General features: G+C 71.1%; 58 protein-coding genes (2 of these 58 running past the window's edge). 35 read left to right on the forward strand and 23 right to left on the reverse strand.

Annotated elements, in window-relative coordinates; all coding sequences use genetic code 11:
- The 4 genes from JHY01_RS14810 to JHY01_RS14825 form a co-directional block, all read right to left on the reverse strand.
- A protein-coding gene (locus tag JHY01_RS14810; protein ID WP_205326431.1) for a carbohydrate ABC transporter permease crosses the window boundary here: on the reverse strand, positions 1 to 725 show its 5' portion. 271 nt of this gene lie to the left of the window's left edge; 725 of the gene's 996 nt are visible here — the first part of the coding sequence; its start codon is at positions 723 to 725; the stop codon falls past the left edge of the window.
- Between the two features lie 128 nt (positions 726 to 853).
- Entirely contained in the window at positions 854 to 2,119 is a 1,266-nt protein-coding gene (locus JHY01_RS14815) for an ABC transporter substrate-binding protein (RefSeq protein WP_205326432.1), read from the reverse strand.
- 297 nt (positions 2,120 to 2,416) lie between these two features.
- Positions 2,417 to 3,847, reverse strand: coding sequence for a carbohydrate-binding protein (locus JHY01_RS14820; RefSeq protein WP_205326433.1), 1,431 nt, complete (start codon positions 3,845 to 3,847; stop codon positions 2,417 to 2,419).
- A 219-nt stretch (positions 3,848 to 4,066) separates the two neighbouring features.
- On the reverse strand, positions 4,067 to 4,522 hold the full coding sequence (locus JHY01_RS14825; RefSeq protein WP_205326434.1) for a hypothetical protein: 456 nt from the start codon (positions 4,520 to 4,522) through the stop codon (positions 4,067 to 4,069).
- Positions 4,523 to 4,628: 106 nt separating this feature from the next.
- On the opposite strand from JHY01_RS14825, the gene JHY01_RS14830 reads away from it, so the two are divergent.
- A complete protein-coding gene (locus tag JHY01_RS14830) occupies positions 4,629 to 5,360 on the forward strand; it encodes a M50 family metallopeptidase (RefSeq protein WP_307814453.1) in 732 nt (243 codons plus the stop codon).
- 30 nt (positions 5,361 to 5,390) lie between these two features.
- Here JHY01_RS14830 and JHY01_RS14835 read toward each other — a convergent pair whose 3' ends face one another.
- From JHY01_RS14835 to msrB, 3 genes are all read right to left on the reverse strand, one after another.
- Positions 5,391 to 8,156, reverse strand: coding sequence for an ATP-dependent RNA helicase (locus JHY01_RS14835; RefSeq protein WP_205326435.1), 2,766 nt, complete (start codon positions 8,154 to 8,156; stop codon positions 5,391 to 5,393).
- Between the two features lie 520 nt (positions 8,157 to 8,676).
- On the reverse strand, positions 8,677 to 10,263 hold the full coding sequence (locus JHY01_RS14840; RefSeq protein ID WP_205326436.1) for a serine/threonine-protein kinase: 1,587 nt from the start codon (positions 10,261 to 10,263) through the stop codon (positions 8,677 to 8,679).
- Positions 10,264 to 10,500: 237 nt separating this feature from the next.
- Entirely contained in the window at positions 10,501 to 10,911 is a 411-nt protein-coding gene (gene msrB, locus JHY01_RS14845) for a peptide-methionine (R)-S-oxide reductase MsrB (protein WP_205326437.1), read from the reverse strand.
- A gap of 179 nt (positions 10,912 to 11,090) precedes the next feature.
- Here msrB and JHY01_RS14850 point away from each other — a divergent pair, with 179 nt between their 5' ends.
- The 4 genes from JHY01_RS14850 to JHY01_RS14865 all read left to right on the forward strand — a co-directional run bounded on the left by JHY01_RS14850 (position 11,091) and on the right by JHY01_RS14865 (position 15,977).
- A complete protein-coding gene (locus JHY01_RS14850) occupies positions 11,091 to 12,119 on the forward strand; it encodes a beta-propeller fold lactonase family protein (RefSeq protein ID WP_205326438.1) in 1,029 nt (342 codons plus the stop codon).
- Between the two features lie 89 nt (positions 12,120 to 12,208).
- Positions 12,209 to 12,826: a TetR family transcriptional regulator gene (locus JHY01_RS14855; RefSeq protein ID WP_205326439.1), complete on the forward strand. Its 618-nt coding sequence runs from the start codon at positions 12,209 to 12,211 to the stop codon at positions 12,824 to 12,826.
- Between the two features lie 178 nt (positions 12,827 to 13,004).
- Positions 13,005 to 15,248: an MMPL family transporter gene (locus tag JHY01_RS14860; RefSeq protein WP_205326440.1), complete on the forward strand. Its 2,244-nt coding sequence runs from the start codon at positions 13,005 to 13,007 to the stop codon at positions 15,246 to 15,248.
- A gap of 69 nt (positions 15,249 to 15,317) precedes the next feature.
- Complete coding sequence (locus JHY01_RS14865) at positions 15,318 to 15,977, forward strand: DedA family protein (protein WP_205326441.1); 660 nt, start codon at positions 15,318 to 15,320, stop codon at positions 15,975 to 15,977.
- Between the two features lie 58 nt (positions 15,978 to 16,035).
- Here JHY01_RS14865 and JHY01_RS14870 read toward each other — a convergent pair whose 3' ends face one another.
- Positions 16,036 to 16,449 carry a hypothetical protein gene (locus JHY01_RS14870; protein WP_205326442.1) on the reverse strand — a complete coding sequence of 138 codons (414 nt, stop codon included), beginning with the start codon at positions 16,447 to 16,449 and terminating at the stop codon, positions 16,036 to 16,038.
- Positions 16,450 to 16,603: 154 nt separating this feature from the next.
- Here JHY01_RS14870 and JHY01_RS14875 point away from each other — a divergent pair, with 154 nt between their 5' ends.
- The 5 genes from JHY01_RS14875 to JHY01_RS14895 all read left to right on the forward strand — a co-directional run bounded on the left by JHY01_RS14875 (position 16,604) and on the right by JHY01_RS14895 (position 21,941).
- Entirely contained in the window at positions 16,604 to 18,298 is a 1,695-nt protein-coding gene (locus JHY01_RS14875; RefSeq protein ID WP_205326443.1) for a DUF2264 domain-containing protein, read from the forward strand.
- Between the two features lie 169 nt (positions 18,299 to 18,467).
- On the forward strand, positions 18,468 to 19,355 hold the full coding sequence (locus JHY01_RS14880) for a sigma-70 family RNA polymerase sigma factor (RefSeq protein ID WP_307814454.1): 888 nt from the start codon (positions 18,468 to 18,470) through the stop codon (positions 19,353 to 19,355).
- A gap of 86 nt (positions 19,356 to 19,441) precedes the next feature.
- Complete coding sequence (locus JHY01_RS14885) at positions 19,442 to 20,107, forward strand: NAD(P)-dependent oxidoreductase (RefSeq protein WP_205326444.1); 666 nt, start codon at positions 19,442 to 19,444, stop codon at positions 20,105 to 20,107.
- Positions 20,108 to 20,121: 14 nt separating this feature from the next.
- The gene (locus JHY01_RS14890) at positions 20,122 to 20,478 is read left to right on the forward strand and encodes a DoxX family protein (RefSeq protein WP_205326445.1); all 357 of its coding nucleotides are present in this window, start codon (positions 20,122 to 20,124) and stop codon (positions 20,476 to 20,478) included.
- Between the two features lie 128 nt (positions 20,479 to 20,606).
- On the forward strand, positions 20,607 to 21,941 hold the full coding sequence (locus JHY01_RS14895) for a jacalin-like lectin (protein ID WP_374199537.1): 1,335 nt from the start codon (positions 20,607 to 20,609) through the stop codon (positions 21,939 to 21,941).
- Between the two features lie 28 nt (positions 21,942 to 21,969).
- Here JHY01_RS14895 and JHY01_RS14900 read toward each other — a convergent pair whose 3' ends face one another.
- Positions 21,970 to 23,109 carry a phosphotransferase enzyme family protein gene (locus JHY01_RS14900; RefSeq protein WP_205326447.1) on the reverse strand — a complete coding sequence of 380 codons (1,140 nt, stop codon included), beginning with the start codon at positions 23,107 to 23,109 and terminating at the stop codon, positions 21,970 to 21,972.
- Here JHY01_RS14900 and JHY01_RS14905 point away from each other — a divergent pair.
- Positions 23,084 to 23,899, forward strand: a complete 816-nt coding sequence (locus tag JHY01_RS14905; RefSeq protein WP_205326448.1) for a class I SAM-dependent methyltransferase — start codon at positions 23,084 to 23,086, stop codon at positions 23,897 to 23,899. The genes JHY01_RS14900 and JHY01_RS14905 overlap by 26 nt on opposite strands.
- Before the next feature lie 202 nt (positions 23,900 to 24,101).
- Here JHY01_RS14905 and JHY01_RS14910 read toward each other — a convergent pair whose 3' ends face one another.
- Positions 24,102 to 24,521 carry a peptidase inhibitor family I36 protein gene (locus JHY01_RS14910; protein ID WP_205326449.1) on the reverse strand — a complete coding sequence of 140 codons (420 nt, stop codon included), beginning with the start codon at positions 24,519 to 24,521 and terminating at the stop codon, positions 24,102 to 24,104.
- A 344-nt stretch (positions 24,522 to 24,865) separates the two neighbouring features.
- Here JHY01_RS14910 and urtA point away from each other — a divergent pair, with 344 nt between their 5' ends.
- The 11 genes from urtA (at position 24,866) to JHY01_RS14965 (ending at position 37,319) form a co-directional block, all read left to right on the forward strand.
- Positions 24,866 to 26,137: an urea ABC transporter substrate-binding protein gene (gene urtA, locus JHY01_RS14915; RefSeq protein ID WP_205326450.1), complete on the forward strand. Its 1,272-nt coding sequence runs from the start codon at positions 24,866 to 24,868 to the stop codon at positions 26,135 to 26,137.
- A gap of 28 nt (positions 26,138 to 26,165) precedes the next feature.
- Positions 26,166 to 27,050 (forward strand): urea ABC transporter permease subunit UrtB, encoded by an 885-nt coding sequence (urtB, locus tag JHY01_RS14920; protein ID WP_205326451.1) that lies wholly within the window; start codon positions 26,166 to 26,168, stop codon positions 27,048 to 27,050.
- On the forward strand, positions 27,047 to 28,123 hold the full coding sequence (gene urtC / locus JHY01_RS14925; protein ID WP_205326452.1) for an urea ABC transporter permease subunit UrtC: 1,077 nt from the start codon (positions 27,047 to 27,049) through the stop codon (positions 28,121 to 28,123). Before urtB ends, urtC begins: the two co-directional genes overlap by 4 nt.
- Positions 28,120 to 28,917 carry an urea ABC transporter ATP-binding protein UrtD gene (gene urtD / locus JHY01_RS14930; protein ID WP_205326453.1) on the forward strand — a complete coding sequence of 266 codons (798 nt, stop codon included), beginning with the start codon at positions 28,120 to 28,122 and terminating at the stop codon, positions 28,915 to 28,917. The genes urtC and urtD overlap by 4 nt, the downstream gene beginning before the upstream one ends.
- On the forward strand, positions 28,901 to 29,593 hold the full coding sequence (gene urtE / locus JHY01_RS14935) for an urea ABC transporter ATP-binding subunit UrtE (protein ID WP_205326454.1): 693 nt from the start codon (positions 28,901 to 28,903) through the stop codon (positions 29,591 to 29,593). Before urtD ends, urtE begins: the two co-directional genes overlap by 17 nt.
- On the forward strand, positions 29,590 to 30,300 hold the full coding sequence (locus tag JHY01_RS14940; RefSeq protein WP_205326455.1) for a GntR family transcriptional regulator: 711 nt from the start codon (positions 29,590 to 29,592) through the stop codon (positions 30,298 to 30,300). The genes urtE and JHY01_RS14940 overlap by 4 nt, the downstream gene beginning before the upstream one ends.
- Positions 30,301 to 30,333: 33 nt before the next feature.
- On the forward strand, positions 30,334 to 33,909 hold the full coding sequence (gene uca, locus JHY01_RS14945) for an urea carboxylase (RefSeq protein ID WP_205326495.1): 3,576 nt from the start codon (positions 30,334 to 30,336) through the stop codon (positions 33,907 to 33,909).
- Positions 33,910 to 33,916: 7 nt separating this feature from the next.
- Positions 33,917 to 35,611, forward strand: a complete 1,695-nt coding sequence (gene atzF / locus JHY01_RS14950) for an allophanate hydrolase (RefSeq protein WP_205326456.1) — start codon at positions 33,917 to 33,919, stop codon at positions 35,609 to 35,611.
- 42 nt (positions 35,612 to 35,653) lie between these two features.
- On the forward strand, positions 35,654 to 35,899 hold the full coding sequence (locus JHY01_RS14955) for a ribosomal protein L7/L12 (protein WP_240192794.1): 246 nt from the start codon (positions 35,654 to 35,656) through the stop codon (positions 35,897 to 35,899).
- Between the two features lie 170 nt (positions 35,900 to 36,069).
- Positions 36,070 to 36,822 carry a maleylpyruvate isomerase family mycothiol-dependent enzyme gene (locus JHY01_RS14960; RefSeq protein ID WP_205326458.1) on the forward strand — a complete coding sequence of 251 codons (753 nt, stop codon included), beginning with the start codon at positions 36,070 to 36,072 and terminating at the stop codon, positions 36,820 to 36,822.
- A gap of 53 nt (positions 36,823 to 36,875) precedes the next feature.
- Positions 36,876 to 37,319 (forward strand): hypothetical protein, encoded by a 444-nt coding sequence (locus JHY01_RS14965; protein WP_205326459.1) that lies wholly within the window; start codon positions 36,876 to 36,878, stop codon positions 37,317 to 37,319.
- A 12-nt stretch (positions 37,320 to 37,331) separates the two neighbouring features.
- On the opposite strand, the gene JHY01_RS14970 is transcribed toward JHY01_RS14965, so the two are convergent.
- The 4 genes from JHY01_RS14970 to JHY01_RS14985 are packed head-to-tail and all read right to left on the reverse strand — an operon-like array spanning position 37,332 to position 40,923.
- Positions 37,332 to 37,823 carry a methylated-DNA--[protein]-cysteine S-methyltransferase gene (locus JHY01_RS14970; protein ID WP_205326460.1) on the reverse strand — a complete coding sequence of 164 codons (492 nt, stop codon included), beginning with the start codon at positions 37,821 to 37,823 and terminating at the stop codon, positions 37,332 to 37,334.
- A complete protein-coding gene (locus JHY01_RS14975; RefSeq protein ID WP_205326461.1) occupies positions 37,820 to 39,319 on the reverse strand; it encodes an AlkA N-terminal domain-containing protein in 1,500 nt (499 codons plus the stop codon). Before JHY01_RS14975 ends, JHY01_RS14970 begins: the two co-directional genes overlap by 4 nt.
- 50 nt (positions 39,320 to 39,369) lie before the next feature.
- Entirely contained in the window at positions 39,370 to 40,344 is a 975-nt protein-coding gene (locus JHY01_RS14980; RefSeq protein WP_205326462.1) for a tyrosine-type recombinase/integrase, read from the reverse strand.
- Between the two features lie 48 nt (positions 40,345 to 40,392).
- Positions 40,393 to 40,923: a DUF1697 domain-containing protein gene (locus tag JHY01_RS14985; protein WP_205326463.1), complete on the reverse strand. Its 531-nt coding sequence runs from the start codon at positions 40,921 to 40,923 to the stop codon at positions 40,393 to 40,395.
- 77 nt (positions 40,924 to 41,000) lie between these two features.
- Here JHY01_RS14985 and JHY01_RS14990 point away from each other — a divergent pair, with 77 nt between their 5' ends.
- Positions 41,001 to 41,420, forward strand: coding sequence for a secondary thiamine-phosphate synthase enzyme YjbQ (locus tag JHY01_RS14990; RefSeq protein WP_205326464.1), 420 nt, complete (start codon positions 41,001 to 41,003; stop codon positions 41,418 to 41,420).
- 100 nt (positions 41,421 to 41,520) lie between these two features.
- On the opposite strand, the gene JHY01_RS14995 is transcribed toward JHY01_RS14990, so the two are convergent.
- Complete coding sequence (locus JHY01_RS14995) at positions 41,521 to 42,486, reverse strand: aldo/keto reductase (protein ID WP_307814456.1); 966 nt, start codon at positions 42,484 to 42,486, stop codon at positions 41,521 to 41,523.
- A gap of 94 nt (positions 42,487 to 42,580) precedes the next feature.
- On the opposite strand from JHY01_RS14995, the gene JHY01_RS27385 reads away from it, so the two are divergent.
- The 4 genes from JHY01_RS27385 to JHY01_RS15015 are packed head-to-tail and all read left to right on the forward strand — an operon-like array spanning position 42,581 to position 45,192.
- Positions 42,581 to 42,955: a MerR family transcriptional regulator gene (locus JHY01_RS27385; RefSeq protein WP_307814457.1), complete on the forward strand. Its 375-nt coding sequence runs from the start codon at positions 42,581 to 42,583 to the stop codon at positions 42,953 to 42,955.
- A 43-nt stretch (positions 42,956 to 42,998) separates the two neighbouring features.
- On the forward strand, positions 42,999 to 43,772 hold the full coding sequence (locus tag JHY01_RS15005; RefSeq protein WP_205326466.1) for a nucleotidyltransferase domain-containing protein: 774 nt from the start codon (positions 42,999 to 43,001) through the stop codon (positions 43,770 to 43,772).
- Positions 43,773 to 43,822: 50 nt separating this feature from the next.
- Positions 43,823 to 44,320 (forward strand): AAA family ATPase, encoded by a 498-nt coding sequence (locus JHY01_RS15010; RefSeq protein ID WP_240192829.1) that lies wholly within the window; start codon positions 43,823 to 43,825, stop codon positions 44,318 to 44,320.
- Complete coding sequence (locus JHY01_RS15015; protein WP_205326467.1) at positions 44,317 to 45,192, forward strand: aminoglycoside phosphotransferase family protein; 876 nt, start codon at positions 44,317 to 44,319, stop codon at positions 45,190 to 45,192. Before JHY01_RS15010 ends, JHY01_RS15015 begins: the two co-directional genes overlap by 4 nt.
- Positions 45,193 to 45,254: 62 nt before the next feature.
- On the opposite strand, the gene JHY01_RS15020 is transcribed toward JHY01_RS15015, so the two are convergent.
- The 3 genes from JHY01_RS15020 to JHY01_RS15030 all read right to left on the reverse strand — a co-directional run bounded on the left by JHY01_RS15020 (position 45,255) and on the right by JHY01_RS15030 (position 47,151).
- Positions 45,255 to 45,827, reverse strand: a complete 573-nt coding sequence (locus JHY01_RS15020; protein ID WP_205326468.1) for a GNAT family N-acetyltransferase — start codon at positions 45,825 to 45,827, stop codon at positions 45,255 to 45,257.
- A gap of 62 nt (positions 45,828 to 45,889) precedes the next feature.
- Positions 45,890 to 46,390, reverse strand: a complete 501-nt coding sequence (locus tag JHY01_RS15025) for a tetratricopeptide repeat protein (RefSeq protein WP_205326469.1) — start codon at positions 46,388 to 46,390, stop codon at positions 45,890 to 45,892.
- A 35-nt stretch (positions 46,391 to 46,425) separates the two neighbouring features.
- Positions 46,426 to 47,151, reverse strand: a complete 726-nt coding sequence (locus tag JHY01_RS15030) for a hypothetical protein (protein WP_240192795.1) — start codon at positions 47,149 to 47,151, stop codon at positions 46,426 to 46,428.
- 39 nt (positions 47,152 to 47,190) lie between these two features.
- Between JHY01_RS15030 and JHY01_RS15035 the strand changes: the two genes are divergently transcribed.
- Entirely contained in the window at positions 47,191 to 47,865 is a 675-nt protein-coding gene (locus tag JHY01_RS15035) for a maleylpyruvate isomerase N-terminal domain-containing protein (protein WP_205326471.1), read from the forward strand.
- On the opposite strand, the gene JHY01_RS15040 is transcribed toward JHY01_RS15035, so the two are convergent.
- A complete protein-coding gene (locus tag JHY01_RS15040; protein ID WP_205326472.1) occupies positions 47,862 to 48,566 on the reverse strand; it encodes an HNH endonuclease family protein in 705 nt (234 codons plus the stop codon). The two genes, JHY01_RS15035 and JHY01_RS15040, sit on opposite strands and share 4 nt — an antisense overlap.
- Positions 48,567 to 48,686: 120 nt before the next feature.
- On the opposite strand from JHY01_RS15040, the gene JHY01_RS15045 reads away from it, so the two are divergent.
- The 3 genes from JHY01_RS15045 to JHY01_RS15055 all read left to right on the forward strand — a co-directional run bounded on the left by JHY01_RS15045 (position 48,687) and on the right by JHY01_RS15055 (position 50,710).
- The gene (locus JHY01_RS15045; protein ID WP_205326473.1) at positions 48,687 to 49,205 is read left to right on the forward strand and encodes an AAA family ATPase; all 519 of its coding nucleotides are present in this window, start codon (positions 48,687 to 48,689) and stop codon (positions 49,203 to 49,205) included.
- Between the two features lie 84 nt (positions 49,206 to 49,289).
- Positions 49,290 to 50,432 (forward strand): sialidase family protein, encoded by a 1,143-nt coding sequence (locus JHY01_RS15050; RefSeq protein ID WP_205326474.1) that lies wholly within the window; start codon positions 49,290 to 49,292, stop codon positions 50,430 to 50,432.
- Positions 50,429 to 50,710: a MoaD/ThiS family protein gene (locus JHY01_RS15055; protein WP_205326475.1), complete on the forward strand. Its 282-nt coding sequence runs from the start codon at positions 50,429 to 50,431 to the stop codon at positions 50,708 to 50,710. Before JHY01_RS15050 ends, JHY01_RS15055 begins: the two co-directional genes overlap by 4 nt.
- A gap of 59 nt (positions 50,711 to 50,769) precedes the next feature.
- On the opposite strand, the gene JHY01_RS27790 is transcribed toward JHY01_RS15055, so the two are convergent.
- Positions 50,770 to 51,321: an FKBP-type peptidyl-prolyl cis-trans isomerase gene (locus tag JHY01_RS27790; RefSeq protein WP_205326476.1), complete on the reverse strand. Its 552-nt coding sequence runs from the start codon at positions 51,319 to 51,321 to the stop codon at positions 50,770 to 50,772.
- 130 nt (positions 51,322 to 51,451) lie between these two features.
- Between JHY01_RS27790 and JHY01_RS15065 the strand changes: the two genes are divergently transcribed.
- From JHY01_RS15065 to JHY01_RS27390, 3 genes are all read left to right on the forward strand, one after another.
- The gene (locus JHY01_RS15065; protein WP_205326477.1) at positions 51,452 to 52,054 is read left to right on the forward strand and encodes a rhomboid family intramembrane serine protease; all 603 of its coding nucleotides are present in this window, start codon (positions 51,452 to 51,454) and stop codon (positions 52,052 to 52,054) included.
- Positions 52,051 to 52,275 carry a hypothetical protein gene (locus tag JHY01_RS15070; protein WP_205326478.1) on the forward strand — a complete coding sequence of 75 codons (225 nt, stop codon included), beginning with the start codon at positions 52,051 to 52,053 and terminating at the stop codon, positions 52,273 to 52,275. The genes JHY01_RS15065 and JHY01_RS15070 overlap by 4 nt, the downstream gene beginning before the upstream one ends.
- A gap of 80 nt (positions 52,276 to 52,355) precedes the next feature.
- Entirely contained in the window at positions 52,356 to 52,481 is a 126-nt protein-coding gene (locus JHY01_RS27390; RefSeq protein WP_275889785.1) for a hypothetical protein, read from the forward strand.
- 235 nt (positions 52,482 to 52,716) lie between these two features.
- Here JHY01_RS27390 and JHY01_RS15075 read toward each other — a convergent pair whose 3' ends face one another.
- The 3 genes from JHY01_RS15075 to JHY01_RS15085 form a co-directional block, all read right to left on the reverse strand.
- Positions 52,717 to 53,124: a VOC family protein gene (locus JHY01_RS15075; RefSeq protein WP_205326479.1), complete on the reverse strand. Its 408-nt coding sequence runs from the start codon at positions 53,122 to 53,124 to the stop codon at positions 52,717 to 52,719.
- A 105-nt stretch (positions 53,125 to 53,229) separates the two neighbouring features.
- Positions 53,230 to 53,640: a VOC family protein gene (locus JHY01_RS15080; RefSeq protein ID WP_205326480.1), complete on the reverse strand. Its 411-nt coding sequence runs from the start codon at positions 53,638 to 53,640 to the stop codon at positions 53,230 to 53,232.
- Positions 53,641 to 53,719: 79 nt separating this feature from the next.
- A complete protein-coding gene (locus JHY01_RS15085) occupies positions 53,720 to 54,259 on the reverse strand; it encodes a GNAT family N-acetyltransferase (RefSeq protein WP_205326481.1) in 540 nt (179 codons plus the stop codon).
- Between the two features lie 274 nt (positions 54,260 to 54,533).
- Here JHY01_RS15085 and JHY01_RS15090 point away from each other — a divergent pair, with 274 nt between their 5' ends.
- Positions 54,534 to 55,579, forward strand: partial view of a hypothetical protein gene (locus JHY01_RS15090; protein WP_205326482.1) — the 5' portion only. The gene runs 64 nt beyond the window's last position; the window shows 1,046 of its 1,110 coding nt (coding positions 1-1,046); the start codon lies at positions 54,534 to 54,536; its stop codon lies off the right edge, out of view.

Raw genomic sequence — 55,579 nt, forward strand, 5'->3', positions numbered from 1 at the left:
GGCCGGATCATCGGGACGGTGACGTGGAACAGCTGCTGCATCCGCGACGCCCCGTCGAGATGGGCGGCCTCGTAGACCTCGCGCGGGACGGCCTGCATCGCGGCGAGGAAGATCAGGGCGTTGTAGCCGGTCCACTTCCACGCCACCATCACCGCGATGGCGATATGTGACGTGGCACTGCCGGACTGCCAGTCGATGCGCCCGGCCCCGAGCGATTCGAGCACCCAGTTGACGAGCCCGAAGTCGCGACCGAACAACTGGCTGAAGATGACGGCGACCGCCACCACGGAGGCGACGTTCGGCAGCAGCATCCCCATGCGCCAGAACGTCTGCCCGCGCAGCCGCAACGTCAGCAGGTGCGCCAGGAGCAGGGCTGCGAGCAGCTGCGGCACCGTCGCGAGCAGCAGGATGGACAGCGTGTTGCCCAGGGCGTTCCAGAAGTACGGGTCGCTCAGGAGCGTCCGGTAGTTGCCGAGTCCGAGGAACACGTGCTCGTCGGACAGGAGGCTCCAGTCGTGTGTGGACACCCAGGCGGTGTACGCGAGCGGGAAGAGCCCGAACGTGGCGAACAGCGCGAAGAACGGGGCGATGTACAGGTACGGCGAGGCCTTGAGATCGAGGCGGTACCGCAGCTGCTGGAAGCGCCGGCCTTCGGGGCGCCCGGGGCTGCGGGTGGGGGAGGACCGTCCGGTGGGGCCGGCGGTGCTCTTGGCGGCGATGGTCATCGGGTCGCTTTCAGGATCGTCGGAAGCGGAAGCGGAAGCGGAAGCGGAAGCGGAAGCGGAAGCGGAAGCGGAACCGGAACCGGCCGGGCACGGGCGGCGCGCCCTGCCGGTCCCGCCTCCTTCGGGGGCTAGAACGATTCGAGGTCGCCGAGGACCTGGCTCCAGGCCTCCTCGGGCGTCTGGCTGCCGTCCTCGATGCGGCCGAGGCCCTGGCCGATGGTCGCGAGCACGTCGCCCTGCAGCGGCCCCTGGTACTGCGGCTCGACGGCCTGAGCGGCCGCGGTGAAGATCTGCCCCACCGGAGCCTCGTTGAAGTAGGCCTTCGTCAGGCCCGTGAGCGCCTCGTCCTCGTAGAGCTCCGGTGTGGACGGGAAGTTCCCGGTCGCCTCGAACACCTTGAGCTGCTGCTCAGGGGCGGTGAGCCACTCGATGAACGCGTACGCCTCTTCGGGGTGCTCGCCCTGCGAGGGCAGCACGAGGTGCGAACCGCCCATGTTCCCGGCGCCGCCGGGCACGGTGGCGATGTCCCACAGTCCGGCCGAGTCGGGCGCGTTCGTCTCGATGTAGGAGGTCATCCACGCCGGGCAGATGATGGTGGCGAAGGTGCCCTCGCTGAACCCGGCGTTCCATTCGGGCGTCCACGCCTGGAGCCGGTTCGACATGCCCGCCTCGATCGCGTCGACAGTGAGGTCCCATGCCTGGCCGATCGCGGGGTTGGACTCCACGACGAGGTTGTCCTCGCGGTCGTAGACCCCCTCGTCGGCCTGCTCGACCATGGCGCGGAACATGTTCCCCGAGGACTCGAAGAAGTACGCGCCGTCGGTCGCCGCCGAGTACCGGCGGCCCACCGCCACATAGTCCTCCCAGGAATCGGCCCACAGGGCCGAGACCTCGTCGCGTTCGACCGGGAGACCGGCCTGCTCGAAGAGATCGCGGCGGTAGCACATCGCCATGCCGCCGACGTCGGTGCCGAGCCCGATCAGGGTCTCACCGTCCTTGGACAGGGCCTGCTGCCACTTCCAGTCCAGCCACTGGCCTTCGAGGTCGTCGGCGCCGAGTTCCAGGAGGTTGTGGAAGCGGTCGGGCTGGGAGGTGTACTGCGAGATGTAGCCGACCTCGACGGCTTCGATGTCGGCCGTGCCCGAGCCGGTGGCGAGGTGGGTGGTGAGGTTGGTGTGGTGGTCGGCGAATTCGGCGATGCGCTCCTCGAACTCGATCTCGGGGTGCAGTTTCGTGTACTCCTCGTAGAGGGGTCCGAATCCGAAGTCGCCGAACAGGCCGACGCTGAGGGTGATCGTGCCGTCGTCGGCCCCGCCGCCGGAGCAGGCGGCGGTCAACGCGAGCGCCGCGGCGGCGGCCGCCCCGATGGCGGTGCGGATCGGTCTGGTGTTCATCGGTGGTTCTCCACTGTGTTCTCTGGGTGGTGAGGGATCCGCTGCCCCGGGCGGGGAGCGGGCGGCGGCTCAGGTGCCGCCGTGGCGATAGGGCCGGTCTTCACGTGAAGGTGAGAGAGCGCTCTCTCGTTCGGACGGACGGCCCGAAGCCGAGCGGTGCGCTTCGGGGCTCTGGAACGTCGTGCCGACCGGCGTCGGCTTCGGTGCGTCACGCGTGACAGGTGCCATGCCACCGCCTTGGGGGAGCGGCATATCGGCGCGGCCGCGTGGAAGGAAGGCGCGGCCGCGCCGCTCGGGTCAGTGCCTGAAGTGGAACTCCTGCACGGACACGAAGTCCTGCGGCTGGCCCGAAGTGAAGGTGAGGAACACGTCGTGGGTGCCGGTCACCGCGGCCACGTTGCCGGGCACGTCCCGCCAGGCGGTCCAGCCGCCCGTGTTCGCGATCGCGAACGAGCCGATCGGGTTCGCCGTGGCCGAGTCGATGCGGACCTCGACGAGGCCGCTCACCCCGCTCCCGGCACCAGAGGCGACTCGCGCGGTGAAGTCCACCGGAGCCGTCGACCCGAAGTCCACATCGTCATAGCGGACCCAGTCGCCGTTGGCGAGCGGCCCGATCGACGAGCCTCCGGCAGTGGCGCCCGAAGCGGCGTCGAACGACGCCGCGGCGATCGACGCGAACGCGTCCCGCGTCCCGCCGGGGCCGCCGGTCGTCGGCGGATCGGTCGGCCCACCGTCGCCGCCGCCTCCGGCGGTGTACACCCGCACGTAGTCGACGAGCATCGAATGCCCCGGCACCGTCGCCGCCGTCGGTGTCGCCTGCCCCGACACGCCGTCGGGGAAGGCCCCGCCGATCGCGAGGTTCAGCAGCAGGAAGTACCCGGCGTGGTCGGTCATCTGCGCCCACGTGTCCGCCGGCAGGTCGCCCTCGTCGACGGTGTGGAACAGCGTCCCGTCCACGTACCAGCGCAGCTGGCCCGCCGCACCCGACTCGTCCCACTCCATGCCGTAGGTGTGGAAGCCGCTGTGGCAGGAACCGCCGCAGTACGTCTGCCCGGCGATCCCGTTGAACTCGTTGCAGGGCCCGCCCGGGGCCACACCGCAGTGGAGCGTCCCGAACGTCCAGTCCAGACCGTTCACGTTCTCCATGAGGTCGATCTCGCCGATGCCCGGCCAGTTCCAGTGGTCGCCTCGGAACGGCGCGCCCATGGACCAGAACGCGGGCCAGTACCCGAGCGCGGCCTCACCGGTCACCTGCGGCAGTTGGAGCCGCCCTTCGACCTTCAACGTCCCGCCCGACGGCGGTTTGAAGTCGGCCCGGACGGTCTCGATCCGCGCCGAGGTCCACTGCCCGGACGCGTCGCGCAGGGCGGTGATCTCGAGGTTCCCGCTGCCGTCCATGGAGACGTTCGCCGGGTCGTTCGTGTGGGCCGCGATCTCGCCGGTGCCCCAGTTGTCGGGCCCGCCCGGATAGCCGTGCCCGAGGTCGTAGATCCAGTCCGCGGTCGAGGGCTGCGATCCGGCCGAGCCGTTGAACTCGTCGGACCAGACCAGGTCCCAGGTCTGCGCGGCCTCGGGGCCTTCCTGGGCGCCGGCATTGGCGATGGTGAGGCCCGCGGCCGCGAGCACGGCCGCGCCGGCGGTGGCGGCGGCGACGGCTCGGACGAGCCTGCACGGTGAAGATCGGCGGCGGGGTGGGTGTTGTCGTTCGGAGGTCTGCGCTTGTGCCATGACGGCTCCTTTGCCGAGGGTTCGAGAGATCGCTCTCTGCGATCTGATCTGGGAGCAGATCGATCATGAGAGAGCGCTCTCTCATTCGGTTCAGAGCTCATTCCTACCGAACGAATCGGTACATGTCAATGGCCCGTGGCCTAAACGTTATCGGCCGAGTGGTCTGAACCCGCAGGTAAGCCCTTGCAGCGCTTGGTTATCGATCACTTCGGCCTCCCGTCAGCGTGCGCCTTCGTCGCCCTCGGTCTGCGGCGGCTGCTGCGCCTCCCGCGACCGCCGCTGCAGATCGTCGAGCCGCGCCTGGCGCTCGTGCCGCAGCCGCTCCAGTCGATGCCGGCGCTCGCGCCGCTCCTCGGGCGACTCGGTGCCGCCGAGCATCCGCTTCTCGATCCACTCCACGTGCTCGGCGTGCGCGGCCGCGTTGATCGCCCGCACGTCCTGGTAGGTGCCCCGCAGCGACTCCATCCGCTTGAGCGCGTCGTGGCACTGCGCCAGCAGGATCTCGATGTCGGCGTTCTCGGCCGGGTCGGCGTCGGCGCGCCGCGCCTCGAGCCAAGCGATGCCCTCCCGCAGCTTCTCGCGGGCTTTGAGGTTGTGCATCGCCAGGTCCTCGACGAGTCGGTCGGTCGTCTCGAGGAAGCTCAGGTGAGGATCGGGGCGGTCGTCGGTGCCCATGGGGGCCGTCCTTCCACGAGGAGGTGCCTCTACCCCCTCTACCATACGGGCGCGGCTACGATCATCCTTCACCGCGCGACCGATTCACCCCGAAGTCTGAGGCCCAGTGGAACCCATCGAGACCGTCATCGACACCCTCACCCAGACCCAGGACGCTCCCCCCGTCTGGGTCATGCTCGCCTGCCTGGCCGCCGCGGCCGCCGCCGTCCTCTACACGCCCGTATGGCGCTGGTCCCGCGGCCTCGTCACCATCGCCCATGAAGGCGGCCATGCGTTCATGGCGGTCCTCATGCGCCGCCGCCTCACCGGCATCCGCCTGCACGCCGACACCTCGGGCCTGACGTTCTCGCGCGGCAGGCCCACCGGGTTCGGGGCCGCCATGACCCTCTTCGCCGGCTACATCGCGCCCGCCGCGCTCGGCCTCCTCGCAGCGGGTCTCACCGGTGCCGGGCGCATCGTCCTGCTCCTGTGGATCACGCTGGGGCTCTTGGCGGTCATGCTCGTGTTCATCCGCAACTGGTACGGCGCGCTCGCGTTGATCGTCGTCGGCGCAGGCGTTTTCGCGGCCACCTGGTACGGCAATGCGATCGTGCAGACCGTCGCGGCCTACGTCGGCGCCTGGCTGCTGCTGCTCGGGTCGGTGAAGCCGGTGCTGGAGTTGGGCTCGCGCCGCCGGCGCAGGCGCGGCTCGGGCCAGTCCGACGCCGACCAGCTCGCCGGGATCACCCCGCTGCCCGCCGGCGGCTGGATCTTCCTGTTCGCCCTCGCGACCATCGCGGCCGCGCTCTGGGGCACGTACATGCTGCTGCCCGCCGACGAGTGGCTCGCCGCCGCGTAGCGCGGCCTCCCATCAGCGAGCAGCGCCGCTTCAGCGCAGGTGCCGCTTGGTCTTCGCGGTCGGCGCCACCGAGTACGGGTCCTCCGGCCACGGGTGCTTGGGGTAGCGGCCGCGCATCTCCTTGCGCACGTCCCGGTAGGGCCCTTCCCAGAACGACCTGAGGTCGGCGGTGACCGCGAGCGGACGCCCGGCGGGGCTGAGCAGGTGCAGGACCACCGGCACGCCCGCGACGCGCGGCGTGTCGACGGCGCCGAACATCTCCTGGAGCTTGACGGCCAGCACCGGGGCCTCCCCGGAGTAGTCGACGCGCGCCTCGCGTCCGGTGGGGACGGTGAGCGACTCGGGTGCGGTCTCGTCGATGCCGGCCCGCCACGGCAGCAGGTTCCGCAGCGCCTGACCGACCGGGATGCGCTCCACATCGGCTCGACGTCCCGCCCGCGACCACCACGGCTCCAGCCAGTCCGTGCCGGCCGTGAGCGCCGCGTCGGAGACGTCGGCCCACGGTTCGCCGAGCGCGCGACGGCAGAACGCCATCCGCTCGCGCAGCCGCTTCGACTCCTCCGACCAGCGGAGCAGGCCGAGGCCTTCGCGGCGCAGCCCTTCGGCGAGCGCCGCCGCCACGAGCGCAGGATCGGCCCGGCGCAGCGGCTCCGCGGACACCTCGATCGCCCCGAGCGAGCGCACGCGGCGTGCGGCCACGTCCCGGCGCTCGCCGTCCCACTCGACGCGTTCGCTCACGCTGTCGCCCACCAGCTCGCACGCGAGCTCCCCGTCGATCGGGACGGCGGCGCGGATGAGGGCGGCGGCGCGGCCGGGGGAGCGGTCGGCGTCGGCGATGGCGAGCCACGGGCTCCCGACGAGCGAGGAGCCCTCCGCGGCGACCGCGCCGGTGCCGGCGACGGTCCGCCACTGCCCGGCGCTCGTCGGCGCGCCCATCCGGTTCGCGTCGGCTCCTCGGCCGCGGATCGGTGTGAGCGCTACGCCCCCTTGGTGTTTGGCGACGCGCTCAGGGAAGGCCAGGGCGATGACGGTGGCGGCGGCCTCGTCGTCGCCGACCGCGGAGCGACGCTCTCCCGATCGCGAAGCGGCGCGATGCGCGCGGGCGGTCGGACCATCTGACGCCGCGGTGTCGGTGCCGCCGGCTTTCGCCGCGGCGTCCGGTTCTCCGTTCGTCGTACTGCTCGCTGTGTTCCGCTCCTCGCGCGCGCTCGACAGCGCGCGCTTCAGGCGTTTGACCTCGGACTCCCACTGGCGGTCCCGGCTCGCCCGCAGCTGCCGCCATTGCGCGAGGAGGTCGTCGCCTCTGGCGCGCCGGTCGAGGTTGAGGAGCGCGGCGACCTCGGCGGCCTTCGCCGCTCCGATGCGGTCGGCGCCGTCCACCAGAGCGCGCGCCAGCCGCGGCGGGACGCCCATCCGGGCCAGGTGCCGGCCCCGTGGGGTCGCGATGCCGTCGGTGTCGATGGCGCCCAAGGCGCGCAGCGTCGCCTCGGCCGCTTCGAGGGCGCCCGTGGGCGGGGGACCGGGCATCGCCAGCTCCTCGACCGGGGTGCCCCAGCAGGCGGCCTGGAGGCGGAACGCGGTGAGGTCGGAGCAGGCGATGTCCGGGGCGGGCTGGGCGGCGCGGCGGGTGTGCTCGGCTTCGCTCCAGCACCGCCAGACCGCGCCGGGCCCTTCGCGCCCCGCGCGGCCCGCGCGCTGGTCGGCTGCGGCGCGGGAGGCGTATGCCGTGGTCAGGCCCGGCAGGCCGCGCGCGTGGTCGACGAGGGGCCTGCGAGCGAGTCCGGCGTCGACGACGATGCGCACGCCGGGCACGGTGAGGCTGGATTCGGCGATGTCGGTGGCCAGGATGATCCGGCGGCGCTCGCCGATGCGCTCTGCGGATTCACGGCTCGCAAGTGTCGCCGAGAGGGCGCGGTCCTGGTCGGCCGACGAAACCGAGCCATGCAATTGATATATATCGACACCGAGGTTTTCACTTGTCAAGTGCGCCAACCGCTCGGCGACGCGACGGATCTCGGCGGCGCCGGGGAGGAAGACCAGGAGATCGCCGTCGTCGGTGTCGACGGCCCGTTCGACGGTGTGGGCGACATGGGCGAGGAATCTCGGGTCGACGCGCATCCCGTCAGGGGCGCTGACGCGCTCCCTCGGCGGTGCCCAGTGCATCTCGACCGGATAGCGCATCGGTTCGGAGCTCACCGAGGGAGCGGGGGCGTGCTCGGTGCCGATGAGCGCGGTCCAGAGACCGACGTCGGCGGTGGCGGAGGCGGCGACCAGGCCGAGCTCGGGGCGGAGGATCTGGCGGGTCTCGGTGAGGAACGCGACCGCGGTGTCCGTCTCGAGGTGTCGCTCGTGGCATTCGTCGAGCATGACGAGGTCGACGCCGGGGAGTTCGGGGTCGGCGATGAGCCGGTTGAGGAGGACCCCGGTCGTCACGACCTCGACGCGGGTCGCGGCGGACCGGCGGGCCTCGCCCCGGATCTGGTAGCCGACCCGCCCGCCGACCTGCTCGCCGAGGATCGCGGCCATGCGCGTGGCGGCAGCCCGGGTGGCGAGGCGCCGCGGCTCGGCCACCAGGACGCGGCGCTGTGGCATATCACGTGTCACACGTGACGCGGCGGTTCCGTCGGGAGCGTTCGCTCCCTGGATGAGGCCCGCGAGGGCCAGCGGCGCGAGCGTGGTCTTGCCGGTGCCGGGCGGCGCGACGAGCACCGCGGTCCCGGTGCGCGCTACGGCCTCCAGGAGCGCGGGGAGGGCTTCGCGGATCGGCAGTTCGGGCAGCGCGGGCGGTTGCGGCATGCCGACCATTCTCGCCGAGGCCCGGCGGGTGCGGCGACCGGACGAGGCGCGGGTGCGCTCAGGGCACAACGTGAGCGGCGGTTCCCGGCAAAACGGGCGTTCGCAGGCACCCCCCCCGAATCAACGATGCCCGGCGGGTATGACCTATCGGCGGAGGCGCTGGCCCCTACGAGGCGCCTCCGGCCCCCGCGGCCGGGCGCGTCCGATCGCAAGCGCCCCGAGCCAAGAGCGGTCGCCGGGTACGACCTCGTGGTCGGGCCCATGCGCGGACGGCAACCGCTCGGGGCTCGGGCTCTGCGATGACGGCACGGCCGGATGCGTCGGCCGGGCGCAGCCGGGCTCTCGGATGCGGACGGCAGTTCGGCGGGCCTCGGCCCGGCCCGTGGGGCGGACGACGGCGCGGCTCAGCACGGCCGGGCATCCGGTCCGTGACGCAGCCACCCGGCGCAATGCACCGATGCCGGGGCCGGCATCGCGGGTTCGGCTGCGGGCCATGGTGACGCGGTGCGTCCGGTCGGGTTCACTCGCTGAGGTCGCCCTCCGGGCAGGAATCGTCGTTGGCGACGTACTCGAGCGTGATCGGCGTGTCGTAGCCGATCTCGGCACCGCTCTCGGGGCTCTGGTAGAGGACCTCGCAGGTGTCGTGCTCGGTGCTCTCGGGCTCCGTCGTCATCGAGTGGGCCGCCGTGAACCCCTGGCTTTCGAGATCTTCGAGGGCGTCGGTGACGTTCCATCCGGTGTAGTCGTCGATCTCGACGAGCTGGGACTCCTCCTCGGCGTTGTCGTCCTCGGAGTGGTCCTCTTCATTGCCGCCGTTGTCGTCCGAGTTGTCCTCTTCGGAGTCGCCGCCCGACTCGTCGCGGGTCTCCTCGGCGGCCTCGGTGGCCTCCTCGGTCGCCTGGGCCTGCTGGGTGGCGCCGGTGTCCTCGCCCCCGGCCAAGTCGTTCTCGTCGGACTTGTCCCACGGCTTCAAGAGGAACAAAGCGACGATGATCACCGCGATGCCCGCCACGACCACCAGGATCGGTCCCGTGGGATTCCGCTTGGGCTGCTCGGCCTCGCGCGGGGGCGGCAGCGGGCGTTCAGGGGCGCCGCCGGTCCTGTACTGGCCGGTGCCGGGCGAGCCGTACTCATCGTGCTGCACCGGTTGCACCGACGTGTGGGCGGGCGCGACGCCTGCGGCCATCGCCGGCGCCATGCCCGGGGTCATCACCTGGGTGGACTGCGGCGACTGGCCGGACTGGTACGGGCTCGGCGCGGGCGCGAGGATCGTCGTGGTGCCGCCGCCCATGCCGCCGGCCTTGCACACCTGCGCGAGCTCGGCCGCCGAGGCGAAGCGCTGGCGCGGGTCCTTCGCCAGACAGCGCATGACGGTCTGCGCGACCGGGCCCGGGACGTCCGGAGGGAGCGGGCCGGGCCGGCCGGTGAGGTGGCCGGCGATCGCGGCGGTCGGCTCGTTGCCCGCGAACGGGGGGCGTCCGGCGAGGCATTCGTAGGCGACGATGCCCAGCGAGTAGAGGTCGGTCGCGCCGGTCAACTGCGCGCCCTGGAGTTGCTCGGGGGAGGCGTAGGCGAGGGTGCCCATGACGGTGCCGGTCTCGGTCAGCCCCGCGCCGCCCTTGGCGGCGGCGATGCCGAAGTCGACGATCTTGACGCTGCCGTCCGAGTCGACCAGCAGGTTTCCCGGCTTGATGTCGCGGTGGATGATGTGGGCCTGGTGGGCGACGTCGAGAGCCTCGGCCGCCGACGCCATGATCTTCAGCGTCTCGTTGGGGGACAGGCGGCCCCGCTGACGCAGGACGTTGTCGAGCGCCTGACCGCGCACGAGCTCCATGATGAGGTAGGAGACGAGCCCTTCGGGGGCCTGCTCCTCGCCGTAGTCGTAGAGGCTGACGATCCCGGGGGACTGCAGCTGGGCGACGGCCTGCGCCTCCTGGTGGAAGCGGGCGCGGAACCGGTCGTTGCCGGACAGTCCTGAATGGAGGAGTTTGACGGCGACGGTGCGGTTGAGCCGGGTGTCGGTCCCGCGCCACACCGCGCCCATGCCGCCCGCGGCCAGACGCTGTTCTAGGCGGTATCGGCCAGCGATCAGGTTCCCGGGTTCCACCCTCGGCCTCGCTTCTGATTCGGGGAGCAGGGGACGTGGGAGAGCTTAGTCGGGAGGCGCGAGCCCGCCCGAGGGCGTCCGGTCGCTGCCCGTGCCGATCGGCAGGGGTCCAACGTGTGACAGGTGATATGGCACTGCGCCGAGCGGCCGCGGAGTCGGTCAGCCGCGAATGATCCAGTACGCGTCGCGGTCGTCGAAGGCGGTCGGTTCGATGCCGATCGCGATCGGCCGAAGCGCCTACGTCGCGTCGTCGGCCGGTTCCAGGGTCAGGCTGATCGAGTTGATGCAGAAGCGGGCGTCGTCGGGGTTGTCCCAGCCTTCGCCGTAGAAGACGTGGCCCAGGTGCGAATCGCAGTTGGCGCAGCGCACCTCGGTGCGGCGCATGCCGAGGCTGTCGTCCTCGAGGAGCCGCACCCGGTCCCCGGCCATCGGCGTCCAGAACGAGGGCCAGCCGCACCGGGAGTCGAACTTGGTGTCCGACGCGAACAGCTCGGCCCCGCACGCGCGGCACCGGTAGACGCCCCGGCGCTTCTCGTCCACGTACTCGCCCGTCCACGGCGCCTCGGTGCCGCCTTGGCGCAGCACCTTGTACTCGTCGCGGCTGAGCTGCTCGCGCCACTGCGCGTCGGTCTTGCGGTCCTCGGCCATGACTCAAGTGTAGGAGCCGGAGCGCGAACCGTCTCGCCCTGACCGGGTGCGCCGACCTCCTCGGGGCCCGGGGCCGGGAACCCGAGCCGCCCACGGCGGCGGGCGCCTAGCACCACCGCCGCGGCCCGGAGGAGCCCGAGCCCGCGCCGCCCCTCCGGCGGGCCGCTAGGATCGGGCCCATGCGGTACCTCCTTGGCGACTACACCACTGAAGGCGGCCCGGGCCTCGTCGTGGCCGGACCCGACGGACTCGGCGCGGCCGCGGCGGTGGTCAACCCGTCGTGGGTCCACGTCGGCCCCGAAGCGGTCTACACCCTCACCGAGACCGAGCCCGGCTTCGCCGCGGCCTGGCGGCTCGGCGAGGACTTCACACTCGACCGGGCGGGCCAGGGCCAGTCCACCGGCGGCAACAACCCCTGCCACGCCACTGTGGATCCGAGTGGGCGCTGGCTGCTGGTCGCGAACTACGGTGGCGGCGACGGGAACGGCGCCTCGGTCGCGGTCCTGCCGATCGGGGAGGGCGGGACGCTCGGGGAGGCCGCGGACGTCTTCAAGCTCTCCGGGTCGGGCCCCGACGCGGAACGCCAGGCCGGGCCGCATGCGCACCAGGTGGTATGTCACATGGGACGGGTGCTGGCCGTGGATCTGGGCTCTGACCGCATCCACGCGTTCGACCTCGGCGAGGACGGCAAGCTCATCCCCGCCGCGACCACGCAGCTCGACCCCGGCTTCGGCCCGCGCCACCTCGCGTTCCTCGGGGATCGCGCGGTCGTCGTGGGGGAGTTGGCGAACGCGGTCGCTGTCGGGTCCTTCGACGAGCGCGCGGGCACCTTCTCATTCCGCACCCCGGTGCCCCTGCCCGGCGGCGGGGTCGCCGACTTCGCGGCCCTGCCCGACATCGGGATCGAAGAGGACGCGCCGCAGCCGCTCCCGGCGGCGGTGGTCGCCGACGCCGAGCGCGGCCTGGTGTACGTCACGGTGCGCGGCACCGACCAGGTCGCGGTGATCGACCCGGCCGACGGGGCGCTCGTACGCACGGTGCCGACCGGTGCCGCCTGGCCGCGCGACGCCGTGCTCACCGCCGACGGGACGCTGCTGGTGGCCTGCCAGCACTCGGGCGTCGTCAACCGTGTCGACCCGTCGGGCGCGGCCGAGCCCGTCACCGAGTGGACCGTCCCGGGCGTCACCTGCGTGGCCCCGCTCACATAAAACGTTCCCACCAGGAAACTTTGCGCCTCCTGCAAAATTTCTTCATTTGCATCTTGTGAACATGAGTAACCTCTACTAAGGTTGCTCTCATGGCCGACCAGTCCGGACTCCGCGAACGCAAGAAGGCCGCCACCAAGGCGGCCCTCTCCGCGGCGACCTTCCGACTCGCGATCGCGAAGGAAGGCATCGGGAACGTCACGGCCGACGAGATCGCCGCCGAAGCCGGCGTCTCGACCCGCACCTTCCACAACTACTTCCCCTCCAAGGAAGCCGCGCTCCTCCACGACTTCAACGAGACCACCAACGCACTCCTCGCCGACCTGCGCGAGCGGGCCGAGACCCAGCCGATCTGGGACGCGATCCGCGACGCCAGCATCGAAATGCACCTCGACGAGAAGTTCGACCTCGAGACGATGCGCTGCCGCGAGCAGCTGATCCACAACTCGCCCTCGCTCATCAAAGAGCAGTCGGGTCAGTTCATGGAGTTGTTCTCCGAGGCGATCGGCATCGTCGCGGAGGCCACCGGCACCGCCACCACCGACCTCTACCCGCGCCTCGTGCTCGGCGCCGCCCTGGTCTGCATCAAGACCACCACCGAGCACTGGCTCGCCGAACCCGGGGACCGCACCCTCCCCGAGGCGATCGCCGAGGGCTTCGCCGTCCTCGAACGCGGCATCACCCAGCCGCCCTCCTTGCCCGGGAATTGAAACCGCCCGTGAGCCAAGACCACAACTGAACAGCATGAATCCAGGAAACCCACCGCCGGCGACACCGTCGGCGAACACCACCCGAGCCGACCGGCCCCGCCGCCGCACACCCACTGCGACCACACCTCGCAGCGCGTGCGGCGGGGCCGGACGGCGAACCCTGTAAGGAGCACCCAGCGTGGCCACCTTCCTCTACCGCCTCGGCAGAGGGTCCTACCGACTGCGATGGCTCGTCCTCGCCGTCTGGGTCCTCATCGTCGGCGGCGTCGGCGCCGCCGCGGCGACCATGCAGCAGGAGACGAACCCCGAGTTCGTCCTCCCCGGCACCGAATCCCAGGAGGCCTTCGACCTCCTCGAAGAACGCTTCCCCGAGGCCAGCGCCGACGGCGGCAGCGCCCAGATCGTGTTCGAATCCGAGAACGGCGAACCGCTCACCGCGGAGGCCAACAAGGCCGCCATCGACGACCTCGCGGCCATCATGCAGGACTCGCCGCAGATCGCCTCGGTCACCAGCCCGTTCGCGACCGACGAGGCCGGCAACCCGATCGGCATGATTTCCGCCGACGGCCAGACCATCGCCGTCATGCAGGTCACCTACGCCGAACCCTCCATGGAACTCGACGAAGCCACCATCGACTACCTCGAAGACGCCGTGGCCGACACCGAGGCCGCCGGCGTGCGCGTCGAGGTCGGCGGCGACGTCCTCCAGGCGATGCCCGAGACCGGGGCCACCGAGCTCATCGGCATCGGCGTCGCCCTGGTCGTCCTCGTCGTCACCTTCGGCGCCCTCCTCGCGGCGGGCCTGCCGATCATCACCGCCGTCCTCGGCGTCATGCTCACCACCGCGGGCATCCTCGCCGCGACCTCCTTCATGAACGTCAGCGAGTCCACCGGCACGCTGGCCTCCATGATCGGTCTCGCCGTCGGCATCGACTACGCGCTGTTCATCCTCTCGCGCTACCGCGGCGAACTCGCCAAGGACGGACGCGTCGAGGACAAGCGCGCCCGCGCCGAAGCCATGGGCCGCGCCGTCGGCACCGCCGGCTCCGCCGTGTTCTTCGCCGGCCTCACGGTCGTGATCGCGCTCCTGGGCCTGTCGGTCGTGAACATCCCGTTCCTGACCGAGATGGCCGTGGCCGCCGCCGTCACCGTCGTCATCGCGGTGCTCATCGCCGTCACCCTGCTCCCGGCCTTCGCCGGGTTCGCCGGGAAGCGGATCTTCACCGGGCGGCAGCGCCGCCGCATCGCCGACGGGCGCCACGGCTCCAAGCCGGGCGGCGGCGAGCGGTGGGCCGGGTTCGTCACCCGCCACCCGGTCCTGGTCGCGCTGGTCGGCATCGTCGGCCTCGGCACGCTCGCCTACCCGGCGCTCGATCTCGAACTGGGCCTGCCCGACGCCGGGTCCTCCGGCGAGGAGACCACGCAGCGGCAGGCGTACGACCTCATCAGCGAGGGCTTCGGCGAGGGCTTCAATGGGCAGCTGCTCATCGTGGGCGACCTGGAAGACGGCGTCGACGCCATGGCCGCCGCGCAGAACGTCACCGATGAACTCAACGGCATCGACGGCATCGCCGTCGTCGGCCAGGCGTTCCCGAACGCCGATCTGGACACCGTCATGGTCACCCTCATCCCGGAGACCGGACCGTCCGACCACGCCACCAACGAGCTCGTGCACGAGATCCGCGACGTCCTCGCCGGCGACACCGACGCGGACTGGGCCGTCACCGGCGCCACCGCGCTGAACATCGACATCTCGGACAACCTCAACGACGCGCTGCTGCCGTACATGCTCATCGTCGTCGGCCTCGCCGCGCTCATCCTGCTGCTGGTGTTCCGCTCGCTGCTCGTGCCGATCATGGCCACGCTCGGCTTCATGCTCAGCGTGTTCGGTGCGCTCGGCGCGCTCGTCGCGGTCTTCCAGTGGGGCTGGATGGCGGAGCTGTTCAACGTCGACCAGCCCGGCCCGATCATGTCGATGATGCCGATCCTCATGATCGGCCTCGTCTTCGGCCTCGCCATGGACTACCAGATCTTCCTGGTCACGCGTGTCCGCGAAGCCTATGTGCACGGTGCGAACCCGAAGCAGGCCATCGTGGAGGGCTACGGCCACTCCTCGCGGGTCGTGGTCGCCGCCGCGCTCATCATGATCAGCGTCTTCGCGGCGTTCATCTTCAGCGGCGAAGCGCTCATCGCCTCGATGGGCTTCGCCCTCGCGGCGGCGGTCATCTTCGACGCGTTCGTGGTCCGCATGGCGGTCATCCCCGCGATCATGGCCCTCATCGGCCGCGGCTCGTGGTGGATCCCCAAGTGGCTCGACCGGATCCTGCCGAACGTCGACGTCGAAGGCGAGAAGCTCCAGCAGCACCTCGCGGGCGACGCCCCGCACGAAGACGAGCGCGAGCTCGTCGGAGCGTCCAAGTAGCCGATGCCCGGAGGGGACCGGGCCCACCCCCGGTCCGGTCCCCTCCGGCACTCGGCGAACGGGGGACCCGTGATGGTCTTCTTCTGGGCGATGCTCATCCTCATCGGCATGGTGGTCGCGGACTTCTTCGCGCCCGTGCTTCCGAGCGCGACGCTCGTGACCGCCGCCGCCGGACTCGTCTTCGGCAACCCGCTCCTCATCGGCGTGCTGCTCGTCGGCGCCGCCGCGGCCTCCTGGCTCGGCGAATTCCTCGGCTACCGGCTGTTCCGGACAGTGCGAACCGGGCTCGCCCACCGCAGCCCGCGCGCGGTGCGCGGTCTCGTGACCGGCACGGTGGCGAGGCTCGAAACCCTCCTGCAGCGCACGATCAGCGACCACCCGTACCGCACGACGATGGTCGCGCGGTTCCTGCCCGCCGGGCGCACCGCGCTGGCGTGGGCGGCGGCCGGCACCGCCAAGCCCCCGTATGCGCGCATGGCCGCGCTGGGCGGTGTCCTGTGGGCGGTGTACTCGGTGGGCCTCGGTCTCGCGATCGCGTGGATCGCCGGACCGGGGCTCCAATCGCTCATCGGTTCGGTCGTCACCATGGCGGCCGTGGGGCTGTTCCTCGGCTGGCTCGCCCGCCGCTGGCAGCGGACCCACTCCGAACCGGTCGCGGCCGCTGCGACGGCGGCGATCGCGGCGACACCGCCCGCGACCGAACCCGAGACGCCCGCGAAAGCGGCGTGAGCACCAGGGCCCGTCCGCCTTGGACGGGCCCTGGCCGAACCTCGGTACCGGTCCCGCTCTAGCGGTCGAGCCAGCGGCGCAGCGCGTCGATCGAGTTCTCCGGATCGGTATTGAAGCTCAGGCGAATCCTCGGCTGCAGATCGATGAGCACGTTCACGATCCGCTCGAACAGGACGGTGTGCTCCGGCAGCAGCCTGATCCCGCCGCCGATCATCGCCAGACCGTAAGCGCTCGAAGCGAAATGCTCGCGGATCGCAGCCTCCGCCCCGTCGGGGTCGAAACCGATGAGGCAGTGCGCGGCCTCGATGCCCGCGGCGGCGATCGCCGCTTGCCCGCGCTCGACGCGACCGGCCAGGTCCTCCACGGTCATGCCCGGCGGCAGATCCTCGGGACCGAACGCCTCGGGCCGGATGCCGATGAACAATGCGCGCTCATTGGACGGCGGGTGTACTTGCGAATGCTTGTGGGACATGAGGGATCGCTCCTTCGCGGCGGTGCGCCGCCCATCGCGACGCGGCGAGCCCCAGCCTATGCCCGGCGGCCGCGCCGGCCCGGCGACGTCCACCGCCGCCGCAGGCCCCCCGGGGGCTTGCCGATTGACGGGCACGTTGATAGCGTCTGCCACCGTGACTTCACCGCAGCGCATCTTCGGACCGCTTGACCACAGCCGCACCGGGTGGGCCTCGGCCGCGCTCGCGTTCGGGAAGCCCGCCGCCGATCTGGCGGTTCAGGGTCCTGAGGCCATGCCGGTCACCATGTCCAACCACTCGCACGAGGAGAACTGGTTCGAGCTGCTGACCCGGCCCCTGTGGGGCCTGGCCGCCGCCAAGGACACCGTTCCCGCCGACCTCTGGGACGGCCTCGCCACCGCCCTCGCCCGGGCCCTCGACCCCGCAGACCCCTGGTACGTCGGCGACGTCGCGAACGGCGGCCAGCGCATCGTCGAGGCCGCCGCCGTCGGCTGGAGCCTCGCGCTCGCCCCCGAAAAGCTCTGGGACCCCTTGAATCCCAAGGCGAAAGACACGACCGCAGCCTGGCTCACGAACGCCTATAACGGCCCCGTGGCCGACACCAACTGGCACTACTTCCCGATCTTCGTCGGTCACGGCCTCAAGCGCCTCGGCATCGAGCACGACCGGTCGGTGACCACCGGCCACCTCGACCGCATGGGGGAGTTCGCCCTCGGCACCTCCGTGTTCGAGGACGGCCCCGGCGGCCGCGTCGACTACTACAACCCGTTCGCGTTCCACACCTACGCGCTGCTGCACTTCAAGCTCTGCGGCGACGACCGCTTCGTGCCCAACGCCGCCGCGTTCGCCCGCAAGTTCCGCTCCTGGTTCGCCGCCGACGGCGCCGCCGTCCCCTACGGGCGCAGCCTCGGCTACCGCTTCGCGCAGGGCGCGATGTGGAGCGCGCTGGCGGCCGCGGATGTGGAGGCGGTGCCGTGGGCCGAGGCGGCGGGGTTCGCGCGCCGTCACCTCGACTGGTGGTGGCAGCGGCCGATCCTCGACCCGGAGGGCCGCTTGACGGTGGGCTACGCCTACCCGAACGACGCCGTGGTGGAGCAGTACCTGACGGCGGGTTCGCCATGGTGGGCAACGAAGCTGTTCGCGGGCCTCCTCGCTCCGGCTGACCATCCCTTCTGGACTGTGGAGGCGGCGGTGCCGGAGCCGGTCGTGGAGCCGCACAAGGCGGCCCGAGCGGTGCACGTGCGGGACCGGGGCGGCCATGTGACCCGTCTGAACGGCCAGGCCTGGCACCCGTGGGCGCGCGGAGGGCAGGAGGCCTACGGCAAGTTCGCGTACTCGTCGCTGGCGGGTTTCTCGCACTCGACGCCCGGTCCGGGTCTGGAGTTCGCGGTGCCGGACGGGGCGTTGATGTTCTCCGAGGACGGTCGGCACTGGCGTGGCCGCGAGGATTCCGACGAGGGGTCGATCGACGAGAACGGCGTGCTGAAGATCGCTTGGCAGCCTTGGGAGGACGTCACGGTGACGACGTCGCTCGAGGCGGCGGTCGACGGCTGGCACGCGCGGGTCCACGTGATCGAGACCGAGCGGACGCTGCACACGGGGGAGGGCGGCTGGTGCGTGCCGAGCCTGGGGCACGTGGCCGAGGTGGACGAGATGAAGGCCGTGGTGGTGAGCCAGGGGCTGCGCTCGGAGATCATCGACGGGGACTCGGGGAGGGAAGCGGCGCTCCTCCATCCGATGCAGGGCACGCACCTGTACTGGCCGGGCACGGTCCTGCCGGTGCTCAGAGGCGTCCTGGAACCGGGCAAACACGTTCTGAAGTCACTGATATATATCGGATCCGAGGTTTAGAACCTCCACTTCAAAAACAGACAAAAAGACAGAAAGGTGCGCGGCTCCGCCGCGCCCTCATCAGAAAACAACTGCGATCCCGGTCACGATCGCGATCCGGGTGTCACCAACGGCGGCCCTGTTCGGCTCTTGGAATGCGACTGGCCGAGAGACCCTGAGGAGGGCCGCCGTGAACGCAGTACCTGCACCACCGGCAGCGGTGTTCGCCGAGCACCGCGAGCTGCTGTTCGGCATCGTCTACGGGATGCTGGGCACCGTCGCCGACACCGAGGACGTGCTCCAGGACGTCTGGCTCGCCTGGGAGCGCCGCTCGCACGGCGCACCGATCGAGCACGGCCGGGCCTATCTGGTGCGGGTCGCGATCAATGCCGCGATCGCCCGCCAGGAGGTCGTGAAGCGCCGCCGTGAGACGTACATCGGGCCGTGGCTGCCCGAGCCGGTGATGACCGAGACCGCGCCGGACGCCGCCGAGCCCGCGCTGCGGGCCGAGTCGGTGTCCTTGGCGCTCATGGTGGTCCTCGAATCGTTGACTCCGGCCGAGCGGGCGGTGTTCGTGCTGGCCGACGTCTTCGGTTACGCGCACGGGGAGATCGCCGAGCTGCTGGGCCGCTCGCCCGCGTCGGTGCGGCAGATCGCCCACCGCGCCCGGTCGCATGTGCAGGCCCGGCGTCCGAAGTTCGCGGTGGACCCGGTGGTGCACCGGCGGGTCACCGAGCGGTTCATGTCCGCGGTCGCCGGCGGGGACCTCGACGCGCTGCTCAAGCTCATGTCGCCCGAGGTGGTGCTCACCTGCGACGGCGGCGGCATCGGCCCTGCGGCCGGACCCCGGCCCATGCACGGGGCCGATCGCATCGCCGCACTGCTGGTGGGTCGCACGTTCCGCCGGTCCGAGGGGCTGGCGATCGAGTTCCGGCCCGTGAACGGCTCGCCTTCGGCGCTGATGGTGCGCGAAGGCCGCGTCGTCGGCGTGCTCATGCTCGAGCTGGCGTCCGGGGGCGACCGGGTCTCCGCGGTCTACGCGGTCACGAACCCGGAGAAGCTCACCACCCTGCAGTGATCCGCGGATCACCTTGTCGCCGTTCCGGACCGCCGGTCGCGGCTCCCACCACTGTGCGCCGTTGCGGCGCGAATCCGAGGAATCCCATGAAGCTCACCGTCATCGCAGCGACGGGCGGGGTCGGCCGCGCCGTACTCGTCCAGGCGCTCGAAGCGGGCCACGACGTGACCGCCGTCGTCCGCAACCCGTCCGAACTCGACCGCAAGGCCCCGGCCGTGGCCGTCGACCTCGCCGACCCGGTCACCGAATCCCTCGTCGCGGCCGTGGCCGGGGCGGACGCGGTCCTGTCCTGCCTCGGGCCGCGAGCCAGGGTTGAGACCGGCATCGTCGCCCCCGGCACCGCGCGCATCATCGCGGCGATGCAGGCGGCCGGCACGCGGCGGCTGCTCACCGTGAGCGGCATCGGCCTCACCACCGTGCCGACCGAGGCCCGTCCGCGGCCGCCGCGCCGTGAGCCGGGGGCGGGGCCGTTCATGAACTACGTGACGCTGCCGATCGCAAGGGCCGTGATCGGCACGCACATGAGCGACGTCGCGGCGATGGAGGAGCTGCTGGCGGGCAGCGGCCTCGATTGGACCGCAGTGCGCCCGCCGCGCCTCACGGACGGCCCGCTCACCGGCGTCTACCAGGTCGCCTACGGGACGAGTCTTCCCTTGGCCCTCAAGATCTCCCGCGCCGACGTCGCTCACGCGATGCTCGCCGCGGTCACCGACCCGCGCGCCTCGCGCACGCACATCACCACCGCTTACTGACCAGGAGGCTCATCATGTCCACACTCCACCTCGTCCTCGCGATCACGTTCGGCGTCCTCAACCTCGGTTCGGGGATCGGCGCGATGGTCAAGCTGCAGCAGATCCTTCCGCTCATGGACGGCGCGAACGTGCCGCAGTCGATGCTGGTCTTCCCGATCGGGGTCCTCAAGGCCGTCGGCGGCATCGGTCTCCTCGTCGGCCTGGCCGGATTCCCGCTGGTCGGCACGGCCGCGGCCGCGGGGCTGGTCCTGTTCTGGACCTGTGCCGTCCACACGCATGTGCTGGCGAACTTCTGGCCGAAGGAGACCGTGCTGACCTTCACGTTCCTGGCCTCCTCGATCGCGCTGCTGGCGCTCGACCCGGCCTGGTGAGCGCGAGCGTTCACCGCCAGGCGGGGCGTGGTTCTCCCGGCAGTCTTGAACATTTCGCATTATTCGGGCAATCTGATTGCGCCATGATCGAAGCCGAGACCCTTCGGCCGCAAGACCTCTGGAGTCACATGCACCTCCCGCCCCGCCTGGCGGCGCTCACCGCGCTGACCTCGCTCGCCGCCCTCACCTTCGCCGCCGCTCCCGAACGGGTCGAGGCGCAGGACGCCGTACTCAGCGGCGACCTCTCCGTCCTCTCCTACAACATCGCGGGTCTGCCGCTCGGGATCGGCGACGGCGACCCCGAGACGAACACCCCGATCATCGGTTCCCGCCTCGGCTCCTACGACGTCGTGCACGTCCAGGAGGACTTCAACTACCACGCGGCGCTGTACGCCGCCGACGACCATCCGCACCGGACGGCCACCAGCGGCGGCGTGCCGTTCGGCGACGGCCTCAACACGTTGTCCGATCTGCCGTTCGAGGACTTCGAACGCGTCAAGTGGAACGACTGCTCCTCTGGTTCGGGCGACTGCCTGACCCCCAAGGGATTCACGTTCATGCGCGCCCGCCTCGCCGAGGGCGTGTGGGTCGACCTGTACAACCTCCACACCGACGCGGGAAGCGAAGCGGCCGACATCGCGGCCCGCGAGAAGAACCTGGCGCAGGTCTCCGCGTACATGGCCTCGCACTCGGCCGGGAACGCCGTGATCGTTTACGGCGACACCAACACCCGCTACACCCGCGGTGACGGCATCGCCGAGTTCGCCCACGGCAACGGCCTCACGGACGCCTGGGTCGAGCTGATCCGCGGCGGCGACGCCCCGAACGCGGGCGACCCCGCACTCACCTGCCAGGACGCGACGGTCGATGCGACCTGCGAGGTCGTCGACAAGGTCCTCTACCGCTCCGGGGAGCACGTGCAACTCGACGCGGGCGCGTACCGCAACGACCACGCCGCCTTCAGGAACGACGCGGGAGAGAACCTCTCGGACCACTATCCGATCGCGGTGGACTTCTCCTGGTCCACGGGTGGCGACTTCACGCTCAGCGACCAGTTCGGCGGGCCGCACGGCGACTTCTTCACCGATGTGGACGATCTGGACGCGGGCGATGCGGCCCGCGTGCTGCGGCTGCGCGCGGGGGAGCGGGTCGATGCGATCGGCGTGACGCTCGCGGACGGCACCGTGCTGGCCCACGGCGGCAGCGGCGGCACCCTGCGCGAACTGTCGCTCGCGGCGGGGGAGTACCCGGTCGCGCTCCGGGTCTGCCAGGCCAAACACAACGATCACACGCGGATCTTCTACGCCCGCTTCACGACCAGCACCGGCCGCACCCTCGAAGGCGGTACGGCGACGGGCGAGTGCACGACGTTCACGGCCCCGTCGGGCTGGCAGATCGCCGGCTTCCACGGTCGGTCGGCCGCGGCGCTCGACAAGGTCGGCGTGGTCTACACCCGCCGCTGAGCGGACGAAGGGGCCCGCCACCGCCGGGTCAGGCGTTCATCGCGAGGCAGCGGCGGACCTCCCACATCCGGTAGGCGATGTGCTCGGCCGTGTCGACTTCGGCGCTGCCGGTGCTGTGGACCAGGCCCGCCGCCCAGAGGCATTGGGCCGCATGGCGGGCGGCCATGAGCACCGGCAGGTGGGCCTCCAGTTCCCGCGGCAACGCCCGCGCCGACCGGTAACCGTCGAGGAAGGAAGCGCGCAACCGCCTGAAGTGGGGGTAGTCGCTGAGGTTGCCGAGGACAGGTCCGAGGTCGGCGAGGCAGTGGCCCCAACCGCTGTCGTCGAAGTCGATCACGCCGACGCTCCAGCCGCGCGCCGTGCGCACGGTGAGGCAGTTGAGGAGGATGAAGTCGTGGTGGACGATCCCGTACGCGTCGGGGCCGCTGCCGAGGCGGTCGAAGATCACGATGGTCCGGTCGGCGACGGTGTCGAAGAGCTTCCGGTCGTCGGCGCTGAGCAGTTCGTGGAGGGGTCCGGGGCGGTGCGGGGAGTCCTCGGTGAAGAGTGTCCGGGCGTCCCAGGTCGGCAGATGGAAGCCTTCAGGCGCGGTGAACGTTTCGGCGGCCCGGTGGAGGTGCGCCAGGGCGCGGCCGATCTGGTGGACGCCGCGGGGGCCGAGGCCGGATTCGGGACGGCGCACGCTGCCCTCGACCCAGGTCAGCAGGTCGCAATGGACCGTCTGCGGCTCATCGCCTGTGGGCAGGTCGACCGCCACCGACAGTGCGCCGTCCTTGGCCGGCACGGGTTTCGGCACGCGGATGGCGGCTTCGGCCAGTGGCTCGTGCACCGCGTTCAGGAAGGCGAGTTCCGATCGGGTGTGTTCGGGGAGGCGGTAGCGGGGGCGGTGGACTCGGAGTGCATAGCGCCGCCCGTCCGCCGCCGTCACCGCGAACACCGCGTTGTTGAGCATCCGGATCGGTTCGACGGTGACGGGCTCGGGCAGGTCGTACGCGAGCAGCGCGGCCTCGGCGGCAGAATCGGAATGCGATTGCCCCGCAAGCGCAACCGAACCGCGGGGGCGGCGCGTCCAGTACCCGTATGCGAAAGCAGTGGGCCCATGAGCTTGGTGGGTCTCGACGAGAACGCGGAAGGACCGAGCGATGCACAGCGCTTCAGCACCGACCACCGACGAGCGGTTCCAACAGGTCCACAACTACCGAAGCGAGGACGGTCTGGCCGCTCGCCAGCGGATCTTCCAGTACAAGACTCCCGACTACGACCTGCCCGGGGTGGTCGCCTCGAACATCACGGGCCGTCCGAAGCGGGTGCTCGACGTCGGGTGCGGTAACGGCCGCTATACGGTGCGGCTCCGCGAGGCCTTCCCCGATGCGGAGGTGGTCGGTGTCGACCTCGCGTCAGGCATCCTCGAGACGGTTCCCGAGCCGACGGTGGTCGCGGACGTCGCGGATCTGCCTTTCGAGGACGGTTCGGCCGAGGTGGTGCTCGCGATGCACATGCTCTACCACGTGCCGGACATCCCGGCTGCGCTCGACGAGCTCCAGCGGGTGCTCGCGCCGGGCGGTGTCCTGTTCGTATCGACGAACGCCTCCGATGACAAGGCGGAGTACGTCCCGCTTTGGCAGGACGCGGCGAAGGCGGCGCTGGGGGCCGAAGTGCGGCTTACGCTCTCGGCGCTGCTGGAGCGGTTCTCACTCGAGACCGCGTGGTCGATGCTGGCCGAGCGCTTCGACCGCGTCGCGCTGCATGATCTCCCTGGTGTCATCGATCTGCCCGAGCCGGGTCCGCTGGTGGCCGCGTTCCGGTCTGAAGCGGACTTCATCGGGCTGCCGCCGGGGGATTTCGAGCGTCTCCTGGGCGAGGTCGAGCGGCGATTGGACGATCACTTCGCGAGGCATGAGGTCCTGCGGATCACCAGTCACGGCGGGATCCTCGAGTGCCGGGGCGCGAAGGGCTGACGTTCTGCGATCGGGGGTTCCGGTGCGGCTTTGAGGCTGGAGAGGCCGGTCCGAGGGATTCGAGCCGCATCGCGTGTCGGTCGCGGTCGGCGGCGTAGCGCCGTGCGCGGTCGTGTCCTCGGGCATGTTCGAGCAAGTCTTCAGCGAAGGTGCACCGGGGCCAGCGCGGTTGCGTTGGCCCCGGGTGGTGTTGGTGGTTCGGTTATCCGGCGACCCAGAGGCTGAGGGGTTCGAATCCGCCGAGGTCGGCGATGGCGCTGTTGCCGGGGACTTGGTAGGGGCCGCCGATGCAGTCGTCGTTGGCGAAGAGGGCGGCGCTGGAGGTGTGGGTGTTGATGGCGGAGTTGACGCGGCCGGCCCAGCCGTGGTCGACGAGGCTGACGCAGGTGCCGGGTTGGACGAGTGAGCTGACGGTGAGGCGTTCGCCGGTGAAGTCGGGGCCTTCGTAGAGGCAGAGGGTGTTGGTGAGGTTGCAGTCGTCGGTGCTGGTGGTGTCCGGAGGGGAGGCGGTGGCGGGGTTGGCGGTGGTGAGGAGTGCGGTTGCGGTGAGTGCGAGGAGGAGGGCGGGGGTGCGTTTGCGGTGGTGGGGAGTCGCGTCGGTGGCCTTGGGGTGCTTGCGCATGCGCGGTTGCTCCTTTGGTCGCTGGTTGCTTTGGTAGTCAAGCATATCGATGTTTGGGAGCGGTGTCATCGAGTCGGGGTGCGCTGTTTTCCTAGTGGTTCGCGGGCTGTCGATTTCGCTTGTGCGTTCGGTGATGGTGCGGGCTTTTTTACGTGTCCGCAACGGGAGTTCATGCGGTCGTTCTTGACGTGAACGGCGGTGAAACATCGCGCACTTAGCTTGTACCCATAGCGGATACGACGCTGTATACGCACCTGTACACCGCCGCTGCCTGCGGTGGTACCCCTTGCAGGCCCGGTCCCCATCGAGCCGGGACGCTCACCCCGCGAAAGGTCGAATACCGTATGCCACAGCGTTTCAAGTTCAGGGCCCGAAGAGTCGCCCGTTCCCTCACCGCCTCCGCTGCCGTCACCGCGCTCGCCCTGACGGCCGCGTGCGGTTCGAAGGCGGGGGAGGAGTCGGCGGCCGCCGAGTCGTGTGTGGACACGTCCGGTGACTCGATCAAGGTCGGGGCGCTCAACTCCCTGTCCGGCACGATGTCCATTTCCGAGACGACGGTCCGTGATGCGATCTATCTGGCCGTCGATGAGATCAACGCCGCCGGCGGCGTGCAGGGCAAGCAGATCGAGATCGTCGCCGAGGACGGGGCTTCGGAGCCCACGGTGTTCGCGGAGAAGGCGGAGAAGCTGATCCGCGAGGACTGCGTCGCGGCCGTGTTCGGCGGTTGGACTTCGGCTTCGCGCAAGGCGATGCTGCCGGTGTTCGAGGACAACGACTCGCTGCTGTACTACCCGGTGCAGTATGAGGGTCTGGAGGCGTCGGAGAACATCTTCTACACGGGCGCGACGACGAACCAGCAGATCATCCCGGCCTTGGACTACCTCGCCGAGACGGGTGTCAAGTCGCTGTATCTGGTCGGGTCGGACTACGTGTTCCCGCGGACGGCGAACGCGATCATCAACGCCTACGCCGCGGACAAGGGCATCGAGATCCTCGGTGAGGATTACGCGCAGCTGGGTTCGGTGGAGTTCTCCACGATCGTGAACCAGGTCAGTGCTTCAGGTGCGGACGCGGTGTTCAACACGCTCAACGGGGACTCGAACGTGGCGTTCTTCCGGGAGTACGCGAACGTGGGTCTGACGGCCGCGGAGATGCCGGTCATGAGCGTCTCGATCGCCGAGGAGGAGGTCGGCGGCATCGGTGTGGAGAACATCGAGGGCCAGTTGGCGGCGTGGAACTACTACCAGACGGTCGAGTCGCCCGAGAACGCGACGTTCGTGGAGGCGTTCAAGGCCGAGTACGGGGCGGACCGGGTCACGTCGGACCCGATGGAGGCCGCGTACAACTCCGTGTACCTGTGGGCGGCGACCGCCGAGAAGGCGGGGTCGTTCGCGGTGGAGGACATCCAGGCCGCGGCGGACGGCGTCTCGTTCGCCGGTCCTGAGGGGACCGTCGTGATCGACGGGGAGAACCACCACGTCTCCAAGACGGCGCGCATCGGCGAGATCCGCGCGGACGGCCTGCTCTACACCGTGTGGGAGTCCGAGGGGGCGATCGAGCCGGATCCGTTCCTCGATGGCTACGACTGGGCCGCCGACCTCCAGGTGACCGAGTAGTCGTGCGGGCGATCAGGAAGGAGACATCGTGGACCTTCTCGTAGGGCAGTTGTTCACCGGGCTGAGCACCGGTTCGATCCTGCTGCTGGCGGCGCTGGGGCTCTCGCTCACGTACGGCCAGATGGGCGTGATCAACATGGCGCACGGCGAGTTCATCATGGCGGGCTGCTACACGGCCTACGTGACGCAGCAGGTCGTCGGTGACGCCGGGGTGTCCCTCCTGATCGCCCTTCCCGTCGGGTTCCTCGTCGGCGGGGCCATGGGCCTCGTCCTCGAGTCCCTGCTCATCCGGCATCTCTACCACCGGCCGCTGGACACGCTCCTGGTCACGTTCGGGGTCGGCCTGGTGCTGCAGCAGGTCGCGCGGGACGTGTTCGGGGCCCCGGCGGTGAACGTGACCGTGCCGGAGTTCCTGCGCGGCGGTGTCGACCTGCTCGGCACGGCGGTGCCGAAGACGCGGCTGTTCATCCTCGCGCTGGCGATCATTGCGGTCGCGGCGGTGGCGCTGGTCCTCAGGTTCACTCCGGCCGGGCGGCGGATCCGCGCGGTGGTGGGCAACCGGGATCTGGCCGAGACCGCCGGGATCTCCTCGCGGGCGGTCGATGCGGGGACGTTCTTCATCGGGTCCGGGCTCGCGGGTGTCGCCGGGGTCGCTTTGACGCTCATCGGGGCGACGAGTCCGACCACCGGCCAGTCCTATCTGGTCGACGCGTTCCTCGTCGTGGTCGCGGGCGGTATGGGCCGCATCAAGGGCGCGGTGGTCGCGGCGGTCGCGCTCGGTACGTTCCAGGCCGTGTTCGAGACGTATTCGACCGCTTCGCTGGCGAAAGTGGGCGTGTTCGTCGTCATCGTCGTCTTCCTCCAGCTGCGCCCCCAGGGCCTGTTCACGCTGCGGACAAGGAGCCTCGCATGAGCAAGTTCCTCTCCACCAGGGCCGGGACGTGGACCGGGTTCGGCGCCGCCGCGCTCGTCCTGTTCGGCGCCGCGCCGCTGCTGCTGTCGGGGTTCCGGCTCGGGCTGCTCGCCCAGTTCCTGTGCTACGCGATCGTCGCCGTGGGCATCGGCCTCGCGTGGGGCCGCGGCGGGATGCTCACGCTCGGCCAGGGCGTGTTCTTCGGCATGGGCGCCTATCTCATGGCGATGCACATGAAGTTGGCCGACGCGGAGTTCCGGAACGGGCCGGGCTCCGTCCCGGACTTCATGGAGCTCGCGGGCCTCCGCGAGCTCCCGGGGTACTGGGTGCCGTTCGCGTCTCCGGTGTTCACGATCGCGGCGATCCTCGTCCTCCCCACCGCGTTCGCGGTCCTCTTGGGGCTCGCGGTGTTCAAACGCCGTGTCAAGGGCGCCTACTTCGCGATCCTCTCCCAAGCCCTCGCCGGGGCGTTCGCGATCCTCCTCATCGGGCAGCAGTCGATGGGCGGGTTCAACGGCCTCTCCCGGTTCCGGTACTTCTTCGGCTACAACCTCGACGACCCGGTCAACCAGCAGATGCTGTACTTCATCGCCGCCGGGGTCCTGCTCGTCGTCGTCGCGGTCGCTCTGCAGCTGCGGCGCTCCCGCTACGGTGAACTGCTCGTCGCGGTCCGCGACGCCGAAGAGCGCGTCCGGTTCCTCGGCTACGACGCGGCGAACGTCAAAGTCGTCGCCTACGCCACGGCCGCCCTGTTCGCGGCCGTCGCCGGAGCGATCTTCGTCCCCATCGTCGGCATCATCTCCCCGGCGAACATCGGGATCGTGCCGTCCATCATGTTCCTCCTCGGCGTCGCCATCGGCGGCCGCGCCAGCCTGATCGGCCCCGTCATCGGCGCGCTCGCGGTCGCCTACGCCCAAACCGCCCTCTCCGAGCAGTTCCCCTCCGCCTGGACGTACGCGCAGGGGCTCCTGTTCATCGTCGTCATCGCCCTGCTCCCCGGCGGCATCGCCTCGATCGCCGCCGCCACCAAGCGGTTCCGCAGGGAACCGGTCACCGCGGAGGCCGCAGCATGAGCCAGGCAGCACTCACGTGCGCGAACATCGAAGTCGACTTCGACGGCTTCAAAGCCGTCAACGGCGTCGACCTGACCCTCGACCGCGGCGAGGTGCACTTCCTCATCGGCCCCAACGGCGCCGGGAAGACCACCCTCGTCGACGCCATCACCGGCCTCGCCCGCTACACCGGGTCCGTGGTCAAGGACACGGCTGAGAAAGGCGCAGTCGAACTGCGCGGCAAGAAGGTCCACCACATCGCCCGCCACGGCATCGGGCGCACCTTCCAGACCGCCACGGTCTTCGAGAACCTCACCGTGGCCCAGAACCTCGACATCGCCGCCGGATCCGGACGCTCCCCCTGGGCGCTGCTGCGCCGCCGCAAGCACCTGCCCGACACCGTCGTCAACGTCATGGAGCAGATCGGTCTCACCGGCCAGGCCGCGACTCCCGCGGGCATCCTCGCCCACGGTCAGAAGCAGTGGCTGGAGATCGGGATGCTGCTCGTCGGCGACGCCGACGTGCTCCTTCTCGACGAACCCATCGCCGGCATGGGCCACGACGAACGCGAGACCACCGGGCGGCTCCTTCACGACATCGCCACCGATCGCGCCGTCGCGGTCGTCGAGCACGACATGGACTTCATGCGGGCCTTCGCGTCCCGCGTCACCGTCCTCCACGCCGGCGCCGTCCTCGCCACCGGCTCGGTCGACGAGGTCTCCAACCACCCCCGCGTCCAAGAGGTCTACCTCGGCACCGCACACCCGACCGCGCCTTCGAACGACATGGAGCCCGCCGATGCTGCGACTGCGTAACCTCACCTGCGGCTACGGCCGCTCCCCGGTCGTCCACGGCATCGACCTCGAGGTCGGCACCGACGAAGTCACCGCCGTCATGGGCCACAACGGCGCCGGCAAGACCACCCTCCTGCGCGCCGTCGTCGGCCTCATCCCCGTCATGTCCGGCACCATCGAACTCGACGGCGAGACCATCAACCGGAAACCGGCCAACAGGCGCGTCAAAGCCGGCATGGCCTACGTCCCCCAAGGCCAGCAGTGCTTCGCGCACCTCACCGCAGGCGAGAACCTCCGCCTCGTCGCCGACGGCCGCAAGCACGGCAGAGCCCTCATCGACGCCCAGCTCGACCGCTTCCCCGCCCTCCAGACCCTCCTGGGCCGCCAAGCCGGGCTCCTCTCCGGCGGCCAGCGCCAGCAGCTGGCGATCGCGCGGGCGCTCATCACCGAGCCGCGGCTGCTCATTCTGGATGAGCCGACCGAGGGCATCCAGCCGAATGTGGTCGCCGAGATCGAATCGACGATTGTGGATTTGGCGTCGCGGGGAGGGTTGTCGGTGCTGCTGGTCGAGCAGCATCTGGGGTTCGCGCTGCAGGCGGCGTCGCGGTATGCGGTGCTGCGTTCGGGTCGGGTCGCGTCCAGTGGTGCGACGGGTGCGGGTGCTGCGGTTCGGGTGCGGGAGGCGATGGCGATATGAGTGGGTTCACGGTGCTGCCGGAGGTGGATGAGCCGCTTGCGGCGCGGGTGTACGTGGCGTTGCGGGCGGATCTGATGGCGGGGAAGTACGAGCCGGGGAAGCGGCTCGGTGAGGAGCGTCTGGCCGGGAACTACGGGGTGTCGCGGACGCCGGTGCGGGAGGCGTTGAGCCGTTTGGCGGCTGACGGCCTGGTGTCGCGTGAGGTGGACGGGTTGTATCCGTATCGGCCGCGGATCGATCAGTTGAACGACTTGTACGAGGTGCGGTTGACGTTGGAGTTGCGGGGGTTGGCGCGGGCGGCGGCGGATCCGGAGGTCCGGCATGACGCGGATCTGCTGGGTCCGGAGTTGGAGCGGTGGTATGCGCTGCAGGCGTCGCCGCCGGAGCCGGGTGCGGGGATGGTCGACGCGGATGAGCGCTATCACCTGACGTTGCTGGCGGCTTCGGGCAATGTGCAGTTGGCGGAGTCGTTGAAGGTGGTGAACAACCGGATCCGGCCGGCGCGGATGTTCGACTATTTCACGGCGGAGCGGATGGCGGCGACCATCGCCGAGCATATTGCGATCGCCGAGGGTGCGTTGGAGGGCCGTTACGGGGAGGCGACGGCGATTCTGACTCGGCATATCGAGACATCTAGGTCCATTGTGGTGGGTCGTGCTGAGGCGGCCCTGACGTGGGCGCATCTGGCGAACGCCGTCCGTCCCTGACCGCTGCCTTCTTCTGTGAGAGTGAGTTCTGTCGTGTTCGACCGCATCCTGATCGCCAACCGGGGCGAGATCTCCCGGCGTATCACGCGTACGGCCCATCGGCTCGGTGTCGCCACCGTCGCCGTCTATTCGGAGGCGGATGCGGCGTCGCTGCATGTGCGGGACGCCGATGCGGCGGTGTGCGTGGGTCCGGCGGCGCCGGCCGAGTCGTATCTGAACGTTGATGCGATCTTGTCGGCGGCGAAGGACACCGGTGCGCAGGCGGTGCATCCGGGGTACGGGTTCCTGGCCGAGAACGCGGCGTTCGCGCGGCGTGTGGCCGAGGCCGGGCTGGTGTTCATCGGTCCGACTCCCGAGCAGCTCGAATTGTTCGGCGACAAGGTGCGGGCGCGGCGGGCCGCGACAGTGGCCGGTGTGCCGCTCGCGGCCGGGACGGCGGCGCTCGATTCGGTGGAGGCCGCGGTGTCCGCTGCGGCGCAGGTCGGGTACCCGGTGATCGTCAAGGCCTCCGCCGGGGGCGGCGGCATCGGGATGCGCGTCGCCGCGTCCGCAGGCGAGCTCGCGGAGGTGTTCGCGACGGTGAGGCGCCTGGCTGCGGACAATTTCGGTGACGACGCGGTCTATCTCGAGCAGTATGTGCGCCGGGCCCGGCATGTGGAGGTCCAGGTGTTCGGTGACGGCGAGGGGCGTGTCGTGAGCCTGTCCGATCGTGACTGCACGCTGCAGCGGCGCCATCAGAAGGTCATCGAGGAGGCGCCCGCGCCGGGGCTGCCGGAGGCGGTGCGGGTGCAGATGCATGCGGCGGCGCGGTCGCTCGCGGCGGCCGCGAAGTACCGGTCGGCGGGGACGGTGGAGTTCATCTACGACCCCGAGCGTGAGGCGGCGTCGTTCCTGGAGTTCAATACGCGCCTGCAGGTCGAGCATCCGGTGACCGAGCAGATCCTGGGGATCGACTTGGTGGAGTGGATGATCCGCGCCGCTGCCGGCGACACCGGGTTCCTCGACGGGCTGCCCGAGTCGGGGCCCGCCGTGACCGGCGCGGCGGTGGAGGCGCGGGTCTACGCCGAAGACCCCGCCCGCGACCACCTGCCGTCCGCGGGCCTCCTCACCTGCGTCGACCTGCCCGAGCACGCCCGCGTGGACACGTGGATCGAACGGGGCGTCGACGTCCCGGCGACCTACGATCCGATGCTCGCCAAGATCATCACGGCAGGCGGCACCCGCGAGCAGGCGTGGGCGGCGCTGGCGGGGGCGTTGGGCGAGACCAGGATCGAGGGCGTCCACACCAACCTCGGCCAGTTGCAGGCCGCCGCCGTGGACGCGCGCGTCGCCGCCGTCGAGCACGACACCGGGACGGTGGCGTCGATCCGGGACGCGTCGCCGCGGATCGACGTGATCAGTGCCGGGGTGCTCACCACCGTGCAGGACTTCCCGGGCCGTGTCGGGTACTGGCAGGTGGGGGTGCCGCCGTCGGGACCGATGGACGACTACTCGTTCCGGCTGGGCAACCGGGCGCTCGGCAACCCTGAAGGCGTCCCGGGCCTCGAATGCACCATCGCGGGGCCCACGCTCAAGTTCGGTGTGGCCGTGACGGTGTGCGTGACGGGCGCGCCGGCGCCGGTGACCCTCGACGGTGCGCCGGTGCCGCAGTGGGAGCCGGTCGACGTCCCCGCCGGGGGCGTCCTCGCCGTCGGCGCGATCACCGACGCCGGCGCCCGCACCTATGTGCTCTTCCAAGGCGGCCTTGACGTCCCGACGTTCCTCGGCTCCGCCTCCACGTTCCCGCCCGGGCGCATCGGCGGCTACACCGGCGACCAGCTCCGCGTCGGCGACCGCCTCGTCCCCGCCGGCGCCTCCGGGCTGCGGGCGGGACCGGTGCCGGTGGTCGAGCGGCCCGAGTTCGGGCATGCGTGGACGCTCGCGGTCACGCCCGGGCCGCAGCCGGCCCCGCATTACTTCACGTTCGAGGACATGGAGCGGATCTACGCGGCCGACTGGTCGGTGCAGGTGCATGCGGGACGGTCGGGTGTGCGGCTGGACGGGCCGCGGCCGGAGTGGGCGCGGGCCGACGGCGGTGAAGCCGGGCTGCACCCGTCCAATCTGCACGACAACCCGTACTCGGTCGGGACCGTGAACTTCACCGGCGACACCCCCGCACTGCTCGGGCCCGACGGGCCGAGCCTGGGCGGGTTCGCGTGCCCGTTCACGGTGACCACTTCGGACCGGTGGAAGCTGGGGCAGCTGCGGCCGGGGGACACGGTCCGGTTCCTGCCTGTCGGCGAAAGCGAAGCGGACCGGTTGCGGGCCGACCCCGTGGCCGCGCCCGTGCCGCTCGTGGGAGCGAAGGACGATACGGCGACGCTCGCCGCGGTCGAGGCCGGGGAGGATCGGCCCGCGGTCGCCTACCGGAGGGCCGGTGACGACGCGGTCCTTCTCGAGTACGGGCCGATGCACCTCGACCTGGGTCTGCGGATGCGGGTCGGGGCGCTCATGGACGCGCTCGCCGCGGCGGACCCGGCCGGGCTCATCGACACCACCCCCGGGGTGCGTTCGCTGCATTTGCATGTGGACCCCGATGTGCTGCCGATCCGGCGCCTGACGGGGCTGCTGGTGGAGTTGGAGCAGGACCTGCCCGACATCGCGGACATGACGGTGCCCTCGCGTGAGGTGCGGCTGCCGATCTCGTGGAACGACTCGGTCGTGGACGAGGCGATCGCCCGCTATTCGACGAACGTCCGCGACGACGCCCTCTTCAACCCCTCGAACATCGAGTTCATCCGCCGTGTCAACGGCCTCGGCTCGATCGAGGAGGTCGCGCAGATCGCGACCAGCGCCGAATGGCTCGTCTTGGGGCTGGGCGACGTCTATCTGGGGGCGCCGGCCGCCGTCCCCGTCGATCCGAGGCACCGGCTCGTCACGACCAAGTACAACCCGGCCCGGACCTGGACCGCCGAGGGCACCGTCGGTATCGGCGGGTCGTACATGTGCATCTACGGGATGGATTCGCCCGGCGGGTACCAGCTCGTCGGGCGGACCGCCCCCATTTGGGCGGGCCTGCGGGACCTCGCGTCGTTCCACGACGGCCTGCCGTGGCTGCTGCGGTTCTTCGACCGGGTCGTCTTCGAGCGCGTCTCGGAGGAGGCGCTGGCCCATACCCGGCGTGAGCTCGCCGCCGGCCGGGCCGAGATCGACATCCGGCCCGGGCGGTTCGCCTACGCCGACTACCGGCGGCTGCTCGCCGACAACGCCGAGGAGATCGGGGCGTTCCGGGCGCGGCAGGCCGCGGCGTTCGAAGCCGAACGCGAGCGGTGGGCCGCCGCCGGTGAATTCGACCGCGACCACACCGAACCCGCGCCGCACCAAGGCGAGACGATCGCGCTCGAGTCCGGTGAGCACCTTGTCGAAGCGCCGATGGCCGCCAGTGTGTGGCGGGTCAACGTCGAGGCGGGCGACACCGTGACCGCCGGCGACACCGTGGTCGTCCTTGAGGCGATGAAACTGGAGATGCCCGTGCCCGCCGGCGTCTCGGGCACGGTCACCCGCGTCCTCGCCCGGCCCGGCGAGCAGGCCGCGCCCGGCGCGCCGCTGCTCGTCATCGCCACCCCATGACCATCAAGTGAACGACCAGACAGGGGACCTCGTGAACAGTGCCAGCGCCACGCAGCGCGTCAAGGCCGCCCTCGCCCGTATCGCCGAGGCCGAACGGCCCGAGGCGTGGATCGCGGTGCGCGGTGCGGCGGACCTCCTCGCCGAGGCCGCGCGCATCGACGCCGCGGTGGCCGCAGGGGCGGTGTTGCCGCTCGCCGGGACGGTGTTCGCCGCGAAGGACAATATCGACGTCGCCGGTCTCGCGACCACCGCCGGCGCGCCGTCGTTCGCGTACACGCCGGGGCGGGACGCGACGGGGGTGGCGCGGTTGCGGGCGGCCGGGGCGGTCTGTCTGGGCAAGACCAACCTCGACCAGTTCGCGACCGGGCTGGTCGGCACGCGCAGTCCCTTTGGGGCGGTTCGTGCGGCGGCCGACCCGGAGTTGATCTCGGGCGGGTCGTCGTCGGGTTCGGCCGTGGTGGTCGCGCTCGGCATCGCCGATTTCGCGCTCGGCACCGACACGGCCGGGTCCGGGCGGGTCCCCGCCGCGCTCAACGGTCTGGTCGGGGTGAAGGCGACGCTCGGGCTCGTCCCGGTCGACGGCGTCGTCCCGGCCTGCGCCTCCTACGACTGCCTCACCGTGTTCGCCCCCGACCTCGCCCTGGCCGCCAAGGCCATGGGCGTCATGACCGGCCCGAGTGCGGCCGACCCGGCCTCCCGGTCCTGGCCCGCCGACACCGTGCTGGCCGCACCACCCGCGCCCAGGGTCGCGATCCCGCGCCCGGCCGACCTCGCCCCCCTCGACCCCGACTTCCGTCCCTTGTGGGAAGCCGCGGTCGACCGGTGCGAAGCCACTGGGGCCGAGACGATCGAGCTCGACGTGCAGCCGCTCCTCCAAGCCGCGCTCCTGCTGTATGAAGGCGCCCTGGTCGCGGAACGGTTCGCCGCCTTCGGCGCGCACCTCGACGCCGACGACACCGACCCCACGGTCGCCGCGATCGTGCGCGGCGCCCTCAAGTTCTCCGGCGCCGACCTCGTGGCCGACCAGCAGCGGCTCCGCAGCGCGCAGCAGCACGCAGCGTCCCTCCTGGACGGCTTCGACGCCCTGCTGCTGCCGACCGCGCCGCTGCACCCCACGCTCGCCGAGGTCGCGGCCGACCCCATCGGCGTCAACGCCCGCATGGGCACGTACACGAACTTCGTGAACCTCCTCGACATGGCCGCCGTCGCGATCCCCGCCGGGACCGCCGGCACGAAAGGGTTCGGGGTCAGCCTCATCGTCCCGGCCTTCCACGACCAGGTCGCGATCGACCTCGCCGCCCGAATCCTCGACACCCAGACGCCCCTGTACGCGCCGGCGGCGACCGAACTGGTCGTCTTCGGCGCCCACATGACCGGGATGCCGCTCAACCACCAGCTCACCGGGCTCGGCGCACGCTACGCCGGCGAAGTGCGGACCGCACCGGCGTACCGCATGTTCGCCCTCGACACCAAGCCGCCCAAGCCGTTCGTGATACGCGCCGACGACGGCGCGAGCTTCCCCGGGGAGCGCTGGCAGCTCAGCCCCGCCGCACTCGGCCGGTTCCTCGCCGCGCTGCCGGCACCGATGAGTCTCGGCAACGTCGAACTCGAGGACGGCACCTGGGCCACCGGGTTCGTCGCCAACCAGGCTGCAGGCCAGGACATCACCGCTGCGGGCGGCTGGAGGGCGCACCGGCGGTGACGCCCTAGCATGGGCGGACACCACCGACCCGAGGAGCGCACGATGCGGGAACGCCACGACGTCCAGACCATGCACGCCATCGCCCGGGTCGAGCGCAAGCTCGACCTGATCATGCAGCACCTGGGCCTCCACTACGCCGCGCCCGCCGCACCGGACCCGATGGCCGCAGTGCACGAACACCTCCGCGCGGGGAAGAAGATCCAGGCCATCAAGGTCTACCGCGAGATCACCGGCGTCGGCCTCAAAGAAGCCAAGGACGCGGTCGAACGCATGGAGGCCGGGTACTGAGGCCGAGCCATCAGGCGGCGAGTCGGCGCGCTCAACGCAGCACCATGAACCGGGACCGACCGCAACGGCGATGCCCGCATCAACCCGGACCTGCGGCAACGACCGGCGACGACACCCGTCCGGGGGCGTCGCCGGGCCGACCTGTCGCCCCCGTGTGCCACCATGCCCGAATGGATTTCCCCACGCTCCAAGCACACCTGATCGCCGAAGCCGCCCGCCTGAAGACCGCCGCCGGTGCGGTCGCGCCGGACGCGACGGTGCCCACCTGCCCGGCATGGACCGCCGCCGACCTGCTCGACCACGTCACCGAGACCTACGACCACAAGATCCAGTCGATGCGGCTCCTCAGGGCCCCGGGTGAGGACTTCCGGATCGCCCGGCCCGGGACCCCCGCCGAGCAGTTCGACACCGCACTCGTCGACCTGCTCACCGAGTTCGAGCAGCGCGGGCCCGACAGTCTCGCCTACACCTGGTACGGGCCCGACCAGACCGTCGGATTCTGGATCCGGCGCATGGCCCAGGAGACCCTCGTCCACCGCGTCGACGCCGAACTCGCCGCAGGTCAGGCCATCAGCCCCGTCGATCCCGCGCTGGCCGCCGACGGCATCGACGAGATGCTGCAGGTCATGCTCACGTGGGGCTCGCGCGCCTACCGCGACCAGATCGCCCCGGAGCTCAACGACGCCGACGGTCTCGCCGTCGCCCTCGACGACGGCGAGCGGACGTGGACCGTACGCGTCGCAGCCGGCACCGTGACCGCGACTCCAGGCGCCGCGGGCGACGCGCAGGCCCGCGTGAGCGCCGACACCGGGACGCTCCTGCTGTGGCTGTGGCGGCGGGTCCCCGCCGGTGCGGTGCGCATCGAGGGCGATGCCGATCGCGCTGTGGGCCTGTACGACCTGATCGGCGCGTTCGCGCAGTAGCGGGGACCGGTGGATGTGACGGTCACTCGCGGGGTTCGGGTAGGGTCGCGGCCATGCAACCCCAGCCGCAGCCCACGGTCCGCCGCGCGCTGATCGCCGCCGTCTGGCTCGCGTGCGTCTTCGGCGGGCTCATCGCCGCCGTGTGGGCCGTCGGCTGGGCCCTCGAAGGCGGGCCCCAGCCGGGCGTGGACACCGTCGAAGGGGCGACGCACCTGTCGTTCCCGGCCGGCACCGAGGTCACCGATGCCGACCTGACGCAGATGGAGTCGCCGACTCCCGGGGACCGGGCCGAGGTCACCGTCGAGATCCCCGCGGACGCCTTCGACGACTTCCTCGCCGACAACGCGATGGCGACCCCGCTCCTGGCAGGGATGACCCCGAACGGCACTGCCACGGGGACGATCCCGGCCGGATGCACCGACGAGATCTGCTACGCCGCCAGCATCATCGTCGACGACGACAGGGTGACCGTCCAGCTCAAGGTCACGCTCATCTGAGCGCCGGGTGCCTCAGGCGAACAGGGCGGGCTCGCCGCGTTCGAGCGACAGCAGCCGCTCCTTGCGCCACAGGCCCCCGGCGTAGCCGGTGAGTTTCCCGTTCGCGCCGATCACCCGGTGGCAGGGGACGACGATCGCGATCGGGTTGCGGCCGTTGGCCAGACCGACCGCGCGCACGGCCTTGCGGTCCCCGATCCGCTCCGCGACGTCCATATAGGACACGGTTTCGCCGTAGGGGATGCGGCACAGCTCGTCCCACACGCGGCGCTGGAAATCAGTGCCGCGGGCCGCCAGCGGCAGGTCGAACTCCTTGAGCTCGCCCTTGAAGTAGGCCTCGAGCTGGTCGACGGCGGCCTCCAGGACCGGCGTCGCCTCCTCCGGGCCCCACGCGTCCTTGATCTCCTCGACGCCCATGTGGACGTAGGTGACGCCCGTGTCGACCGCCGCGACGGCCAAGCGCCCCAACGGGGACTCCATCGTCAGATGCCTCGCGCTGGTGTTCATTCCGTACTCGCTTCCTTCTCGGTCGGCAGATGGTTCGTCGGGTGCTCACTGGAGGCCCACAGGTACTGGACGGCGTAGGCCCGCCACGGCCGCCACGCCTGCGAGCGCGCCTCCAGGACCCGCCCGGCGCCGAGGTCGAGGTGCCGGGCGCCTTTGATGACGCCGAGGTCCTTGACGGGGAACGCGTCCGGGTCGCCCAGGGCGCGCATCGCGATCATCTCGATCGTCCACGGCCCCACCCCCGGCACCGCCGCCAGCTGCTCGCGGGTGCGGGCCCAGTCGGCCCCCGGGCCCACATCGACCCGGCCCTCGGCCAGCGCGGCCGCGAGCGCGAGCACCGTGGCCTTGCGTTTGCCCGGCATGGGCAGGTGGGCGGGGTCGGCGGCCGCGAGCGTCTCGGGTGCGGGGAAGAGCCGCCGCAGGCCCCCGTCGGGGTCGTCCACGGCCTCGCCGTAGCGTTCGGCGAGGCCGGCGGCGATCGTGGCGGCCGAGGCGGTGGCGATCTGCTGGCCGATGACGGCGCGGATCGCGTATTCGGGGCCGTCGGCTTTGCGCGGCACCCGCCTGCCGGGGGTCTTCTCGACCAAGGGGGCGAGGACGGGGTCGGCGGTGAGGGCTTCGGCGGGCGCGTGCGGGTCGGCGTCGAGGTCGAGGGCGCGGCGGCAGCGGGCGACGGCGGCGGTGACGTCGCGCAGGTCGGCCACGCGCAGGCGGCATTCGATGTAGCCCGGTCCGGGCCGCAGCGATGCGGTGCCGGGGCCGTGGGGGAGGCGGAGGGTGCGGCGGTAGGCGCCGCCCTGCCATTCCTCGACGCCCGGTGCCGCGGCCGCGGCCAGGTGCCCGAACAGGTTCGAGGGTTCGAACGGTTCGCGGTAGGCCAGGCGCAGCGTGATCGCGCCGCCGCCCGAGGCGTTCCGGCCGGCGGCCTTCGAACGCAGTTCGGTGGGGGAGCAGGCGTAGACGTCGGCGACGACGCGGTTGAACGCCCGGATGGAGGCGAAGCCGGCCGCGAAGGCGACCTCGCCCATGGGCAGGTCGGTGCTCTCGATGAGGGTGCGGGCGACCTGGGCTCGCTGGGCGCGGGCGAGGGCGGCCGGTCCGGCGCCGACCTCGCTGATGAGGAGGCGTTCGAGCTGGCGGAGGGAGTAGCCGAGGCGGTCGGCGAGGCCGGCGGCGCCTTCGCGGTCGACGACGCCTTCGCCGATGAGGCGCATGGCGCGGGCGCACACGTCGGTGCGCCAGTCCCAGGCGGGCGAGCCGGGGGAGGCGTCGGGGCGGCAGCGTTTGCACGCCCGGTAGCCCGCTTCCTGGGCGGCCGCGGCGGAGGGGTAGAAGCGCTGGTGTTCGCGTTTGGGTTTGACTGCGGGGCAGGAGGGCCGGCAGTAGATGCGGGTGGAGGTGACGGCGAGGAACACCCAGCCGTCGAAGCGGGCGTCACGGCCGGCGACGGCGGCCTGCAGCCGCTCCTCGCCGCCGATGATCGCTTGGAAGTCCATGCCCACAAGACTGCCCCGCGGGTATGACAACGGCTAGCCAGAAATCGACATCACGATTCGGGGAGCTGGAGGCGGTCGACGGCCTCGCGGGAGCGGCGGGCCGGGCGGCGGTCGTAGCGGGCGGTCGTCGCCGGTGACGCGTGTCCGACCAGGGACTGCGTGATGGCCAGGTCGACGCCGGCGTCGAGGAGCTCGCCGATGAACGTGCGGCGGAAGTCGTGCGGGGTGTGTCGGCGCTGCCCGGCCTCGACCAGGCGTTTCATGAGCAGGTCGGCGATCGCCTGACCGGTCATGCCCGACAGCCGGGTGCCGTTGCGGCGCAGGCGCCCGGCCTTGTTGATCGGGCAGAACAGGGCCCCGGCGTCGTTGCCGCGCACCCGGGTCCACCGGTCGATGCGGGCCTGCGCGGCCTCGGTGACGTACACCGAGCGTTCCTTGTTGCCCTTGCCGACGATCCGGATCGAGCGTTCGACCGGGTCGTAGTCGGCCAGGCGCATCGAGGCGATCTCGGAGCGGCGGCACCCGGTCGAGTAGAGGGTGGCGAGGACGGCGGCGTCGCGGGCCCCGGCCGGGCCCGGGTCGGCGTCGCACGCGTACAGGGCCGCGCCGAGCGCTTCGGCGTCGACCTGCTGGCCGACCGGGAGCCGTTGGGCCTTCACCGGCTGCAGGTCGCAGGCCCGCTGGTAGTCCTCGGCGGCCATCAGGTCGAGCCGCCACGCTTCTTTGAGGACGCGGCGCAGGGCCGCCAGGTGCTTGTTGACGTACGCGCCCGACCAGCCCGCGTCGATCATGGCCGCCCGCAGCCGGGAGGTGTGCTCGTAGCGCAGCAGGTGCCACGGCTGGCCCGCGCCCACGGTGTCGGGGTCGCCGGAGAGGAGCTGCGCGATCCGGTCGAGGCATCCGCGCATGGTCCGCCGCGACTCGGCGGACCCGAGCGTGTCCAGATAGGCCCGGTACGGGTCCGCGCCCGGCGCGGCCGGGGCGGGGGTGCGGCTCCAGTCGATCCCTGCGATCTCAGCGGACATGCGTCCCACCATAGTTCACGCCCCGCTGTCGTTCCGGCAGTAGGCGATTCACGGCGTCTCGGCGGCCATGTCGCGGAGCCTGCGCACCGTGCGGAGGTTGCGGGTCGTGGCCTCGACCGCGCCGAGGGGCTTCCAGAACCCGGCCCGCTCCAGTGTCGAGCGGCCCAGGCCCCCCGGGTAGTGCACCCACACTTCGGTGCCGTCCGCGTGCGCCTCCTCCGGCTGCCCCGCTGGCACCGGCAGCGCCGGGGCCGGCCCGGACAGGAACGTCACGGTCACCTTCGACTCGTCGAGGCCGCGACCCGCGAACGGGTCCGATCCGACGATCCGGTCCATCTCCGCGGCGGTGCGGACCATCACCGGGACGGTGTGCCCGAAGGCCGCCGCGACCACGTCGGCGACCGATGCGGCCACCGCGGCGGCGTCCCGGTCGGACTCGAGGACGACGTTCCCCGACTGGAGGTGGGTGCGCACCCGGTCGAACCCGGCCGCCGCCAGCGCCTCGCGCAGCTCGCCCATCGGGGTCTTCCGGTGCCCGCCGACGTTCACGCCTCGCAGCAACGCCACATAGGTCGTCACAGGCATCTCCTCCCGCCGCAATGGACCCAACCTACCCCGACGGTACGACACCCTGCGGCGTGGCAAGATCGGCGGTTATGAACCCGGCGTTCCACAGCACCACCATCGCCGTCCACACGGGACGCCGCGAGACCGTCAAGGACCTCACCGGCGACTGCGCGGCGTTCCTGTCCTCCATCGGCGCCCGCGAGGGCCTGCTCAACGTGTTCGTCCCGCACGCGACCGCCGGGATCGCCGTCATCGAGACCGGCGCGGGGTCGGACGAAGACCTCCTGGACGCCCTCGCCGACCTCCTGCCGCGCACCGACCGGTGGCGCCACCAGCACGGTTCGACCGGGCACGGCCGGGACCACGTCCTGCCCGCCCTCGTCGCCCCGCACGCGACCCTCCCGGTGGTGGCCGGGCGCATCGCCCTGGGCACGTGGCAGTCGGTGCTGCTGGTCGACACCAACCGCGACAACCCCGACCGGACCGTGCGCCTCAGCTTCCTCGGCTAGGGCCTGTACGGTCCTCATTCGGCCCGTTCGCCGCGTCGCCGGGCCGCTGCACACCGGTGTCGTATGCAGCGGCCCCGGCGCGGTCTCGGCGACGCTCGCCCTAGGCAGCGGCGCTCATCCGCTCCCATTGGGCGGCATCGAGCTTCAGGTCGAGCCCGGCCGCGACCTCGTCGAGCTGCGCCACCGACGACACCCCGACGAGGGGGATCACCGGCGCCGCGTGGCCGGCCAGCCACGCCAGCACCACCTGGTTGCGCGTCGCGCCCGTCTCGGCCGCGACGTCGTCGAGCACCTTGAGCCGGTGGTCGGTCCCCGGGTGCCGGTAGTGCTCGCCCAGCGGCTTCGCCGGGTTCACGTAAGCGCCCGACAGGAGCGAGGAATAGGCCAGGACCGCCATCCCCGGCGTCGAGCCCACGTAATCCAGGTCGATCGGGGAGGCATGGACGTGCCCGCCCTCCGGCAGCACCGCGCCCGGGCGCGGCTGCAGATACGAATACCGGTTCTGCATCGCCGTGTACGCCGCCGCGCCGGCACTGGCCGCGATCGACCGCGCCCGCTCCACCCGCCACGCCGCATGGTTCGACGCCCCGACCATCCGGGCCTTCCCGGCCCGCACCACCGCGTCGAACCCGGCCACGGTCGCCTCCAGGGGCGTGTCCCGGTCATCGCGGTGCGACCAGAACAGGTCCACCCGGTCGGTGCCCAGCCGCTGCAGCGACTCCTCCAGGCCAGCGCCGATCCGGTCGGCCGTCAACGGCTCCGAATGCTCCAGGCCGCCACCGGGGGACGACGGCCGCCTGCCCACTTTCGTCGCGATCACCAGGTCGTCCCGGTTCCCGCGCGAGGCCAGCCAGCGCCCCAGCAGCAGCTCCGACTCGTCACCGGTGCCGCCGTCGATCCAGAACATGTAGCAGTTGGCGGTGTCGATGAAATTGCCGCCCAGTTCGACGAACCGGTCCAGAATGGCGAAACTCGTTGCCTCGTCCTGCACGCCGCCGAGGGCCATGGCCCCCAGGCACAGGCGCGACACGTCGATCCGGTCCGGTCCCAATGCGATCCGCTCCACAGCGGTCTCCTCTCGTTCGACCTCCGACGCTAGGACTTGGAGTGGACTCCAACGCAAACCCGCAGGCAGACGACGTGAGGTATCGTCGTTGCTCGTGGCAGACAATGCAACGGCCCCGACCTACACGATCGGCGAATGCGCGCGCCGCTCCGGTTTCACCATGGACACCCTCCGGTACTACGAGCGCATCGGTCTGATCGACGACGTGCGGCGCACCGCGACCGGGCAGCGGCGCTTCACCGACGCCGACCTCGAATGGCTCGGCACCTTGAAATGCCTGCGCGACACGGGGATGCCCGTCGAGCAGATGGCCCGCTTCGCCGACCTCGTACGCGAAGGGGACCACACCATCCCCGAACGCATCCGCCTCTTGGAGGAGCACCGCGTCGCGGTCGACGAGCGCATGGCCGACCTCGCCGCGAAACGCGACTACATCTCGGGGAAGATCGACTACTACCGCAGCGTCTGAAAACCGGTCGACACCCCGCCCGGAGGGTGGGAATACTCGACGCGTGCACCACAGCTCCCACGCGCTGGCGATCGCCGAGCGGCTCGCGGCCGACCTCGCCCCCGATGCGCTCGGCATCGCCCTGCTCGGGTCGGTCGCCCAGGGCACCGACCATCCCCACTCCGACATCGACCTGTTCGTGGCCCTCGAAGCCGGCGCCGAGAACGAGATCCGGCACATCGAAGGCCGCATGGTCACCCTCTCACGCAAGACGCTCGCCGATCTGGAAGGGGCCTTCACGAGCCCGTGGGAGGCCGTGGTCGCCGTCGGCGCCTGGCGGCGAGCGCGTCTGCTCCACGACCCCGCCGGGCACCTGGCCCGCCTCCAAACCCGGGCGCGCGCGTGGACGTGGGAGGCGATCGGCACCGGCGCCGACCGTTGGGCCGCACGGGAACTGGTGGGCCTGGCCGAGGAGGTCCACAAGACCTGCGGGATGCTCGCCCGCGACCGGGCCCGGTCCGCGGCCGCCAACCGGGCGATCCTCGTCCTCCAACTGGGGTACGCGATGTCCGTCGCGAACCGGCTCGTGTGCGATTCGGAGAACGACCTGTGGGACGCCGTCGCCGCCGCTGAAGGCCCCGCCTGGGCCGGCGCCTGGGACGACGCCGCCGGCATCACCGGCTGCGACCACCGGGCAGGATGCGTGGCCGCGCTCGAGCTCTACCGGCTCGCCGCCGCCCGACTCGACACCCACCTCGACGGCGACGACCACGACATCGTCCGCACCGCCGCAACCCTCGCCGCCAAGGCCCGCACCAGCGTCGAAAGGCACCGCTGATCCGCCGCATCATCCTCACCGGCGCCCCCGGCGCCGGCAAGACCACCGTCCTGCGGGTCCTCGCCGCCGCCGGTCACACCGTCGTGGCCGAAGCCGCTACCGACCTCATCGCGGCCGCACAAGCCGCCGGCGACGACACCCCCTGGGAGCACCCGGACTTCACCGAGCGGGTCGCCGCCCTCCAACGCGACCGCCAGATCGCCGCGAACGACCGCCCCGGGCCCGTGCAGTGGTTCGACCGTTCCCCGGTGTGCGCGCTCGCGCTGGCCCGCTTCACCGGCGCACCGATCGGCCCGGTCCTCGCGGCCGAACTCGACCGCATCGCACGCGAACGCGTCTACGAACCGCACGTGCACCTGTTCGACCTGCTCGGGTTCATCACCGCGACCCCGGTGCGCCGCATCGGCCTCGAGGAGGCCCGCCGCTTCGAGCAGGTCCACGTCGACGCCTACGCCGAGCACGGCTTCACGATCAACCGCGTCCCGGCCGCCGATCCCGAGGACCGCGCCCGCCTCCTCCTCGACGCCACCGCGAAGGACCCCCGTTGACCGAACCCACCGCCGACCTCGTCCAGCGCCTCGTCGCCGACCAGTTCCCGCACTGGGCCCACCTGCCGGTCACGCCCGTCCCGAAGCAGGGCTGGGACAACCGCACCTTCCGGCTCGGCACCGACCTGTCGGTCCGCCTGCCCAGTAGTGGCGCCTACGTCACGGCCGTCGCGAAGGAGGACCGCGCCCTCCCCGGCCTCGCGGCGCACCTGCCGCTGCCCGTCCCCGAACCGGTCGCGACCGGGAAACCATCCCCGGCGTTCCCGCACCCGTGGTCGATCCGGCGCTGGCTCGAAGGCGACACACTCCTCGACGCGAAGGAGGTCGACAACGCCCGCCTCGCGAACGACCTCGGGACGGTCCTGGCCGTGCTGCGCGCCGCCCCGACCCACGGCGGCCCGGCCGCCGGAGGGCACTCGTTCTTCCGCGGCTGCCACCCCAGCGCCTACGCCGACCTGGTCCAGCAGTCCCTCCACCTCCTCGACGGCACAGTGGACACAACGGCGTGCGAAGCCGTGTGGGACCAGGGAATGCGCACCGTCTGGACCGGGCCGCCGGTGTGGTTCCACGGCGACATCGCCCACGGGAACCTCCTCCTCACCGGCGGGCGGCTCTCGGCGCTCATCGACTTCGGCACCTGCGGCATCGGCGACCCCGCCTGCGACCTGCAGATCGCCTGGACCTACTTCACCGGCGACGACCGCGCCCTGTTCCGGGACGCCGCCGGACTCGACGACGGCACGTGGGCCCGCGCCCGCGCCTGGACGCTCTGGAAGGCCCTCATCATGATGTCCGGCGTCTCCGGGAACGACCCCGAGGGCGTCCAGGCCCGCAACCTCGCCGCGGTCCTCGCCGACCCCGTCACCGGGTGAGAGCGGCGAGCAGGGCCTCCCCGGCGACGGCCAGCGCCGCACTCCACACCCAGGAGTGGGCCTCAACGCCGGCGATGCCTGACGGTCACCCGGGCCTTGGGGGTGGGGCGGGCGACCTCCTCGAACCCGGCCGCCAGGAACAGCGGCAGCGTCCCGGTGTAGGAGCCGCCCGGGCTGCGGTCCACCACAGCGGGGTCGACCGGCACGCCTTCCACCACCGTGGCGCCGCCCCGGTAGGCGAAGTCGACGGCGGCGGCCAGCAGGGCCCGGGACACGCCGCGCCCGCGCCACGGCTCGGGCACGAAGAAGCAGGACACCACCCACACGCGGTCCAGATCGCCGACATCGTCCAACGGCCGGGTGTCCCGTCCGGTGTTGAGCCGCGGATAGGCCGAACGCGGCGCCACCGCGCACCAGCCGACCGGCGTGTCGTCCGCGTAGGCGATCAGACCCGGCGGCCCCTGGTCGACCACTTGCCTGGCGGCGGCCGAACGCGGCTGCCGCAGCCGCTCGCCGCGCTCCTCCCGCCACCACATGCAGTAACAGGAACGGTTGCCGCCCATCTGCCGGGCCAGCGCCAGGAAATCCGGCCACCGGTCCGGGACCAGTTCGGCGACGGTCAAACGCGGATCCACGCTTCGAACCTATCGCCCGGTGTGCTCCGGCGCCGCGGCTCCCGGAAACGACGCCCGCCCCTCTAGCCGGTCGGGTCGTCGCCGACCAGGCCGCGCGCGTAGTTCACCGTGGACCGCTGGTAGCGCGGCAGGTGCGGGGCGAGGGCGATGAGCGCGACCGACAGGCCCTCACGGTCGCGGCCGAGCTTCGCGAGGGTCAGCGCCTCGCACATCGCCAGCGCGCCGTCGTACTCGTCGGAGCCGCGCGCTTGCTCTGCATTGATCAGGTCGAGCGCCCGTTCGGGGTGGCCGGTCTCGCGCAGTGACGACGCCATCTGGATCGACACCCGGCGGCGCCGCACCCCAGCGAGTCCGGCGGCGATCGCGCGTTCGTAGTAGCCGACGGCGGCCTCGGTGTACCCGGTCGAGTCGTGCGCGCCGCCGACCTCGAACAGCGCCACCGGGTCCTCGGGGTCGCATTCGGCGGCGAGGTCGATCATCGCCTGCACGAACTCGTCGCGGTCGAGCTCCTCGAGCCGCTCCCACAGCGCCGCGGCGCGCGCTTCCCAAACCTCAGTCGCCATGCCCGGCAACCTACGCCACCGCGAAGCCGACCCGCCTACCGGTCGGTCAGCCCGTCGGCGAGCGCACCCAGCCCGCCCAGCAGGACCAGGCGTTCGTCGGCGTCGAGGGCCTCGTAGATCGGGGCGTCGAGCCGGTTCGTCTCGGCCTCGATCGCCTCGCGCACCGGGCCTGGCTCCAGTGCCTGGATCTCCTCGACCGTCAATCCCGCCGCGCCCCAGGCGGCCCGGTGCGCGTCCGCCCGGTGGTGCCGCAGCGCCTCCAGACGCAAGTTCAGCAGCGCCGACGGGGACGATCCCGGAGGCTCCCACACCGGTGTCAGTGCCTTGAACACCGGACCGCCGTGGGCCTGCCCGGCCTCCAGCAGCCGCTGCACGAGCGGCAGCACCGCCTCCACTGCGGCCAGGCCCGGCATCGACGGCGAGGGCCGGTACGACCACAGCCGCTCCGCGGCCGCCGCGAAGGCCCGGTCGGCCTCCACCACGACCTCGCGGCCGGCCTCGGTCAGATGCCAGTACCCGTCGACGCGCTCCACCAGGCCCGGCGCCTCGGCGGCGTCCGGATCGAACGGCCAGTACACCATCCGCGCCGCCAGTGCCGCTTCCGGCACCGGGTGGTCCAGCAGCGCGGCGTACACGTCGATCTCCAGCCCAGGGGTCAACCCCCGCTGCGCGTACAGTTCCCGGATCGCCGGACGCACCGCGTTCCGTATGGACACGTGGACGCGGTCGATCACGGGACGGATCACGGCGGCGTACGACATCATGGCTCCCGGGGGCGCGAGACGATTAGGATGCCGCCCATGATGCCATCCGCGCTCACCGCGCTCAACCGCGAATCCGAGCGGCTCTCGGCCGTGCTCGCCGGGCTCGCCCCCGGGCAGTGGATGACGCCGACACGCTGCGCCCCTTGGGATGCGGCCGCGCTGGCCGCGCACATCACCGGGGCCCTCGAACGCCTCGGCCCGATGCTCGACGCCCCCGAACCCCCGGTGGCCACCGTGGACGCCGCCGGCTACTACTCGCCCGACGAACGCTTCTCACCCGGCGTCGACGAGATCCGCATCGACTCGGCCGCCGAAGCCGCCAAGGCAGGCGGGCCGGCCGTCGCCGCCCGATTCCGCACCGCCTGGCGCACCGCACGCGACCGGTGCGCGCACGAACCGGAGGGGCGGCGCGTCACCACCCGCCACGGCGACCCCATGACCCTCGACGATTTCCTCACCACCCGCGTCGTCGAAGTCGCCGTCCACGGCATCGACCTCGCCGACGCCCTCGACCGGCCGCGCTGGACCACCCCCGAGGCCGCCGCGCACGTCACCGCGCTCCTCCTCGGCCCCGCACACGCCACCGCGCCGGCGGGCCTCGGTCTGGGTGCGGTCGATTTCATCGCGAAAGCCACCGGCCGCGACGCGTTCACCGCCGCCGAGCGGGCCGCGGTCGAGGCGCGCGGCATCGCCTGGCTCGCGCTCGGCTAGCAGCTCGAAGCGGTGTAGTCCAGGAGCGCGGTCTGCTCGGCCTGGTCGACACTGAGGTGCCATTCGGTCTTGACCTCGACCCACGCCCAGATGTAGGCGCACCACACGGTCTCGTCCTCCGGCATCCACTCGGCCGGGTCCTGGTCCGATTTGGAGCGGTTGGAGGAGGCGGTGACCGCGACGAGGTGCCAGTTGTTCTCCTGCCAGTTCGCATAGGCCTGCCGGTCCTCGGTCGTCCAGTCGACGGCGCCGGACCCCCACGCCTCCTTCAACGGCACGAAGTGGTCGATGTCGATATCGCCGGAGGCGGTCACGGTCTCGGCGTCGTACATCGAGACCCACTCCCCGGTCATCGCGCCGTCGCAGTCGGCCTCGGTGAGCGCACCGGTGCGGTCCTGCTTGACGAGCACGTCGTCGCGGGCGTCGCAGCCATTGCCGTCGTCGTCCTTCCAGTGGGGGAACAGGGACCGGTCGTAGCCGCTGTCGCGCTCCTCGGCGACCTCGAGCGCTTCGATGCTCGCCCGCAGCTCGGCGGGGTCGACGGTGACGGTGAACGGCGCGGTGTCGGTGAACTCGTTCGACACCTCCGAGCCCGTCCCGGCCGGGGCGCTCGTGGTCGCCTCGTCCACCAGGTCGGACAGATCGGAGCATCCGGCGGCGAGCACGAGCGGAAGCACCAGGAGCAGACGGGGGGCACGCATGGGCAACGTCCTAACGAGACGACAAAGGGGGCGCGGCGGCGCACCAGTGCGCCCGGGATGTTCGCAACGTAACACAACGGCGGCAACCGGAACAGGCCCGCACCTGCTAGATTCGCCCGAATGATCGTATGGCTCAACGGCAACTTCGGCGCCGGCAAGACCACCACCGCGCGCCTCCTCAAAGACGCCCTCCCCGCCCGAGTCTTCGACTCCGAGCACATCGGATACCTCCTGCGCCCCATCATCGGCGACATCCCCTGCTACGACTTCAAGGAATGGGCCCCCTGGCGGGGCCTCACCATCGAAACCGCCCGCCAAGTCCTCGACTTCGCCGGCGGCACCCTCGTCATCCCGCAATCGGTCCTCCAATACGAGTACTGGACCGAACTCACCGACGGCTTCGCCAAAGCCGACATCCCCGTCCACGCCTTCACCCTCCACACCGACCGCGACACCTTCCGCCACCGCGTCGAACACGACACCGACGAACCCACCGCCAAACAATGGCGCCTCGACCACCGCGAACGCTACGAGACCGCCCTCGACACATGGATGCGCGAACACACCCACGTCATCGACACCAGCGACCTCACCCCCGAGCAGGTCACCGCCCACATCAAAACCGCCGTGACCGGCTGAAACCCGCAACCGCCTGAAAACGTCATACCCTGGCGCGACGATGAGAGCGAAGTAGCCACACACCGCACGGCAAAGGAGCCAGCCATGGCCTACCTCGTCCTCATCGGCACCCGCAAAGGCCTGTTCACCGCCCGCAGCGACGACCGCCGCCACTGGAGCGTCGACGGCCCCGCCAAACTCGACGATGACGGCTTCACCGCCGTCGCCGAAATCTACGCCGCCGCCTGCGACCCCGCCACCGGCCGCGTCCTCGTCGGCGCCTCCACCTTCTTCGGACCCAGCATCTGGCACTCCGACGACCACGCCACCACCTGGTCCGAACCCGAGAACGCCCCCATGGCCTTCCCGCAGGACCTCCCGTACCGGCCCCTCGACTTCTCCGACACCGCCGGCATCGACCAACCCGACAGCGAGCAGACCAACACCGTCAAACGCATCTGGCAACTCACCTTCGGCCCCGGCCAACGCGTCTGGGCCGGCGTCGAACCCACCAGCCTCTGGACCTCCGACGACGGCGGCCGAACGTTCACCTTCAACCAGGCCCTGTGGGACCACCCGCAGCACACCACCTGGGCCTCCGGCGCCGGCGGCCCCGCCGTCCACACCATCGTCCCCGACCCCACCGACCCCCGGCACCTCACCGTCGCCATCTCCTCCGGCGGGATCTACCAAACCCACGACGACGGCCAGACCTGGGAGGGCATCACCGCCGGCATCACCGTCGACTACGCCCCCGACGAAGCCCCCGAATCAGGGCAGTGCATCCACAAAGTCACCCGCGACGCCGACGGCACCCTCTTCGCCCAATCCCACGGCCCCGCCTACCGCGCCACCAAACCCGACGGCGGCTGGACCAACATCTCGACGAACCTGCCCTCCAACTTCGGATTCGCCATCGTCGCCCACCCCCATGAGGCGGGCACCGTCATGGCCTGGCCCGTCGGCGAATCCATGGACCGCACCCCGCCCGGCCACCGCATCGGCGCCTGGCGCACCACCGACGGCGGCGACACCTGGCACCCCTGGGGCACCGGCCTCCCCGCCGAGCCCTACTACGGCACCGTCATGCGCGACGGCGCCTGCACCGACGGTGCCGAACAACCCGGCTGGTACTTCGGCACCCGCTGCGGCGACGTCTGGGCCGCCGACGACCAGACCGGCCAGTGGCACCTCGTCGCCACCCACCTCCCCGACGTCCTCTGCGTCCGCGCCATGGAGACCCCGTGATCATCGACGTCAAACTCCCCGCCGCACTCGCCTCCGAATGCGGCGGGGCCCGCCACCTCGACATCGACGTCCCCGCCGAAGCGACCCTCACCGACGTCCTCGACCAGATCGCCGCCGCCCACCCCCGCCTCGGCCGCCGACTGCGGGACGAAGCCGGAAAACTCCGCCGCTACGTCAACATCTACGTCGGCGACGACGAAAGCCGCCGCCTCCAAGGCCTCGACACACCCGTCGACGGCCACGACATCCAGATCCTCCCGTCCATCGCCGGAGGCTGACACGCCACAAAGCGGGGCGCCGCGCACCAGCGCGACGCCCCGCAGACAACCCTTGCGGACTAGGACTTGCCGTTGATCGACACCACGTCCACCACGAACACCAGCGTCTCGTTCGGGCCGATCACACCACCGGCGCCCGCCGCCCCGTAACCGAGCTCCGGCGGAATCACGATCAGCCGCCGGTCACCGACCTGCGCACCGATCAAACCGTCGTTCCAGCCCTGAATCACCGGCGCCGAACCCAACGGCGACACCGAGAACGGCTGCGCCCCACGGTTCCACGACGCATCGAACTCCTTACCGTTCGACCAGTTGAACCCCGCGTACTGCACCGCGACCGAATCCCCGGCCTTCGCCTCAGCCCCCGAACCCTCGACCACGTCGAAGGTGAACAGGCCCTTCGGCGGCTCCTGCGCACTCGGCACCGTCACGACCGGCTTCTCGCCCGTCTCAGCCGACACCGACACCTCGACACCGTCACTGATCTGCACCACGTCAGCATTCCCTTCCTCGGCGGCGCCGTCATCCACGCCGCAACCCGCCAGCAGCCCCACGCTCACACACGCGGCAGCAACCGGCTTCCAAACTCGACTCAGCAGGCTAAAGGCCACCGAGGGAACCTACCACCCGCGCCACCGCGCCCCCGCCCACACGCCCGACCCGAGCGAGCAGCCGCACAAGACCACCACCGACTACCCTTCAACACGACAACCCCAACACCGCACCGCTGCAAGGACGACGATGACCGACCCCACCACACCCACCCCCATGCACCCGCTCCGCCGCGCCCTCACCCTCTGGGGCGCCATCATCGCCCTCATGTGGCTCATCCTCATCATCGACATCGTCCTACCCGCACACCTCACCGGATTCGGCATCATCCCCCGCACCACCGAAGGCCTCATCCCCGGCATCCTCGCCGCACCACTGCTCCACGCCGGCGCCCCCCACCTCATCTCCAACACCATCCCGCTCGCCGTCATGGGCACCATCGCCGCACTCCGCGACTGGCGCGGGATGTGGGTCGCGCTGGCGTGCTCCCTCGTCGTCTCCGGGCTCGGCGTCTGGCTGCTCGCGCCCGCGTGGTCGGTGACCGTCGGCGCTTCAGGGATCGCGTTCGGGCTGTTCGGATACCTGCTCGCCCGCGGTGTCTTCATCCGGAGCATCGCCGACATCCTCATCAGCGTCCTCATCGTCATCGTCTACGGTTCGCTGATCTGGGGCGTGCTGCCCTCCCACCCGCATGTGTCCTGGCAGGCCCACCTGTTCGGCTTCATCGGCGGGATCCTCGCCGCGTTCGCCACCGCGAAGGCCTCCCGCCGCACGGCGAGTCCGGCCGCGTGAGCGCGCCGAGCGGCTTCAGCTATACGCGGCGCAGCGACGGCACCGTCGTCATCACGCATCGGGGGAGGGCCGCCGCGACACTCCGCGGCGGCCGCGCCGCGAAGTTCCTCGACGAGATCGCCGCGAGGGACGAGCAGCTCGTGATGGCCCGATGGACCGGCTCGTACAAGTTCGGCAACGAACGCGCGGCCCGCCGCCACCCCCGCAACCAGGGACGATAGCCCTCAGCGGGGGAGGAGCCGACCACACGGGGCGCCCGACCACCCTCATCGTCCACAACCCCACCGGCTGCAGCGAAACCGTGCACCACCTCGCCGGATCCGTGCTGCTGCTGAGCGGCCTGTTCCTGCTCGCCGCGTCGGCCCTCATCGGAGCGTTCTGGGCCGCGCCGCTCAGTCGGTCACCCGAACCTGTCGGCTCCCAGTGAAACTCGGTCGGGGGAGTGAGCGTCCTGTTCACCGGCGCACTCAGCCTGCTGCTGAACTGGGCCGCAGTGGATCGAGTTCGAGATCGCCGAGCTGTCGGCGATCCCGGCCGGGGTCGCGTTCCGGCGGATCCCGCGCGGACGCTCCGGAACCGCAACATGCAGGATTCCCGCAAGTAATGAACGCGGAAGCGGGTGCCGAACCCTAGGTCCAGCACCCGCTTTCACTGCATCGGCGTCATTGATCGGTGATGTCGACCATCCAGTTGATGCCGAACCGGTCGACCAGCGCACCGAACTCGTCGCCCCACATCTGCTTCTCCAGGGGCATGGTCACCGTCGCACCGTCGCCGAGGCCCTCCCAGTAGCCGCGGAGGCGATCGGCATCGTCACCGGAGATGCTGATCGAGATGTTCTGGCCAGGCTTGTGCTCCATGCCCGGCGGCATGTCCGAGGCCATGATCGTGTAGCCCGCCTCCGAGTTGAGCGAGGCGTGCATGACCTTGTCGGCACCCGGCCCGGGCATGCCGGACTCGCCGAAGGTCATCACCTTCAGCTCGCCGCCGAGCACGCTCTGGTAGAACTCCATGGCCTCCCGTGCGTTCCCGTCGAACGAGACGTACGGATTGAGGATCGACGAACCCATTTCGCAAGCTCCCTTCATCGCCGCTGCGATACCCCGTCATCGTCGCAGGCGATGCCGGCGCCGGTCCCGGATTCGCCGATCCGGCAGCGACATGCGGTCGCTCGCTCAGGAGGAACCGGCGCTGATGTCGACCATCCAGGACACGCCGAAGCGGTCGACCAGCGACCCGTACACGTCCCCCCAGAACTGCTGTTCGAGGGGCACCGTGACGGTGGCTCCCGCGGCCAGCCGCTGCCAGTAGCCGCGCAGCCGTTCGCCGTCGTCGCCGCCGAGACACAAAGCGACGTTCCGGCCCGGCCGATACTCCTGGCCGGGGCCGGTGTCCGAGGCCATGATCGTGTAGCCCGCCTCGCTCGCGAGCGTCGCGTGCATGACCTGGTCGGCCTCCGGTCCCGTGACCCCCGTCTCTCCGTAGGTCATCACGGTGAGCTCCCCGCCGAGCGCTTCCCGGTAGAAGCGCATCGCCTCCCGGGCGTTCCCGTCGAAGAACAGGTACGGGTAGAGGTTCGAATCCATGGCAGCCTCCTTCGCCGCGGCGATGCCGCCATCCTCGCAGCGACCCGCCGCCGCCAGGGCGGGAACGGGAGAACTCGCGCTAGGCCGCGTCGGGTTTCCAGTCTTCAGCCAGGAGCCCGAGGATCACTTCGTCGAGGAACTCGCCCATCACCCATGAGGAGTCGCGGAGCACGCCTTCGCGGGCGAAGCCGTTGCGTTCGGCCGCGCGGAGCATCGGGGCGTTGTCGGCGAGGGTCTCGATCTGCAGGCGGTGCAGGCCGTGCACGACGAACCCGTAGTGGCACAGGACCGCGACGACCTCCGTGCTGTAGCCCTTGCCGCGGGCGGACGGCAGCAGGCCCATGCCGATGTGCGCCGACCGGGCGTGCTTGTCGATGCCCCACAGGTTCGCGGTGCCGACCAGCGCGTCGCCATCGAGGTCCACGATGGAGAAATGGACGACTTCGTCCTTCGCATCGCCCACTACGAACGGGGCTTCCTTCGAGTCGGGGGTGAACGGCCGCCACGGCTGCCCCGTCGCACGCGCGGTGATGAGCGCATCACTGCCCAGCTCGGTCTGCAGGATCGGAACGTCCTCATCATGGCGGGCCCGCAGCCCGACCCTGTTTCCCTTAAGCACTCACGTTTTCTATCAGACCCCGCCGGGCCGCGCCACGCCGATTTTTCCCAGGCCTGCCGAAGCGCCCCGGAACGCCCGCAGCGAGCCCGATCGCGCCAAAAGGGTCACCGACCCGACGAACCCGGGGTGGATTCGCGCGAGGTCGTGTCAGGACCCAGATCATCATTACTTGCGGGAACGGCACTTCTCGTGAGTTATATGCCGTGAGGAGACACGCTTGTTTTTTCTTTATTTAAATATCAAAACCGGAAATTAATAATGGTAGGTTGTGTGCATGACGAAACCAGGTACGACCACGAGCCCCGTCCCGACGACCCGGACGCCCGCCAAGGGCGCGACGCTGTGCAAGCGGTGCGGGACGCCGATCCCGCAGCAGCCCGGGCGCGGACGCCCGCGCCTGTACTGCGCCGAAGGCGACTGCGCCGCCCAGGCGAAACGCCAGCGCGAACTGCGTCGTTCCACGCCGGGGCTTGAGGGCGCTCTGGCGAGGGCCGAGGAGCTGTACGAGCAGATCGAGCAGTCGATGGCGTCGGCGCTGGCGCCGCTGGCCGAGGCACTGCGGGCGGAGACCGATCCGGCCGAGGTCGAGGCGCGGCTCGCTGAGGTGCGGTCGGATGCGGCGTCGTCGGTGGCGGCGGCGCGGGCCGAGCGGGACGAGGTGGCGGCGCGGGCGGTGGTGCTCGGTGAGGAGCTGGCGGCCGCGCATGCGGAGGCCGAACGGGCCGCGGGTGCGTTGGAGGCCGCTGAGGGCCGGGCGAAGGAGGCGGTGGCGGCGCGGTTGGCGGCGGTGCGGGCGGCCGAGGCGGCTCGGGAGGAGACGGCGGCGGCGGTCGCCGAGGCCGTTGCCGCGGTGGGGGGTCGGCAGGAAGCTGAGGCGTTGGCGCGAGCTGCTGAGGAGGCGCGTGCGGTCGCGGTGTCCGAGCGGGAGGCCGCGGTGGCGGCCCGTGAGGAGGCTGAGCAGGTGGCGGTCGCGGCACGGGGCGAGGCGGAGGCGGCTCGGGCGCGGGCGGATCAGGTGGCCGTGGAGGCGGCGGAGGCGCTGCGGGCCGGTGAGGCGGCGCTGGAGCGGGCGGAGGCGCGGGCGTTGGGGTTCATCGGTGAGCGTGACGCGGAGCGGTCGCGGGTGGAGTCGCTGGTGGCGGAGGTGGCGGTGGCTCGGCGCGATGCCGAGGAGGCCGCTGTGCGGGCGACTGAGCTTGGTGCCGTTTTGGATCGGGTCCGTGGCGAGCTCGCGGGCGCGGTCGCTGATGGGCGGGTGTGGGCCTCGCGTGTGGAGTCGGCGGAGGCCGCTGGTGTGGAGGCGCGGGCGGCGGTGGAGTC

This window comes from Glycomyces sp. YM15, from assembly GCF_016918015.1.
In the GTDB taxonomy this organism is placed as follows: domain Bacteria; phylum Actinomycetota; class Actinomycetes; order Mycobacteriales; family Micromonosporaceae; genus Glycomyces.

Excerpts from the sequence above, each read along its gene's own strand:
- JHY01_RS14890 (WP_205326445.1), top strand. The coding sequence starts at position 20,122 with ATGTCCACACTCCACCTCGTCCTCGCGATCACGTTCGGCGTCCTCAAC.
- JHY01_RS14870 (WP_205326442.1), bottom strand. The coding sequence starts at position 16,449 with ATGTCCCACAAGCATTCGCAAGTACACCCGCCGTCCAATGAGCGCGCA.
- urtA (WP_205326450.1), top strand. The coding sequence starts at position 24,866 with ATGCCACAGCGTTTCAAGTTCAGGGCCCGAAGAGTCGCCCGTTCCCTC.
- urtD (WP_205326453.1), top strand. The coding sequence starts at position 28,120 with ATGAGCCAGGCAGCACTCACGTGCGCGAACATCGAAGTCGACTTCGAC.
- JHY01_RS14820 (WP_205326433.1), bottom strand. The coding sequence starts at position 3,847 with ATGGCACAAGCGCAGACCTCCGAACGACAACACCCACCCCGCCGCCGA.
- JHY01_RS14815 (WP_205326432.1), bottom strand. The coding sequence starts at position 2,119 with ATGAACACCAGACCGATCCGCACCGCCATCGGGGCGGCCGCCGCCGCG.
- JHY01_RS14980 (WP_205326462.1), bottom strand. The coding sequence starts at position 40,344 with ATGTCCGCTGAGATCGCAGGGATCGACTGGAGCCGCACCCCCGCCCCG.
- JHY01_RS14940 (WP_205326455.1), top strand. The coding sequence starts at position 29,590 with ATGAGTGGGTTCACGGTGCTGCCGGAGGTGGATGAGCCGCTTGCGGCG.
- JHY01_RS14895 (WP_374199537.1), top strand. The coding sequence starts at position 20,607 with ATGCACCTCCCGCCCCGCCTGGCGGCGCTCACCGCGCTGACCTCGCTC.
- JHY01_RS15050 (WP_205326474.1), top strand. The coding sequence starts at position 49,290 with ATGGCCTACCTCGTCCTCATCGGCACCCGCAAAGGCCTGTTCACCGCC.
- urtC (WP_205326452.1), top strand. The coding sequence starts at position 27,047 with ATGAGCAAGTTCCTCTCCACCAGGGCCGGGACGTGGACCGGGTTCGGC.
- msrB (WP_205326437.1), bottom strand. The coding sequence starts at position 10,911 with ATGGCCGAGGACCGCAAGACCGACGCGCAGTGGCGCGAGCAGCTCAGC.
- JHY01_RS15065 (WP_205326477.1), top strand. The coding sequence starts at position 51,452 with ATGACCGACCCCACCACACCCACCCCCATGCACCCGCTCCGCCGCGCC.
- JHY01_RS15035 (WP_205326471.1), top strand. The coding sequence starts at position 47,191 with ATGATGCCATCCGCGCTCACCGCGCTCAACCGCGAATCCGAGCGGCTC.
- JHY01_RS15040 (WP_205326472.1), bottom strand. The coding sequence starts at position 48,566 with ATGCGTGCCCCCCGTCTGCTCCTGGTGCTTCCGCTCGTGCTCGCCGCC.
- JHY01_RS14955 (WP_240192794.1), top strand. The coding sequence starts at position 35,654 with ATGCGGGAACGCCACGACGTCCAGACCATGCACGCCATCGCCCGGGTC.
- JHY01_RS15030 (WP_240192795.1), bottom strand. The coding sequence starts at position 47,151 with ATGTCGTACGCCGCCGTGATCCGTCCCGTGATCGACCGCGTCCACGTG.
- JHY01_RS15075 (WP_205326479.1), bottom strand. The coding sequence starts at position 53,124 with ATGGGTTCGTCGATCCTCAATCCGTACGTCTCGTTCGACGGGAACGCA.
- JHY01_RS14825 (WP_205326434.1), bottom strand. The coding sequence starts at position 4,522 with ATGGGCACCGACGACCGCCCCGATCCTCACCTGAGCTTCCTCGAGACG.
- JHY01_RS14970 (WP_205326460.1), bottom strand. The coding sequence starts at position 37,823 with ATGAACACCAGCGCGAGGCATCTGACGATGGAGTCCCCGTTGGGGCGC.
- JHY01_RS15045 (WP_205326473.1), top strand. The coding sequence starts at position 48,687 with ATGATCGTATGGCTCAACGGCAACTTCGGCGCCGGCAAGACCACCACC.
- JHY01_RS14960 (WP_205326458.1), top strand. The coding sequence starts at position 36,070 with ATGGATTTCCCCACGCTCCAAGCACACCTGATCGCCGAAGCCGCCCGC.
- JHY01_RS14910 (WP_205326449.1), bottom strand. The coding sequence starts at position 24,521 with ATGCGCAAGCACCCCAAGGCCACCGACGCGACTCCCCACCACCGCAAA.
- JHY01_RS14965 (WP_205326459.1), top strand. The coding sequence starts at position 36,876 with ATGCAACCCCAGCCGCAGCCCACGGTCCGCCGCGCGCTGATCGCCGCC.
- JHY01_RS14905 (WP_205326448.1), top strand. The coding sequence starts at position 23,084 with ATGCACAGCGCTTCAGCACCGACCACCGACGAGCGGTTCCAACAGGTC.
- JHY01_RS14885 (WP_205326444.1), top strand. The coding sequence starts at position 19,442 with ATGAAGCTCACCGTCATCGCAGCGACGGGCGGGGTCGGCCGCGCCGTA.
- JHY01_RS14855 (WP_205326439.1), top strand. The coding sequence starts at position 12,209 with ATGGCCGACCAGTCCGGACTCCGCGAACGCAAGAAGGCCGCCACCAAG.
- JHY01_RS14835 (WP_205326435.1), bottom strand. The coding sequence starts at position 8,156 with ATGCCGCAACCGCCCGCGCTGCCCGAACTGCCGATCCGCGAAGCCCTC.
- JHY01_RS15025 (WP_205326469.1), bottom strand. The coding sequence starts at position 46,390 with ATGGCGACTGAGGTTTGGGAAGCGCGCGCCGCGGCGCTGTGGGAGCGG.
- JHY01_RS14975 (WP_205326461.1), bottom strand. The coding sequence starts at position 39,319 with ATGGACTTCCAAGCGATCATCGGCGGCGAGGAGCGGCTGCAGGCCGCC.
- JHY01_RS14850 (WP_205326438.1), top strand. The coding sequence starts at position 11,091 with ATGCGGTACCTCCTTGGCGACTACACCACTGAAGGCGGCCCGGGCCTC.
- urtE (WP_205326454.1), top strand. The coding sequence starts at position 28,901 with ATGCTGCGACTGCGTAACCTCACCTGCGGCTACGGCCGCTCCCCGGTC.
- JHY01_RS15080 (WP_205326480.1), bottom strand. The coding sequence starts at position 53,640 with ATGGATTCGAACCTCTACCCGTACCTGTTCTTCGACGGGAACGCCCGG.
- JHY01_RS14990 (WP_205326464.1), top strand. The coding sequence starts at position 41,001 with ATGAACCCGGCGTTCCACAGCACCACCATCGCCGTCCACACGGGACGC.